The sequence below is a fragment of the Micromonospora sp. NPDC004540 genome, from assembly GCF_040610095.1.
Classification (GTDB): domain Bacteria; phylum Actinomycetota; class Actinomycetes; order Mycobacteriales; family Micromonosporaceae; genus Micromonospora.
Genome location: NZ_JBEXLR010000001.1, coordinates 1 through 56,396 on the forward strand (window position 1 = coordinate 1; position 56,396 = coordinate 56,396).

Here is a 56,396-nt window from a genome sequence, read left to right on the forward strand (position 1 = left end):
CGCCGCGAAGGCCGCCAACGAGATGCGGCCGGACGACCACGACTACGACGAGGCGCAGACCCGCGACCTCTTCATCGACGTACTCCTCAAGGAGGACTCGTCCTGCTGCCCCGGCCAGCCGCCGGCGCGGCCCTCGTCGTCCTGCTGCGGCGACGGACCGTTCTGCCAGCCGCCGGCACGATCCTGGTCCTCCTGCGCGGGCCAGGCGTTCTCGGGCCGGACCGCACCCGGGACGGAGACCTTGGCGGCGGCGCGGGCGGTCGGCTCGGCCGGTGACCAGCCGGGGGCGGGCTGCTCGCCCTGCTGGCCCCAGGCGGGCTGGTCGTCCTGCTGCTGGGCGGCGGCCCCGACGGCCCAACCGCCGGAGCCGTCCTCCGGCGCGGCGCGCCAGCCGCCGGAGCGGCCCGCGTCGTCGTCCTGCTGCCCGTTCGCCGGGCTCCAGCCGCCGGAGCGGTTCGGGTCGTCCTGCCCGGCCGGAGCGGCCCACGACTCGTTCGGCACGGTGCCCGGCGCGGGCACCTGGGCGGCGCCTCGGGCGCCCGGCTCGCCGGCCTGCGCCCAGGCCGGCTGGTCACCGGACGGGGCCGGGGCGGCGCCCCAGGCGGGCCCGCCCTGCTCGTTCGCCCAGGCCGGCGGGGTCGGCTCGGTGGGGTTGCCCGGCGGGGCGGCGGCCCAGGCGGGCCCCGGCTCGGCGCCGCGGGTGGGGCCGGCCTGCTCGGGCGCGCCCCAGGCGGGTGCGCCCTGGTCGGGCGCCCCCCAGGCCGCACCGGACTGCTCGGGGGCGGCCCACGCGGGCTGCGCGGCGGGGCCCCAGCCGCCCGGCTCGGCCGGCGGGGGCACCTGGGCGGTGGCCCGGCCGGCGGCGGGCTGGCCGCCCGGCGGGGTCCAGGCGGGGGGCTGCTGGTCGTCGGCCGCGGCCCAGGCGGGGGCCGGCTGGGCGGGCCGACCGGCCGGCGGGGGCGGGGCCCAGCCGAGGTCGGGCGCGCCGTACCCGTTGTCCTGCTGCGCCGGGCGGTCGCCGTACGGCACCGGTCCGCCAGCGCCCGGCGACACCTCGCCCGGCTCCTGGCCAGGGCGGTGCGGGGCCTCGGACGTCATGGGTGCGCCTCCTCCATCACATGTCGGCCGCCGATGCCGATCGGGACCGTCGGCATGGCTGCCGGCGTCGCCGGCTGGTACCGGCCGTGCGGGCTCCCCGCACCGTATCCGGTGGCCGCCCGGAGGCGTCCGGGGGAGCACCGGCCGTCACCGAACGTCACCGGACGACATCGATCGGTTGCTCTCTTGGCGATCGGTCCGGGGGCGGGCGGTTGGCGACCGAGCCCCACCGTACCGGGCGGTGCGGCGAGGTGGAATCCCGGTGTCAATCGACGTGGAACGCCGAAGACCCGCCCGGTGCGCCCCGGGCGGGTCTTCGAACTGGAGGAGGTGAGGAAAGTAGGGGAGCGTCAGCTCATGTGACGCTGGGCGATGGCGAGAAGCTCCTCGCGGACCGCGGGCGAGTTGGCGGAACGCAGCGCGTGCTCGATGGCGCGGGCGCGGCGGTTGGCGTCGCGGCGGTTGCGGATTCGCTCGATCATGCTCATCTGGGTCTCTCCTCCTGGCTATTCGGTTGTCAGCCCCTTGATGTCTCTATTGAACCGCATGACGCCGCCAACTTCCATCGATTATTAGGTGAGCTGAACCACGTACCTAAGGATCGTAGGTCAAGAGCCCAGCCGAGCCGAGGTTTCGTTCCCCAACGGCAACGGCCGGTGTGCCGGGCGTTCACCCGTGGCACACCGGCCGTGGCCTGGTGCGATGCGACCGTCAGGTCCAGGCGAGCAGCGCCGCCTCCGGATCGGCCAGGAAGTCCCCGACGTCGCGGAGGAACTTCGAGCCGAGCTCACCGTCGATGATCCGGTGGTCGAAGGAGAGGCCCAGGGTGGTGACCAGGCGCGGCTTGACCTTGCCCTTGTGCACCCAGGGCATCTCCCGGACCGCGCCGAAGGCGAGGATCGCGGACTCGCCCGGAGGCAGGATCGGGGTGCCGGTGTCGACGCCGAAGACGCCGACGTTGGTGATGGTCAGCGTGCCGCCGGACATGTCGGCCGGCGAGGTCTTCCCTGCCTTGGCCGTCTGCACCAGGTCGGTCATCGCGTCCGCCAGCCCGCGCAGCGAGAGCCGGCCGGCGTCCTTGATGTTCGGCACGATCAGGCCACGCTCGGTGGCCGCCGCGATGCCCAGGTTCACGTAGTCCTTGACCACGATCTCCTCGCCCGCCCAGGTCGAGTTGACCATCGGGTGGCGCTTGACCGCCAGCAGCACCGCCTTGGCGACCAGCAGCAGCGGCGAGACGCGCACGTCCCGCCACTCGCGCCGCTCGCGGAGCCGGTCCAGCGCCTTCATGGCCCGGGTCACGTCGACGGTCAGGAACTCCGTGACGTGCGGGGCGGTGAAGGCCGAGCGGGACATGTTCTCCGCGGTGAGCTTGCGTACCCCCTTGACCGGGATGCGCTGCTCGCGGTCGGCGCCGAAGCTCGCGGCCGCCGTGGCCGGCGCCGCGACCGTCAGCGGCTCGGCCGCCGCCGGGGCCGCCGCCGCCCGCTGGACGTCCTCCCGGGTGATCGAGCCCAGCGGGCCCGAGCCGGTCAGCGCGGCGAGGTCGACGCCGAGGTCCTTGGCGAGCTTGCGGACCGGCGGCTTGGCCAGTACCGGGCCGGTGGCCCGGCCGTTGCCGTTCACCGCCGGCGCGACCGGCGCCGGGACCACCGGAGCCGGGGCCGGAGCGGGCTGGACCGGGGCGGCCGGGGCCGCCGCGGCCTGCGCCGGGACGCCGCCCTTGCGCGGCCGCCGCTTGGCCGGCGCGTTCCGTGGGCCGTAGCCGACCAGCACGGCGGTACGCCCGCCCGGTGCCACGCCGCCGATGAGACCCGGCTCGACCATGCCCTCCTCGGGCGCGACCTCGACGGCGGCCAGGGAGGCCGCCGACGGGGTGGGGAGGTCGGCGGCCGGCGTACCGGTCGTCGATTCCTCGATCGGCCCGGCGTTCGGGTCGGTGTCGATCGCGATGATCGGGCTGCCGACCTCGACGGTGGCGCCCTCCGGGTGGAAGATCGCCTGCACCCGGCCGGCCCACTTCGCCGGGATCTCGACCGCCGCCTTGGCGGTCTCCACCTCGACGATCGGCTGGTTCAGCTCGATGTCGTCGCCCACCTTGACCAGCCAGGCGAGGATCTCGCCCTCGGTCAGGCCCTCGCCCAGGTCGGGGAGGTTGAACTCCTTGATCCGTGACATGCCGCTCACCAGCCGAAGGTGCGGTCGACGGCGTCGAGCACCCGGTCGAGGTCGGGCAGGTACTCCTCCTCCACCCGGGCGGCCGGGTAGGGGGTGTCGAAGCCGGTGACCCGCAGCACCGGGGACTCCAGGGAGTAGAAGCACTCCTCGGTGATCCGGGCGGCGATCTCCGACCCGAGGCCCAGGTTGCCCGGGGCCTCGTGGACGACCACGCAGCGGCCGGTGCGCTTCACCGACTCGTACGCGGCGGTCAGGTCCAGCGGGGAGAGCGTGCGCAGGTCGATGACCTCAAGCTCCCGGCCGTCCTCGGCGGCGGCGGTGGCCGCGTCCAGGGCGGTGCGCACCATCGGGCCGTACGCCAGCACGGTGGCGTCGGTGCCCGGCCGGGCGACCCGGGCGGCGTGCAGCGGGTACGCGTCGGCGAGCGGGGCGTCCAGCTCGACCGGGCCCTTCTCCCAGTAGCGCCGCTTCGGCTCCAGGAAGACGATCGGGTCGTCGGAGGCGATGGCCTGCTGGATCATCGAGTACGCGTCCTGCGGGCTCGCGCAGCTCACGACCTTCAGGCCGGCGGTGTGCGCGAAGTACGCCTCGGGCGACTCCGAGTGGTGCTCGACCGCGCCGATGCCGCCGCCGTAGGGGATCCGGATGACCATCGGGATCCGCACCTTGCCCTGCGAGCGGTAGTGCATCTTCGCCACCTGCGACACGATCTGGTCGTACGCCGGGTAGACGAAGCCGTCGAACTGGATCTCGCAGACCGGCCGGAAGCCACGGATGGCCAGGCCGACCGCGGTGCCGATGATGCCGGACTCGGCCAGCGGGGTGTCGATCACCCGCTGGTCGCCGAAGTCCTTCTGGATGCCGTCGGTGATCCGGAAGACACCGCCGAGCTTGCCGACGTCCTCGCCCATGATGACGACCTTCGGGTCGTTCTCCAGGGCCTTGCGCAGGCCGGCGTTGAGGGCCTTGCCGAGGGTGAGCGTTTCCGTGGCCATCAGTGGGCGCTCCCCTCGAACGACTCCATGTACTTGGCGAACTGGGCCCGCTGCTCGTCGAGCTCGGGGGACCCGTTGGGGTAGACGTGGTCGAACATGCTCACCGGCTCCGGGTTCGGCATGTTCAGCACCCGCTCGCGCAGGTGCACCGACTCGGCGCGGGCCTGCTCGTCGACCTCGGCGAAGAACGAGTCGTCGACGATCTGCTGCTTGGTCAGGAACGCCTTCATCCGGGCGATCGGGTCCTTGGCCTGCCAGGCCTCGACCTCGCTGGCGATCCGGTAGCGGGTCGGGTCGTCGGAGGTGGTGTGCGCGCCCATCCGGTAGGTGTACGCCTCGATGAGGCTCGGGCCCTGGCCGTGCCGCGCGTTGTCCAGCGCGTGCCGGGTCACCGCGTACGACGCGAGCACGTCGTTGCCGTCCACCCGGACGCCGGGGAAGCCGAAGCCGCCCGCCCGCTGGTAGAGCGGGACGCGGGTCTGCCGCTCCAGCGGCTCGGAGATGGCGTACTGGTTGTTCTGGCAGAAGAACACCAGCGGGGCGTTGAAGACGCTGGCCCAGACGAACGACTCGTTGACGTCGCCCTGACTGGTGGCGCCGTCACCGAAGTAGGCGATCACCGCCTCGCCCTCGTCGCTGCCGGTCTTGCCGTCCATGGCGACACCCATGGCGTACCCGGTCGCGTGCAGGGTCTGCGCCCCGATGACGATCGTGTACATGTTGAACTTGAACTCGTTCGGGTCCCAGCCGCCCTGGTCGACGCCGCGGAACAGGCCGAGCGGCATGATCGGGTCGATGCCCCGGCAGTAGAGGACGCCGTGCTCCCGGTAGGTCGGGAACGCCATGTCCTGCGTACGCAGCGCCCGGCCGGAGCCGACCTGCGCCGCCTCCTGGCCCAGCAGGCTGGCCCAGAGGCCCAGCTCGCCCTGGCGCTGGAGCGCCGTGGCCTCGGCGTCGAGCTTCCGGACCAGCACGAGGTCGCGGTAGAGCCCGCGGTACTCCTCGTCGGTGAAGTCGACGCGGTACTCGGTCCCGTCCGGGCCGAGCGCGGTCTCGATCCGTTCGCCCTCGGGCGTGAGCAGCTGCACGAGCTCCGGTTCGCCCGTGGCGGCGGCGCGCTTGGTACGGGGTGCGGCCCGCCTGTTGCGGGTGGCGGCCCCGGGGTCGCCCTTTGCCATCCGTCTCTCCCTGTCTGGTCTGCGCCGGCGCCGGGGGGTGACCCGTGCCGCGCACATCGTGCGCCCGATCCGGCTGGTGCCGGGTCGGTCCCTGGCGGCCGCGCCATAGCCCCGGTGAGGGTTGCCGCGCGGCGTGAGCCGGGTCCGTGAGGAGCCCGACCCGGGAGCGCCGGCGCCGTACCGCACCAGCCGCGGGGTGCGCGGAGGTGGCGGCTGCGTTGCCGTCGTGCCTGAATGATTGCAGAGGAGGTGAGCGGGCCCACAGTATGGCCTCCCCCACCGGTCCCGTTCCGTCTCGTTCGCGACGCATAGACGTATTTGTCTGGTGAGTCACCCTCGGACGACGGACAATTTGTGTGTCGACACGCTGTGGTGGCTGGTGAACTGAGTGTCACTGGTTCAAGCTGACGGTGGTCCCCCGTGCGGCATTTATCCCTTTAGTCTGCGCCGGGATCCCGCCCTGTCGACGCGTACGAGGAGTGTGCCGGTGTCCGAGCCGCCAGAGGGTCCTCCGGGTACTCCGTTCCTCGGCCGGCACCGGGCGGTGCCGCGGTCCGGCTACCGGCCGGTGGTCGGCGCGCACCGCGCACACGGCCTGGGTGGCCCGAGCCGGGGCTACCTGTTCACCGTCGCGCTGCTGGCCGGCACCGCCTCCATGCCGATCCTCGCCGCGATCAGCACCGGGGCGGCCACCGTGGGAAACAGCGCCCTCCCGGACACCAGCACCCCGTTCATCCCGACCCCCTCGGTCGGCCCGGTGGTGATCCCGCTGCCCCTGGGGACCCAGTTGCCGCTGCGGCCCACCCCGACACCGGTCGCCGGTCCCGGAGCCACCACCGTGCCGCCGGCTCCGGTGCTCCCGGCCGCCCCGGCCCTGCCCGACGACAGCGACCTCGGCACCCGGCACCGGTCCCGCCCGGCCGCCCCCCCGCCGACACCCGGCCCCACCCGGACCAGGCCGGCCGGCCCGCCACGCCCGTCGCCGGTGCCCTCGCCGTCGCCGTCCCCGTCCCCGTCCGACCCGGCCACCCCGGAGCCGAGCCCCAGCCCGACCGCCGAACCCACCGGCACCTGGTCCGAGCCGACCCCGGAACCGTCGCCGACCGGCGAACCGGACCCGACGACCTCCCCGCCGGACGGCACGCCGTCACCGACCTGCACGCCGCCGGACGAGTGGCCCATGCCGACGCTCAGCCCGCGCGACGACCCGGATCCGAGCGCCACGGCGTCGGGCACCACGGCCTGACCCCGCCCCCGGGGCGTGATCCGTTCCCGGACGGTCCCCGCCGGCGTGGCGGGTCAGGCCGGGTCGTCGGTGAGGCGGTGGCGGTTCGCCTCGATCCAGGCGTCCAGCGCGGCCGGATCGTCCGGGTCGACGCCGTCCGCCATGAGCTGGGCGACCGCGGCCGTGGCCGGGCTGCGCCGCTCGCCGGTGCTGTAGAGCCGGGCGAACTCGGGGACCATCTCCTCGATCGCCTCGTCCGTGCGGACGGCCGCCGCCGGCGGCAGCCCCCGCTGGCGGGCCGCGTACGCCACCCAGCCGCGCAGCACGCGGGGCAGCATCGCCGCGTCGTCCATATCCAGCACGGCCCGGCGGTGCACCCAGTCGAGCAGGAACAGCTCCGCCACGGTCGGGCTCCACCGCATCGGGTCGGCGTCCGGGAAGCTCGCCGCGTGGTCGAGCAGCAGCCCCAGGCAGAAGTGCAGCGAGGCCAGTTCGCCGTCGGCCACCCGGTCCAGCCCGAACCGGACCGCCTCCGGCGCGCCGAGGAAGGCCCGGACCAGCCGGGTCCGCGCCTCGTCGGTCAGCGGCGGGGCGTCGGCCGCCGTCGCCGGCAGCACCGGGCCGGGCAGCACGGCCAGCCGGGCGCCCACCAGCGCCCGGTCGGTGGCCAGCGAGCCCTGCGCGGGCAGCTCGCCGAGGTCGTCGGTGATCGTCAGGTGGCGGCTCACCTCGGCGCGCATCCGGGCCGGATCCTCGGTGCGGAACCAGGTGAACTCGTCCTCGGTGCAGATCTCCCGGGCCTGCTCGACGATCCGGGCGGCCGGCCCGCCCACGAACACGTCCTTGGTGATCCCGATGTTGTGGTCGACCAGGGCCACCAGGGCGTGCTCCGGGCCGCCCTCGGCGTCGTCGTAGGCGAAGGTGGCCAGGTAGGAGGTCTGGTCGCCGTACACGTCGCCGTACGACCAGGTGCCCGTCAGGTGCACCCGGCCGAGCCGGCCGGCCCAGGCCGGGGCGTACGCGCCCGGTCGGACCCGGGCGGCGCCCTCGGCGTCCGGCACCAGGGCGGCGAAGACGGCGCGGATGGTGGTGGCGGCGGCGCTGCGGCGGCGCGAGGTGGCGGTGAGGAAGCCGGCCACGAACTCGCGGACGGCGTTCTCCCGGTCGGTCTCGGCAACGGCGTAGACGCTGCCCAGCAGCGCGGCGCCGAGCATCTCCGCGTCCAGGGCGGAGTCGAGCCTCGTCACGTCGCGAGCGGCGTGCAGCACCGCCTCGTAGGGGGTCTGTGGCGTGGCCATGCACCGACCCTACGCCGCCCGGCCCGCCCGGACACCGGTCAGCACGCCGGGCATTCCGTGCCGGGGCTCAGCCCCGGGCCGCCTCCCGCAGCGCCTCGCGCGCCTCGGCGTAGTGGGCCAGCACCGCCCAGACCGGGTTCAGCACGTACTTCTCGCCCACGCTGCCCACCGAGGTGAGCAGCCGCTCCTCGGCCCGGCGCCGGGCGCGCCGCGCCGCCCAGCGGATCACCGGCCGGGTGAGCGCCGCCACCAGCAGCCCGGCCAGCAGCCCGCCGAGCAGCAGCACGGTGGGCCACGGCACCTCGCCGAGCTCGGGATGCTCCAGGGCGGGCAGGCCGAGGATGCGCAGCGCGTAGCCCAGCACCAGCCAGGCCAGGCCGCCCAGCGCCGCGAGGGTGACCAGCCACTGGAGCGCGCCGACCACCCGCCACCAGGCCGGCCGGCGGTCCATGCCCAGGTCGGTTGCGGCCACCGCGTGGTCCAGCGCGTCCGGCAGGTCGGCCAGCCGGGACCGGGCCGCGGCGGTCACCGCGGCCGGCCACGGCGCCGGCAGGTCGGCGGCGGAGCGGTCGGCGACCGCGCGGATGGCCAGGTTGAGCGCCGAGCGCTGCGCGGCGGTGGGATCGGGTACGGAGGTGGCCGCGACCAGGCTCTCCGCCGGCGCGTCGGCCCCCCCGCCGGGCAGGTGCAGCCGGCGCAGCGGGTCCGGCCGCAGCTTCCGCCAGCCCCGGACCAGTGGCCAGCCGGTGCTGCCGACGGCCCGGTGCCGGTACGCCTTCTCGACCGCCTCGGCCACCGTCGGCACCCCGGCCGAGCCGGCCAGCGCCGTGGTGAGTTCCCGCGCCGAGGCGTCACCCGGCCCGGTGCGCGGCGGCTCCGGCCCGACCAGCGGTTCGAGCCTGGCCACCACGGCGTCCACGTCGCCGGCCAGCCGGCGCAGCGCGGCCTGCCGCTCGGCGACCGTCCGCTCCAGCTCGGCGCGGAGGCCGTCCAGGCCGGCCGGGTCCACCGCCACGGTGGGCAGCAGCGGCACCCCCTCCAGCCCGTCGGCGTCGAGCAGCCGGCGCAGGTCGCCGAGGACCCGGGGCAGCTCGGCCGGGGGCAGCCGGTCGGCCTGGTTGAGCACCACCACGGTCACGTCCCTGTGGCGGTGGAACTCGCGCAGGTAGCTGGTGTGGATCACCCGGTCGGCGTACTTCTGCGGGTCGACCACCCAGACCACCAGGTCGACCAGGCCGAGCAGCCGGTCCACCTCCAGCCGGTGGGTGCGCTGCACCGAGTCGAAGTCGGGCAGGTCCAGCAGGACGAGGCCGTGCAGGGCGGACTCGTCGTCGCCGTCCAGCGGGCTCTCCCGGACGAACCGGTGCCGGGGCACCACCCCGATCCAGTCGAGCAACCGGGACGCGCCGTCGAGCTGCCCCCAGACGCAGGCGTGCGCCACGCCGGTGGTCGGGCGGCGGACGCCGACCGGGGAGAGGTCCAGCCGGGCGAGGGCGTTGAACAGGCTGGACTTGCCGCTGCCGGTCGCCCCGGCCAGGGCGACCACGGTGTGGTGGCCGGAGAGGGCGAGCCGGGTGCCGGCCCGCTCGACGACGGTGTGGGCGGCGACCAGTTGGTCGTCGGGCACCTGGCCGTCGACCGCGCCGAGGAAGCGCTGGACCGCCTGGAGGCGCGCGATCAGGACGTCGGGGTCCACCCGCTGGCCGCCCCGGAACGCCTCCCGCATCCGGCCGACGATGTTGCTCACGCGCGCCCGCCCTGGTCGGCACCGGGCAACGTCGGGCCCGACGGGTCGGAGAGGCCGGCCCGGTGCCGGGCCTTCTCCACGGCGCCGGCCGCGCGGCGCAGCTCGGCGCCGGCCCCGGCGGCCGGGCGCGTCTCGGCGGTGCGGGCGAGGAACCGGTCGGCCTCCTCCGTCAGCAGCGCGCCGATCCGGGTCAACAGGTCCACCCGCGCCTTGCTGGCCAGGTTGCGGACCGCCTGGTCGCCGAAGATGGCCTGGAGCACCGCCTGCGCGGCGACCGTGGTGCCGGCGCCCGTGGCGACCTCCAGCCCGGTCGGGATGAAGGCGGTGGCCGCGAAGACCGCGATCATGACGGCCAGGCCGGTGGCGTTGACCGCGTACGCGGCGGTGCGGGCCACGAAGCGGCGGTCGCCGCCCTCGGCCCGGACCAGCTCCAGCACCCCCCGCTGCCAGTCGCGGACCAGTCGCTCGGCGCGCTCGGGCAGGTCGGCCGAGGCGTGCGCCAGGTCCGGTTCGAGCAGCGCCGCTCCGGCCGGGTGCGCCTTCCACCCGGTGTACGCGTTCTCCGCCGCCTCGGCGGCCACCCCGCGCAGCAGCGTGACCAGTTGGGACTCGATGGCGTTCCGCAGCTCCGCGGCCGGGGCCGGACGGCCGGTGACCGCGGCCACCACCCGGTCGCGCAGCCGGCCGATCCGCGCCTCCAGGCTGCGGAAGAACTCGCCGGTGCCGACGAACTCCTGCCAGCGGGCGAGCACCTCGCCGCGGAGCAGCCGGCCGTCCTTGAGGCCCTGGTCGACGGTCCGCTCCGCCCCCCGGTAGGCCGCCCGGACCCGCTCGTCCAGCGCGTCGGCGGCGGCCACCTGCTCGTCGGCGGCGTCGGCCAGCGCGTCCACGGTGGGGTGCAGGGCGGCCAGCGCGCCGTCGAGGGTCTGCCGGACCACCGCCGAGCGGGCCTCGGCGTCGGCGGCGAGCCGGGCGAACCAGGCGGCCAGCGGGGCGGTGACCCGGTCGGGGAGCAGCCCCTGCCCGTCCACCCAGGTCTCCGGTAGGACGAACAGCGGCGCGGCGCCCAGGTCCTGCGCGGCGAGCATCTCCGACAGGTGGGCGGCGATCTCGTCGGCCGCCTCCGGGGGCACCCGGTCGAGGACCATGGCGACGGCCGTGCCCCGGGCCCGGGCGCTGCGCAGCAGCTCCCACGGGACGGCGTCGGCGTAGCGGGCGGCCGTGGTGACGAAGAGCCAGAGGTCGGCGGCGGCCAGCAGCTGCCCGGCGAGCGCCCGGTTGGCGTCGACCACCGAGTCGATGTCGGGCGCGTCGAGGAAGGCCAGCCCGGCCGGGAGCGCGGGGGCGGTGACCAGTTGGAGGGTGCCCGGGTTCTCGCTCGGCTCGGTGGTCCGGGTCAGGCCGGGCAGCAGCTCGCCCTGGCGGAACCAGGCGGCGTCGGCCGGGTTGCAGACCAGCACCGGCGAGCGGGTGGTCGGGCGGAGCACCCCGGCGGCGCTGACCCGCGCCTGGACCAGGCTGTTGACGAGCGTCGACTTGCCGGCGCCGGTCGAGCCGCCGACCACCACCAGCAGCGGGGCGTCGAGGCGGGAGAGCCGGGGCAGCAGATAGTCGTCGAGCTGGTCGGTGAGGCCGGCGGCGGTGCGCCGGGCCGGCTCGGCCGAGGGCAGCGCCAGCGGGAACCGGGCCGCCCCGATCGCGGCCCGCAGGCCGGTGAGTGCGGCGGGCAGACCCGCCGCGGTCTCGGCGGGCGGGTCCTGACCGGCGTCGGGTCCGGTGCGGGCTGCGACGGCGGGCGCGCCGGGATGGGTGGCGGGATCGCCATGCGTCGTCACCGCTAAAGCGTGCCCGACCGACGCAAGGTAAGACAACCGGACGGTAATAACGGTCAGGTTGCGTCGGGTCGACTCAACCTCGACTTGCGGATTGCCCGGCGCGTGGCACTATTGAGTCAAGTTCACTCAACTTGTGGTGCGGTCGCTGCGGGCGACCCGCCGGGCAGGCCCGTTGACCTGCTCACCGTTACGAAGCGAGGAAGCGAACATGGCACGTGCGGTCGGCATCGACCTCGGCACGACGAACTCCTGCGTCAGCGTTCTCGAGGGCGGTGAGCCCACCGTCATCGCCAACGCTGAGGGCTCGCGGACGACCCCCTCGATCGTCGCGTTCGCCCGCAACGGCGAGGTGCTCGTCGGTGAGGTCGCCAAGCGCCAGGCGGTGACGAACCCGGACCGGACCATCCGCTCGGTCAAGCGGGAGATCGGCACCAACTGGACCGTCGACATCGACGGCAAGAAGTACACCCCGCAGGAGATCTCGGCCCGCACGCTGATGAAGCTCAAGCGGGACGCCGAGGCGTACCTGGGTGAGCAGATCACCGACGCGGTGATCACCGTGCCGGCCTACTTCAACGACGGCCAGCGGCAGGCCACCAAGGAGGCCGGTGAGATCGCCGGCTTCAACGTGCTGCGGATCGTGAACGAGCCGACCGCGGCCGCCCTGGCGTACGGCCTCGACAAGGGCTCCAAGGAGCAGACCGTCCTGGTCTTCGACCTGGGTGGCGGCACCTTCGACGTCTCGCTGCTCGAGCTGGCCGAGGGCGTCATCGAAGTCAAGTCCACCAGCGGTGACAACCACCTCGGTGGTGACGACTGGGACCAGCGGATCATCGACCACCTGGTGAAGACCTTCCGCGGCGAGCACGGCATCGACCTGTCCCAGGACAAGATGGCCATGCAGCGGCTCAAGGAGGCGGCCGAGAAGGCCAAGATCGAGCTGTCCGCCGCCACCACCACCAACATCAACCTGCCGTACATCACCGCCGGTTCGGCGGGCCCGCTGCACCTCGACGTGACCCTGAGCCGCGCCGAGTTCCAGCGGATGACGCAGGACCTGCTGGACCGCTGCAAGGGCCCGTTCGAGCAGGCCGTCAAGGACGCCGGGATCAAGATCTCCGACGTCGACCACGTCATCCTGGTCGGCGGCTCGACCCGGATGCCGGCCGTGACCGACCTGGTCAAGCAGCTCACGGGCCGCGACCCGAACAAGGGCGTCAACCCGGACGAGGTCGTCGCCGTCGGCGCCGCCCTCCAGGCCGGTGTGCTCAAGGGTGAGGTCAAGGACGTCCTGCTGCTCGACGTGACCCCGCTGAGCCTGGGCATCGAGACCAAGGGCGGGATCTTCACCAAGCTCATCGAGCGCAACACCACCATCCCGACCAAGCGCTCCGAGGTCTTCACCACGGCCGACGACAACCAGCCGTCGGTGCTGATCCAGGTGTTCCAGGGCGAGCGGGAGATCGCGGCCTACAACAAGAAGCTCGGCACCTTCGAGCTGACCGGCCTCCCGCCGGCGCCCCGGGGCGTGCCGCAGATCGAGGTCACCTTCGACATCGACGCCAACGGCATCGTCAACGTGCACGCCAAGGACCTGGGCACCGGCAAGGAACAGAAGATGACGATCACCGGCGGCTCGTCGCTGCCGAAGGACGACATCGAGCGGATGCGCCGGGACGCCGAGGAGCACGCCGACGAGGACAAGCGGCGCCGCGACGAGGCGGAGACCCGCAACGTGGCCGAAGCGCTCCAGTGGCAGACCGAGAAGTTCCTCGCGGAGAGCGGCGACAAGCTGCCCGCCGAGAACCGCGACCAGCTCAACGAGGCCCTCGGTGAGCTGCGCAGCGCGCTCGGCGGCCAGGACATCGACAAGATCAAGGCCGCGCACGAGAAGCTGGCGCAGGTCTCCCAGCAGGCCGGCTCGCTGCTCTACTCGCAGCAGCAGCAGGGCGAGCAGGGTGCCCCGGGCGAGGCCGGGCCGGGCGCGGGTGCGACCGGTGGCGCCCAGGCCGGCGGCCCCGACGACGTGGTCGACGCGGAGATCGTGGACGAGGACAAGAAGTGACCTTCGGTCCCGGACACGTTTCTCGCAGAGGGATGAGGTAGCCGCATGACGGAGAAGCCACGAGCCGCCGACCCGGGCTCCGCCGGGTCGGCGCGGGGTGGCTCCGCGAGCGCCGGGAAGGGCGCCGGCGAGGAGCCGCGGGTCGTCATCCGTGACAAGCGCAAGATCGGCAAGACCACCGAGCAGGCGGTGACCGACACGTCGGCCGCCGACGCCGCGGCCGACGCGCCCGCCGACGGGCTGGTCGAGGAGGCCGAGGTCGTGGTCGACGAGATCGAGGCCGAGGCCGAGGTCTCTGGCCCGCCGGTGGTGGACGCCCCGGCCGAGCCGAGCGAGGAGGCCGCCGCCGCGGCCGCGCCGCTCGGCGCCGAGCTGGAGTCGCTCCGGGCCGAGCTGGACGAGCGGACCCGCGACGTCCAGCGGGTGTCGGCGGAGTACGCCAACTACCGCAAGCGGGTCGACCGGGACCGCAGCCTGGTCCAGGAGCAGGCGACCGGCGCGGTGCTGACCGCACTGCTGCCGATCCTCGACGACCTGGACCGGGCCCGCGAGCACGGCGACCTGGTGGGCCCGTTCGGCAGCGTGGCCGAGCAGCTCACCACCGCGCTGGGCAAGTTCGGCCTGACCGCGTTCGGCGAGCAGGGTGACCCGTTCGACCCGACCCGGCACGAGGCGGTGGCGCACCAGACCTCCGCCGACGTGACCGAGCCGACCTGCGTGCAGGTCATGCGCCGGGGTTACCAGCTCGGCGACCGGCTGCTGCGGCCCGCCCTGGTCGCGGTCGCCGACCCGGAGTAGTGCCGACCCGTGACGTCCCGCCCGCCCGCACCGGGCGGGCGGGGCGACCGGGGTACCCGTGGAAGGGGGTGGACCGTTGAGTTCCAAGGACTGGATCGAGAAGGACTACTACGCCGCGCTGGGCGTGGAGAAGTCCGCCTCCTCGGACGAGATCAAGAAGTCGTACCGGAAGCTGGCTCGGGAGTCGCACCCGGACCACAACCCCGGTGACCCGAAGGCCGAGGAACGGTTCAAGGCCGTCTCCGAGGCGTACGCCGTGCTCGGCGACGAGAAGAAGCGCCGCGAGTACGACGAGATGCGGTCGCTCTTCGGCTCCGGCGCCTTCCGGCGCAACGCCCGCGGCGCGGGCCAGCCGGGGGGCATGCCGTTCGACGTCTCCGACCTGTTCGGCGGGGCGGCCGGCGGTGAGGCCCGGTTCGGCGGTGGCGGCCTGGGCGACCTGTTCAGCTCGATCTTCACGGGCGGGGGCGCCGGCGGCGCGGCCCGTGCGCGCGGCCCGGCCCGGGGCCGGGACGTCGAGACCGAGGTGGCGCTCGACTTCTCCGACGCCGTTCGCGGCGTCACCCTGCCGTTGACGCTGCGCGCCCCCGGGGTCTGCGAGACCTGCCACGGCAACGGGGCGAAGCCCGGCACCCAGCCGGTGGCCTGCCCGGTCTGCCACGGCGCCGGGGTGACCACCCGCAACCAGGGGTCGTTCAGCTTCTCCGAGCCGTGCCGCAACTGTCAGGGCGTGGGCACGATCGTCGAGGAGAAGTGCCCGGAGTGCCAGGGCACCGGCGGGGTCACCAAGACCCGCACGCTGAACGTGCGCTTCCCGGCGGGGGTGGCCGACGGCCAGCGCATCCGGCTGGCCGGGCGGGGCGAGCCCGGCGATCGGGGTGGGCCGGCGGGCGACCTGTTCGTGCACGTGAAGGTCCGCCCGGACGAGCTGTTCGGGCGCACCGGGGACGATCTGACCCTGACCGTGCCGATCACGTTCGCGGAGGCGGTGCTCGGCACCGACCTGCGGGTGCCGACCCTGGACGGCACGGTGACCCTGCGGGTGCCACCGGGTACGCCCAGCGGACGGGTGCTGCGCGCGCGGGGCAAGGGCGTCGTACGCAAGGACGGCCGCGCCGGTGACCTGCTGGTCACCCTCGACGTGGTGGTCCCCGCGACGTTGTCGGACGAGGCGCGCACGGCGCTGGAGACGTTCGCCGAGCAGACGCCGCCGGCCGCGCGGGAACATCTCGACGCGCGGGTGCGTCGATTCAGTTGACCGGGTGACGAGGCGGAGGTGAGCGGGGATGTCGCAGGAGTTCGTCGGCTCGGGTGACCCTGCCTACGAGGCCAAGGTCCTGATGATCTCGGTGGCCGCGCGGATGGCGGGGATGCACCCGCAGACCCTGCGCCAGTACGACCGGCTGGGCCTGGTGCAGGCCGGCCGGGCGTCCGGCGGCGGTCGCCGGTACAGCGTCCGGGATGTGGTGCTGCTCCGCGAGGTGCAGCGGCTCAGCCAGGACGACGGGATCAACCTGGCCGGGGTCAAGCGGATCATCAACCTGGAACGGTTGCTGGAGGAGGCCCAGCAGCGGGTCGCCCGGCTGGAGGCGGAGCTGGACGCCGCCTACCGCCGGATCGCCGAGCTGGAGTCGCTGGGCGGCTTCTCCCGCGGCGACCTCGTCCCCACCAACCGCACCTCCACCGCACTCGTCGTGTGGCGTCCCCGCCGCACCGAACGCTGATCCTCCGCTCCGCCGCCCACTGACGCAGGCCGGCGCGTGCCCTTCCGGGCGGCGCCGGCCTTCCGTGCTCCGCTCGCCCTGACCGGCTGCATGCCCACCATGCCGAAGTGGGGTCAGTCGCCGGCGCGCCGGCGGTAGCGGGCCATCTTGTCGCGGCTGCCGCAGACCTCCATGGAGCACCAACGGCGGCTGCCCGCCCGCGACGTGTCCAGGTAGAGCAGCGTGCACGTGTCGCTGGAGCATTCGCGTAGGCGGTCGGCGTGGGAGGCGCCGAGCAGGTCGACGCCGTCGCGAGCCACGAACGCCAGCAGCCCGTGGGCGGTGGGTGCCACCAGGCGTTTCGCCGAACCGTCCGCCGTGAGCCCGATCGCGGGTGGCGCCTTGGCCGCCCAGCGGTTCACTACATCGATGGCTCGCCGGTCCGGCGGTTCCTCGAGGACCCGACCACGCATCAGCCGGTAGAGGGCTTCGCGCAGCTCATGGGCGCTGCGAAGGGCCGAGGCGGAGACCGGCACGGTGATGTCGGTCAGACCCGCCTCGATGAACCAGCGCGCAAGGTCGGCCGGGGCGGGGATGCGTTCGACGCCGGGCTCGCGCCACCGGAGGCCGTGGGTCGCGGTGAAGTCGACCGAGACCCGCCCACCGACGAACCGGAAGGCCGCCACATCCTGAAACACCACACGATGATACCGGTTCAACCGGTAACCCAGATCACTCCGCGGGTGCTGTCGTGTTACCGGCTCGACCAGTAACGTCTCGGCGCATGAGGATTCTTGTCGTCGGGGCGGGCGCGACCGGAGGCTACTTCGGCGCCCAGCTCCAGCAGGCCGGCCGGGACGTCACCTTCCTCGTCCGGCCCAAGCGCGCCGACGTGCTCCGCGAGCGCGGGCTGCGGATCACCGGCCTGGGGACCGAGACCGTGCTCGTGCCGCGCCTGCTCACCGCCGCCGAGATCGACGGGCACTACGACGTCGTGCTCGTCTCGGTGAAGGCCACCGCGCTGCCGCCGGCGATCGACGACGTCGCCGCCGCGGTCGGCCCGCGTACCACGGTGATCCCGTTCCTGAACGGGATGGCGCACCTGGACGCGCTGAACGAGCGGTTCGGCGTGGACGCCGTGCTCGGCGGCGTGGTCCGCGTCCTCACCACGCTCGACGCCGAGGGTGACATCGTCCGGCTGGGCACCCTCGCCGAGATCGTCACCGGCGAACAGCAGGGCGGCACGTCGCAGCGAGTCGAGCAGATCGCCGAGGTGCTGTCCGGCGCGGGCTTCGACTTTTCCGTCGCGCCGGACATCCGCCGGGCCATGTGGCACAAGTGGGTCTTCATCAGCACGCTCGGCGCCCTCAACACCCTGGTTCGTGGTTCGGTGGGCGAAGCGACGGCAGTCCCCGGAGGCGACCGCCTCGGCCCGCAGATCGCCGCCGAGGCCGCGGCCGTCGCCGCGGCGGCCGGGTATCCGGTGCCGCAGCAGGCCCTCGACAACGTCCAGGCCTTCGTGACCCGGCCCGGCTCGGCCGATACCGCCTCGCTCTACCGGGACCTCGTCGCCGGGCAGCCGACCGAGGCCGAGCAGATCTTCGGCGACCTCACGGCGCGGGCCCGTGCGCTCGGCGTGCCCACTCCGCTGCTGGACGCCACGACGGTGGCTCTGCGCGTGCACGAACAGCGCCTCACCCGCGGATAGCGCTGTCGTGAGCGTCGGCCGCCGGTGGGCCTCGTCTGGCCGCCCGGTGGGTTCGGGGAAACCGGGGTGCCGGGCGAGGGCGATCCGCTAACGTCTGAACCAGGCCCAACCAACTCAATCCGGACTCCGAACTGGCAGGGGGAGCCATGGCGGAATCGGCGAAGACGGTGGCGGAACGGGCGGAGGAACGGCTGGAACAGTTGGCCGAGAGCGTCCGGGAGCGATTCGACCGGATGACCGAGGGTCGCTTCACCGACAAGGTCAAGGAAGGGCGTTTCGCCGACCAGGTGGACCACGGCGTCGACCGGGCCAGGGCGGACGAGCGACGCAAGAAGCAGGGCGGGTCGACCAGCTGACGACCCGTCGACGTGCGGGCCGGGACCCACGGGGGGTCCCGGCCCGTTCGCCGTAGAGATGACGTGCGGACCGGGCACGGCGGGGCCACACCCCACCACAAACAGACAGGATCAGAGCCGCCGGTTCTCCCGCACCAGCCCGCCCTCGCACCAGTCGCGGTAGACGAAGAGATCCGGCCGGGCGAGCAGCACCCGGCTGTTGTGCGCCCAGTTGCGCATCAGTTCGTCGCCGGCCCGCTCGGCCTGCTCGACGAGCTTGCGGAAGCGGCGCTTCGGGTGGGCCCGGAAGTTCGTCCGGATGCCGTCGGCCGCGTAGATGTAGAGGCAGTGCAGGGCGAACCGGCGGGCCGGGCAGGCCGGGTCCATGGCCAGGTCGAAGAGCGTCTGCACCAGGTGGTCCCCGGCGACCAGCAGGTCCCAGTCCGGGGGCATCGAGGTCAGCGGGACCGAGTCGGGCTGGTAGGCCCACGACCGCAGCTCTGCGGGCGAGGGGTCGACGGGGTTGACGAAGCCGTGGAACGTCTCTTCCTGCACGCTCACCGGCCGACCTTCCGCTTGCGCTGGCGGGGGCACCGGCCACCCGCGGACCCTGGCTGCTGGGCCGACACGTTAACGCGGTTTCGCGGGGCGGCGGTAGACCTTCCCGGAATCATTTCGGCAACCGTTGGCCGGGCCGGGTCCACCGTACGGCCGACCCGGCCCGGCCGAGGTCAGTCGGCCACTCCCACCGGCACCGGCCTTCGGGCGGCGCTGCGCCGGCGCAGCCACCGCTTGAACCAGGGCAGGTCGGGCAGACGGGCCAACATCGGCCCGGTCACCACGGTGATCAGCACGTACGCGGTGGCGAGCGCGGCCAGCCGGGGCTCGACCGGGTACGCGGCGGCGACGGCCAGCCCGGCGATGACGATGGAGAACTCGCCGCGCGGGGTGAGCGCGAAACCGGCCCGCCAGCGACCGGGCTCGGCGATCCCCGCCCGGCGGGCGGCCAGCCAACCGGTGGCCAGCTTCGTCCCCATGGTGACCACGGCCAGCAGCAGCGCCGGCAGCAGCACCGGAGGCATGTCCAGCGGGTCGGTGACCAGGCCGAAGAAGACGAAGAAGACCGCGGCGAAGAGGTCCCGCAGCGGCGAGAGCAGCTGGGTGGCGTGGTGCGCCACCGGCCCGGACAGGGCGATGCCGACCAGGAACGCGCCGACCGCGGCGGAGACCTGGAGCTTGGCCGCGAGCCCGGCGACCAGCAGGGTCAGGCCGAGCACCCCGAGCAGGAGCGCCTCCGGGTCCTTCGCGGAGAGCGCCGCGGAGATCAGGTGGCCGTACCGGATCGCGACGGCCAGCACGACGACCACGGTGAGCACCGCGACGGCGAGCGCGATGCCGCCCTTGACCAGGCCGACCCCGGCGAGCAGCGCGGTGACCAGCGGCAGGTAGAGGGCCATCGCCAGGTCCTCGATCACCAGGACGGAGAGGATCACCGGGGTCTCCCGGTTACCGACCCGGCCCAGGTCGCCGAGCACCTTCGCGATCACGCCGGACGAGGAGACCCAGGTGACGCCGGCGAGCACCACGGCGGCCACCCAGCCCCAGCCGAGCAGCATGGCGAAGGCGAAGCCGGGCAGCGCGTTGAGCACCGCGTCGATCAGGCCGGCCGGCGCGGCCGAGCGGAGGTTGCCCACCAGTTCGTTGGCGCTGTATTCCAGGCCGAGCATGACGAGCAGCAGGATGACGCCGATCTCCGCGCCGACGGCGAAGAACTCCTCGCTGGCGTTGAGCGGCAGCAGGCCGCCGTGGCCGAAGGCGAGCCCGGCGAGCAGGTAGAGGGGGATGGGTGAGACGCCGAAGCGGCGGCTGAGCCGGCCGAGCAGGCCGAGCAGGAGCAGCAGCGCGCCGACCTCGACGAGCAGCGTTGTGGATTCGTGCATCCGCGCCTCAGCCGTCCGGGTCCGCTTCGGCGAGGATCGCGGTCACCCCGTCGAGCCCTTGCCGGGTGCCGACCACGACCACCACGTCACCGGCCTCGAACCGGAAGGTGGGATCGGGCGAGACGATCACCTCGCCCTGACGCAGCACCGCCACGATGGAGGCGCTGGTGCGGGTCCGTGCCTGCGTGTCACCGAGCCGCTTGTTGACGTACCGGGAGCCGGCCGGAATGGCGATCTGCTCGGTGAGCAGCCCGGCGGCCTGGTCGCGCAGCCCGGCGAGCTGGCCGAGCATCAGCGACGCGCCGAGGATGTCGGCCAGCGCCTCCGCCTCGTCGTCGGTCAGCGGTATGTCCGCCTGACAGGAGTCGGGATCGTCCGGGTCGTAAAGGACCAGGTCACGGCGGCCATTGCGGTGGGAGACCACGCCGAGCCGGCGGCCGGATTCCGTCATCAGATCGTGACGGACGCCGATCCCCGGTAGGGCAGTCTGTTCGACACGTACTCGCACCCAGGTGAGGCTACCCTGCCCGGAGGCCCGATCACCGCGCGAAGATCATTGCTGCTGGGCGCCCTGCTGGCGCTGTCATCCCTCGCGGCCTGCACGGACAATTGACCCGCCACCCAGGGAAGGCGATCCTGCCGAGGAGGTCCGATGATCGATCGGAGACTTCCGCCGGCCGTCGCGGTGCTGCTGGTGCCGGCCCTCGCCGCCTGCTCGATAGGCGACGTCCGGCGGCCGCCGCCGACGCGAGCGCCCGCGTCGCACCGCCCGGTGTCGACCGCGCCGACGCCGCCGCGCGTCATCGACATCGACGAGGTACGCCGTGTCCGGGTCGCTGTCCCCCAGCGGTACGACCGCCCGTTCGTCGAGTTCGTCGACGCCGACCACGGCTACGCCCTCTTCGCCGCCTGTGACAGCCGGCCGCCCGGCCGGAGCTGCAGCGCCCACCTGTATTCCACGCTGGACGGCGGACGCTCCTGGCAGCCGCTGCCGCACCCCCGTCCGGTGGCCGAGGACCAGCAGCTCTACGCGGCCCCCGGTGTGCTGGCGCTACTCGCCGAACCGTACGGCTGGTACACCTCGACCGACGACGGTGCCAGCTTCACCCACACCACCACGGACCCGCCGCCGGTGCTGGTGGGCGCTCGCGGTCGCTTCCAGGTCATCGAAGGACTGGGCGAGGTCGGCGAGTGGGACGGCCGACGACTCCGTCCGCTGGCCACCCAGCCGTCCGTACCCGGGCTGAAAACCGTCGGCCAGGACGGTGACCTGCTCGTGGCGGCGGGTGCGGCCGGCGAGCGGCCGTACGCCGCGATCTCCCGGGACCAGGGGCGGACCTGGCGGGCCACACCGGTGCCGGCGCTCGACGGGGAGGTGGGCGTGCTACGGGTGATGCTTGCGCCGGACGGCGGCATGTGGCTGGTCGGCGAGCGGCCGGACCGGACGGGCTTCCCGGCGCTCTGGCGGTTCGCGGGCCCGGCCTCCTGGGAGCGGGTCCGCGCCGACGGGCATCCGGCGCAGGCACGGTCGGTGGCGCCGATCGGCGCCGGGCTGCTCGCGGTGACCGGCCCGGGCGGGGTGGGCGTGGTGGCCGGGAACCGCTACTACCGCGTCGACTGGCCGTTGACCGCCGACCATTACCTGACGGTGCTCGCCGACGGGACGATCGCCGCCCGCGGGCCGGACGACGTCATCCTCGGCACGGGATGGACCGCCAACCGGCGCTGGATCAAGGTGGTCCTGGACGGCGACTGATCCGGCCGCCGCCGGTGGTGCATGCTGGAGTGCAGTGATCGGCGTCACACCGCTGGAGTTGAGCGGAATAGACTCAACTCTGGTTGTGTCCTTTCCAGTGGACACGCCGATCCGGGGGAGCCCATGAACACGGAACGACTCACCACCAAGAGCCGCGAGACCATCACCGCCGCCGTCGCGCTGGCGAACCAGCGCGGCCACGCCACCGTGGAGCCCTGGCACCTGCTGCTGTCGCTGCTGGACACCGAGGGCTCGACCGCCGCCGGTCTGTTGCGCGCCGTCGGGGCCGACCCCGACGAGCTGCGCCGGGTCGCCCAGCGTTCGGTCGACGCGCTGCCCGCGGCGCGCGGCTCCAGCATCGCCGAGCCCACCCTGGCCCGCGAGTTCGTCAACGCCATCGGCGCCGCCGAGCAGATCGCCCGGCCGCTGGGCGACGAATACACCTCCACCGAGCACCTGCTGGCCGGGCTGGCCCGGGTGGGTGCCGCGGTCTCCGTCGCGCTGAAGAACGCCGGCGCCACCGAGGAGAACCTGGTCGCCGCCTTCCCGACCGTGCGCGGCGGGGACCGGCGGGTCACCACGGCCGACCCGGAGCAGACCTACCAGGCGCTGGCCAAGTACGGCGTCGACCTGACCGCGAGCGCCCGTGACGGCAAGATCGACCCGGTCATCGGCCGCGACTCGGAGATCCGCCGGGTGATCCAGGTGCTGTCCCGGCGCACCAAGAACAACCCGGTGCTGATCGGCGAGCCGGGCGTCGGCAAGACCGCCATCGTCGAGGGCCTGGCCCAGCGGATCGTCGCCGGCGACGTGCCGGAGTCGCTGCGGGACAAGAAGCTCGTCTCGCTCGACCTCGGCGCGATGGTGGCCGGCGCGCAGTACCGCGGCCAGTTCGAGGAGCGGCTGAAGTCGGTGCTGGAGGAGATCAAGAACTCCAACGGCCAGGTCATCACCTTCCTCGACGAGCTGCACACCGTGGTCGGTGCCGGCAAGGGCGAGGGCTCGATGGACGCCGGCAACATGCTCAAGCCGATGCTGGCCCGCGGCGAGCTGCGGATGGTCGGCGCCACCACGCTGGACGAATACCGCGAGCACATCGAGAAGGACCCGGCGCTGGAGCGCCGCTTCCAGCCGGTGCTGGTCGGCGAGCCGACCATCGAGGACACCATCGGCATCCTGCGCGGCCTCAAGGAGCGCTACGAGGTGCACCACGGCGTCCGGATCACCGACGCCGCGCTGGTCGCCGCCGCCGCCCTCTCCGACCGCTACATCACCGACCGGTTCCTGCCTGACAAGGCGATCGACCTGGTCGACGAGTCCGCCTCGCGGCTGCGGATGGAGATCGACTCCCGCCCGGTCGAGGTGGACGAGATCGAGCGGGCGGTACGCCGGCTGGAGATCGAGGAGATGGCGCTGGCCAAGGAGCCGGACGCCGCCTCCGCCGAGCGGCTGGCCCGACTGCGCAAGGAGTTGGCCGACAAGCGCGAGCAGCTCACCGCGCTCTCCGAGCGCTGGCAGCTGGAGAAGAGCCACATCACCAAGCTCTCCACCGCCAAGGAGGAGCTGGAGCGGCTCGGCGGTGAGGCCGAGCGTGCCGAGCGCGACGGCGAGCTGGAGCGCGCCGCCGAGCTGCGCTACGGCCGGATCCCCGCCCTCCAGGTCGAGCTGAGGCAGGCGGAGGAGGAGCTGGCCCGGCTCCAGGCCGACGGCGCGATGCTCAAGGAGGAGGTCGGCGCGGACGACATCGCCGCCGTCGTCGCCTCCTGGACCGGCATCCCGGCCGGGCGGCTGCTGGAGGGCGAGACCGCCAAGCTGCTCCGGATGGAGGAGTCGCTGGGTTCCCGGGTGGTCGGCCAGGCCGAGGCGGTGGCCGCCGTCTCCGACGCGGTCCGCCGCGCCCGGGCCGGCGTCGCCGACCCGGACCGGCCGACCGGCAGCTTCCTCTTCCTCGGCCCCACCGGGGTCGGCAAGACCGAGCTGGCCAAGGCGCTCGCGGAGTTCCTCTTCGACGACGAGCGGGCCATGGTCCGCATCGACATGAGCGAGTACGGCGAGAAGCACTCCGTGGCCCGCCTGGTCGGTGCCCCGCCCGGTTACGTCGGCTACGAGGAGGGCGGCCAGCTCACCGAGGCGGTGCGCCGCCGGCCGTACTCGGTGATCCTGCTGGACGAGGTGGAGAAGGCCCACCCGGACGTCTTCGACGTGCTGCTGCAGGTGCTCGACGACGGCCGGCTCACCGACGGCCAGGGCCGCACGGTGGACTTCCGCAACGCGATCCTGATCCTCACCTCGAACCTGGGGTCGTCGGTGATCAGCGACCTGACGCTGGCCGAGGAGCAGCGCCGGGAGGGCGTCCTCGCGGTGGTCCGGTCGCACTTCAAGCCGGAGTTCCTCAACCGCCTCGACGACATCGTGGTGTTCGCCGCCCTCCAGGGCGAGGACCTGCGGGCGATCGTCGACATCCAGCTCGACCGGATGCGCCGCCGTCTCGCCGACCGCCGGTTGACGCTGGACATCAGCGACGCCGCCCGGGTGTGGCTGGCCGAGCACGGGTACGACCCGATCTACGGCGCCCGCCCGCTGCGCCGGCTGGTGCAGTCGGCGATCGGCGACCAGCTCGCCAAGGCCCTGCTGGCGGGCCAGGTCCGGGACGGCGACACGGTGCGGGTCGACCTGGCCGACACCAAGGACGCCCTGTCCGTCACCGCCGCCTGACCACCTCTCCGGCCCGGCCGGCCCCCCACGGGGCCTGGCCGGGCCGAGCTACTTCTTGATCAACAGCGTCGATGGCGGCCGGCCAGGGCAATAGTGAGGGCATGTTGGGGATCGGGAAGAAGGACCGGGAGTTGGACGCCGCCGTCGAGGAGCTCGGCCGGGCGGACACGCTCGCCTTCGGCGGGGTGGGGATCGCCGGGCAGATCCTGCCGGCCACCGAGGCGTACCGGCACGTGGAGCAGGCCCTGCGCGAGCACCCCGAGGCGGCCCGGAAGAAGGTCGACCGGCTGCTGAAGCACGGGTCGCCGGCCGGGAAGGCGTACGCGGCCACGCTGCTGGACACGGTCGACCCGGCGGCGGGCCGGGCCGCCTGGGAGCGGCTGCGCGACGACGACGGCGAGTTCACCACGTTCAGCGGCTGCATCATGGGCCACGCCACCCTGCGCGAGTACGCCACCGAACGCCTCGTGGGGCCCGACCGTAGCTGACCGATCACTCAGCGAAGGTCACTACGGCGCACGTGCGTCGGGTTGTTACCGTCTCCGCCGATACACCTTGGGGGGAGACGGCCGTGAACGGTTCGCTGGCGTACGTGGTGGCCACGTTGGGGTGCCTGGTCGGGGTGGCCGGCGTGGTGATCGCCGTGATCGCGCTGCGCAGAGCCCGGTCCGCGCCACGCCCGAAGGCCGCCCCCGGTGACCCGTTCCGCGACCGGGACGCCGACGCGCTGCGCGGCGACCCGCGCGGGCTCAAGCCCGGCGACATCGTGGAGATCCGCCAGGTGCCGTACACCGTGCGCGGCTCGGTGCACCTGGTCGAGGGTGGCTGGAGCTGGGCCGAGCACCTGCTGGACGACGCCGGCGGGGTGAAGCGCTGGCTCTCCGTCGAGTCGGAGCCCGACCTGGAGCTGGTGCTCTGGACCAGCGAGCCGTCGGCCACCGTCACCCCGGGCGCGCCGACGCTGGAGATCGCCGGCCGCCGCTACAACTGGGACGAGTCCGGCCAGGCGAAGTACACCGCCACCGAGGGCACCGGCCTCGACCCGCGCGGCACCATGCGCTACCACGACTACCAGGCGCCCGGCGGGGCCCGGCTCTCCTTCGAGGCGTACGGGGAGGCCGGCTGGGAGGTGAACCTCGGCGAGCGGCTGCACCGCGCCGAGGTGATGATCTACCCGCAGGGCGGTCCGGAGAAGGTGGGCTGAGCGCGTGCTCGTCGCACTGGAGGCCCCGTACGTCGACACCCGCGCCGCCGACCTGAGCCTGGCCCTCGGCGGCCCCGAGCGCCCCGCCCTGCACGTGCGCGAGCTGACCCTGCCCGGCGGGCTGCGGCTGCGGCTGCGCCTGCTCGGCGCCTCGCACCAGGTGGTCTGCGGCGACCTCACCGAGACGGTCGCCTGCCTGCCCGGCCGCCCGCCGCACCTGCCGGACGCCCTGCACGACGAGACCGCCGGCTACCGGTTCACCGCCACGGTGCTCCGGCCGGCGGGCGACGGCCTGCGTACCCGGGTCGCCGCGCTCCGCGCCGAACTGGCCGACGACCCGTACGCGCTGGTCGGGGTCTTTCCCGGCGACGAGGACGCGATCACCGCGCTCGCCGTCCGCCCCGAGCCGCCGGACGGCGCGGTGGCCTGGCGCACCTGGCACGCGTATCCGCAGACCAACGAGCTGGTCCTGACCGAGACGGTGGTAAAGCTGTGACGTACCGACGGTGGTTCGTGGTCGGGGTGGCGTTCGCCGTCATCGGCGCCGTGGTCGCCGCCTTCGCGATCTTCTACGGCAACTTCTCGCCCCGGGGCTACGTGGAGGACCGCTACACCCGCGCCACCAGCCGGGACCTCGGCTCGGACGCGATCGCGTACACGTCGAACAAGTCGCCCAGCCAGGTGTCGAAGGACATCACCGACGCCTGGCAGCCGGCCGACCAGTACGTCGACGGCAGCGGGGTCTACCTGCGCTACGACGACGACTCGGTGGTGATCCTGCCGCTCGCCGCCGGCTCGGTGATCCTGCTGGAACGGATGACCACCGCCTACCCCCGCTACCACTCCCGGGTGGGCAGCCACTGGGGCTGGGGGCGGGGCAGCACCGTCCGCGGCGGCGGACCCGGCTCCGGCAAGTGACCTGACCCCTCCCGACGAATCCTGGAGTCCCCTGTGCAGACCCTGGTCACCGATCTGCTCGTCACGCTCGCCTACGGTGTGGTCGGCGTCGCCCTGATGGCCGTCGGCTACGTGCTGGTCGACGTCGCCACCCCCGGCAAGCTGCACGAGCTGATCTGGGCGGAGCGCAACCGCAACGCCGCGCTGCTGCTCGCCTCGAACCTGGCCGGCGTCGGCATCATCGTGGTCGCCGCCATCGCCGCGAGCGCGGACGACTTCGCGCTCGGCCTGGTCGGTGCGGCCGCGTACGGGATCCTCGGGCTGGTCATCATGGCCGCGGCGTTCCTGCTGCTGGACATGGCCACCCCGGGCAAGCTCGGTGAGCTCCTGGTCGACCCGGAGCCGCACCCCGCGGTCTGGGTCTCCGCCGTCGTGCACCTGGCGACCGGCGCGATCATCGCCGCCGCGATCAGCTGATGGCACCCGGCAAGCGGGCGGCGAAGAAGAAGATCGCCTGGGTCGCCTGGCTGGCCGCCGGTCTGATCCTCGCCGGCTGCGTGGCGGTGGGCGTGCTCAACACCGACGGGGACACCACGGTGCCGGCGCCGGCCGCCGACGAGCGGGCCGACAGCGTGGCCATCCTCCAGCGGACCAGCGCCGAACAGGGCCTCTGCTACGGCTGGGCGCTGCTGGACTACTACGACTACGGCGCCGCCCCGCGCAACGTCGGCTCCAATCTGGGCGACGGCGTCGCCATCGAGGAGAACCCGAGCTGCCCGCGCTGGGTGCAGGTGACGGCCAACATCGGCTACGTCTCGGAGAGCAGCGAGAGCAACGACTTCGCCCGGATCGAGGTCACCGGCTCCCCGGACATCGACACGGTCGACCTCGTGCGGGTCGAGAACGGGCTGGAGCGGCTCGGGCTCACCGAGGACGTCTTCGTCGACGACCCCGGCTGGGCGATCACCCGGGCCGCGGTCATGCTGCCGCTGCTCGCCGTCGAGGCCGGCCTGGCCGAGCCCGCCGACACCCCGGTACCGGCGGCGGGCAGCCCGTCCCCGCTGCCCGACGCCGGCAGCGACTACCTGCGGGACCGCTGGGGTTGGCTGCTCGCCACGGTCGGGCTGCTCCTGCTCGCCGCGCTCTTCGTCACCGTGGGCGTGGTGCAGCGCCGCCGGACGACTGCTCCGGGTCGCGGCGCGGCGCCAGACGCGCCGAGCCGGAGCGGTCGTAAGCGCCGGGTGGCCGTGCCCGCGCAGCCCGCCGGGGCGGGCGCCGCCGGGCGTACCCGGGAGAAGACGTGACCGTCGACGCGCCCGCACGGCCGCGGTGGCGCCCGGCCCGCGCGGCGGTCCTGCTCGCGGTCTTCGTCTGCGCGGCCTGCGGCCTGGTCTACGAGCTGGCCCTGGTCGCGCTCGGCAGCTACCTGATCGGCGACACGGTCGGCCAGGCGTCGATCGTGCTCGGCGTGATGGTCTTCGCCATGGGCGTCGGCGCGCTGGTCGCCAAGCCGTTGCAGTCCCGGGCGGCGGCCGCGTTCGCCGCGATCGAGCTGACCCTGGCCCTGCTCGGCGGCCTCTCCGTGCTCGGCCTCTACGCCGCGTTCGCCTGGCTCGACCTCTACGGGCCGGCGCTGGTCGGCACCGCGTTCGTGCTGGGCCTGCTGATCGGCGCGGAGATCCCGCTGCTCATGGTGCTGCTGCAGCGGATCCGCGAGCAGTCCGCGGGCAGCGCCGTGGCCGACCTCTTCGCCGCCGACTACGTCGGCGCGCTGCTCGGCGGGCTGGCCTTCCCGTTCCTGCTGATGCCGGTCTTCGGCCAGCTCAAGGGCGCCCTCGTGGTGGGCGCGGTGAACGCCGTCGCCGGCCTCGCCCTGGTCTGCACGGTCTTCCGCGCCGACCTCGGCCGCCGGGCCCGGGTCGCGCTCGCCGCCGGCTCCGTCGTGGTCGCCCTCTGCCTCGGGTACGCCTGGGTCACCGCGCACGACTTCGAGGTGACCGCGCGGCAGCAGCTCTACCGGGACCCGGTGGTGCACGCCGAACGCAGCCGCTACCAGGAAATCGTGCTGACCCGGTCGGTGCGGGAGGTCGGCCACGCCGACACCGACCTGCGGCTGTTCCTCAACGGCGACCTCCAGTTCAGCTCGATCGACGAATACCGCTACCACGAGTCGCTGGTCCACCCGGCCATGCGCGGGCCGCACGGGAACGTGCTGGTGCTCGGCGCCGGGGACGGGCTGGCGCTGCGGGAGATCCTCAAGTACCCGGACGTGCGCCAGGTGACCCTGGTCGACCTCGACCCGGCCGTGGTACGGCTGGCCCGCGCCGAGCCGCAGTTGCGGGACCTCAACCACGACTCGCTCGCCGACCCCCGGGTCCGGGTGCTCAACGTCGACGCGTTCGGCTGGCTGCGGACCGCCACCGAACGCTTCGACGTGGTCGTCGCCGACCTGCCCGACCCGGACGAGACGGCCACCGCCAAGCTCTACACGGTCGAGTTCTACGCGCTGATCCGGCCGGTGCTCGCCCCCGGCGGGCGGCTCGTGGTGCAGTCCGGCTCGCCCTACTTCGCGCCGCGGTCGTACTGGTCGATCGAGCGGTCGATCCGGGAGGCCGGCTTCGCCACCGTGCCGTACCACGTGGACGTGCCGAGCTTCGGCGACTGGGGGTTCGTGCTCGCCGCGCCGGGCGGGACGCCGCCCGCGCTGGGGCTGCCCGCCGACGCGCCGGCGCTGCGCTTCCTCACCCCGTCGGTGCTCGCCGCGGCGGCCACCTTCCCCGCCGACCGGGCCCGGCTGGACGTGCCCGCCTCCACGTTGTTGCAGCCCAGGGTCCTGGAGTACGCCCGCGCGGAGTGGCGCGGCTACTAGTTTCGGAACCATGCCCGCCCGTCCGTCGCGTTGGTCGAGACCGCCCCGGGTGCTGGAGGCGCCGTCGTACCTTCAGGCGTTCGTGCTGTCCGGGGTGGTGACCGTGCTGGTCACCCGGGCGTACCTTCAGGCGACCGGCTACCCGCAGCTCGGCGGCGGCGGGCTGCACATCGCGCACGTGCTCTGGGGTGGCCTGCTGATGACCGCGGGCCTCGGGGTGGCGCTGGTCTTCCTCGGCAGCGCGGCCCGCATCCTGGGCGCGATCCTGGGCGGGATGGGCTTCGGGCTCTTCATCGACGAGGTCGGGAAGTTCGTCACCGCCGGCACCGACTACTTCTACGCCCCGGCCGCCAGCATCATCTACGTCGCCTTCGCCCTGCTGGTCCTGATCAGCCAGGCGCTCCGCGGCCGGACCCGGCTCTCCGCGCCGGAGCGCACGGCGAACGCGCTGTTCACGGTCGTCGGCGGTCTCACCACCGGCCTCACCGCCCGGCGTCGGGCGGCGGTGCGGCGGCTGGTCCAGGGCTGTGGCCCGGAGGTCGAGGAGGCGGTGGCCCGGCTGCTGGACGCGGTGCCCCGGCTTGAGCCACCCGCACCCCGGTTCTGGCAACCGTGGCTCCTCCGGGCCCGCCGCCTGGCGGTCTGGGTGACCACGCACCGGTGGGTGGTGGCGCTCGTGGTGCTCTACGTGGTCGGCGAACCGTTCGTCGTCGTGCTGCGGGTTCTCCTGGATGCCATCACCGGCGAGCTGCCCGACCAGCAGGAGTGGGGGGCGGTGCTCGGCGTCAGCGTCTCCGCGCTGATCACCGCGGTGCTGAGCATCCGCGGGGCGCTGCTGCTCCCCAGCGACCAGGCCCGGGCCTTCCGGCTGTTCAAGCTGGCGCTCCTGGTGGACCTGCTGTTCGGGCAGATCTTCAGCTTCACGGTCAACCAGTTCGGCGCGGTCTTCGCGCTCGCCGTGGACCTCTTCCTGCTCGCCGTGGTGACCGCCGAGTACCGCCGGCTCTGCCGCCGGCAGCCGACAGCCCGCTGACCCGGCCGAATCCGGGGTTTCCGGGCCGTGCTCACCTGGCCCGGCTTCGTTACGGTGTCCCTGTGATCTAGGGAAGGAGAATCATGGTCGATGCTCCGGGGACCCCGGCCCGCGCTCGCCCGAGCGTGGTGACCATATCCAGTTGGCTGCTCATCCTCGTCGCCGTCATCCAGGTGTTGAACCTGATCGTGACGCTGTCCACCCTCGGCACCATCCGGGACGTGCTGAAGGACGCGTACGCCGGCACCTCGGCCGAGCAGGCGGGCGACTTCGCCTACGCGGCCAGCCTCGGCGGCGCCGTGCTCTCGCTGCTGCTCGCGATCGGGCTGGTCGTGCTCGCGCTGCTGAACAACCGGGGGAAGAACGCCTCCCGGATCACCACCTGGGTGGTGGGCGGCATCCTGCTCTGCTGCACCGGCGGCGGCCTGCTGAGCGGCGTCTCCGGCGGGTTCACCGGCGGCGGGTCCACCAACGGCGACCTGCCGAGCGGCGAGGAGATCCAGCGCCGGCTGGAGGACGCGCTGCCGTCCTGGTACGGCCCGGTCAGCCTGCTGCTCGGGCTGGTCGCGCTGCTCGCGCTGCTGGCCGCGCTGATCCTGCTGGCGCTGCCGAAGGCGAACGAGTTCTTCCGCAAGCCCAAGGCGGCCTGGGAGCCGCCGGTCCCGGGTGCCGCCTACCCGGGCTACCCGGCCACCCCCGGCTACCCGGCCACCCCGGGGCAGCCCGCCGACCCGGGCTACCCGCCGGCCCCCGGCCAGCCGCCGGCGGCGGGTCCGTCGCCAGAGTCCGGGGAGCGCCGGAACCCGGAGCCGCCATCCGGAAGTTGACGTCCGGATAACAGCGACGCCGACGATCCCTCCGAGTAGGTTGCAAGCCGACGCCTACCGGAGGGATCTGTCGTGTCGTACCCCCATCAGGCCCCGCCCCGCCGGCCGGGCGCGGTGGTCTCGGCGGCGGCGCTGCTGCTGTTGATGGCGGTGGGCGCCGTGGCGTACGCGGTCGCCAACCTGCTGGTCACGGCGGGCACGGTGGACCGGTTCCGGGAGGCGGCGCGGGGGACCGGCGCGGGCGGCGGCGAGATCGACGGGGTCGCCTCCCTGCTGCGCGGCTCCACCATCCTTTCCGCCGTGCTCGGCGTGCTGATCGCGCTGCTGCTCGTCGGGCTCGCCCTCGGCCTGCTCTCCGGCCGCGCCGGCGCCCGGGTGGCCACCTGGGTGGTCGCCGGGCTGGGCCTGTTCTGCGGCTGCTGCGGCCTGGCGGTGCTGGTCGGGCAGCGGACCACCCCGCTTCGGCTCGGCGCCGAGGACCGGGTCACCGCCGACCTGCTGGCCCGGGTCGGCGACGCCTACCCGGGCTGGTGGATCCCGGTGAACGCGGCGCTGTCGGTGGCGCAGATCCTCGGCTACCTGGTGGTGGCCGCCCTGCTCACCCTGCCCGCGGCCGGCGCCTTCTTCCACCGCCGCCCGGCGCGGCCGCCGGCCGGCCCGATCCCGCCGGCCGGCCCGATCCCGGCCGGTCCGGGCTACGGTCCGCCGCCGGCCCCGACTCCGCCGGCCGGTCCGTCCGCACCCGGATACGTTGCCCCCGCCCCGGCCTACGGGCACCCGTCGCCCTGGGCGCCGCCGGCCGGCCCGGAGCCCGGCACGCCCCCCACCCCGCCGCCGTCGGCTCCGCCCGGGCCGACCCCACCCCCCGAGGACCGCCCGTGACCGACGCACCACCCCCCTCCCCGCGCCGGGCCCTGATCACCGGCGCCAGCCTGGGCATCGGCGAGGCGTTCGCCCGCCGGCTCACCGCCGACGGCTGGGACCTCGTGCTCGTGGCCCGGGACGCGGGCCGACTCGACGCCCTGGCGGCCGAGCTGACCGGCCGGCACGGCCACCGGGTCGAGACCATCGCGGCGGATCTGTCCACCGACGACGGCTGTGCCGCGGTCGAAGCCCGGCTGACCGCCGAGCCGCCGGTGGAGATGCTGGTGAACAACGCGGGCATCAGCCTCAACACCCCCTTCGTCCGGTCGGCCGTCGCGGACGAGGCGCGGCTCGTCCGGCTCAACGTGCTGGCCGTGCTCCGGCTGACCCACGCGGCCCTCGGTCCGATGGTCGAGCGAGGCCACGGGGCAGTGATAAATGTCTCTTCCGTCGCGGGTTTCGGCGTCCCCATGCCGGGATCGACCTACTCGGCCAGCAAGGCCTGGGTGACGAATTTCAGTGAATCGATCGGCCAGTCGGTGGCCCCGCTCGGTGTCCGCGTGATGGCGCTCTGCCCCGGCTACACCCGCACCGGCTACCACGAGCGGGCCGGCATCGACATGTCGCGTACCCCGGCGTGGATGTGGCTGCGGACCGACGACGTGGTCGACGAAGGGCTGCGTGACCTGCGGAAAGGCAAGCCGGTCAGCGTGCCGAGCTGGAAGTACAAGCTGGCCGTGGCGGGGCTGCGGCACGCGCCGCGGCGGCTGCTGCGGGGCGTCTCCCGGGACACCCGTGGCCGGGTCGGCCGGGCCGGCGACTGACCGCGGGCCGGCGCGGCGGCTGGTCCGTCGCCGTGCTGCCCGCTCGCTGACCGGGATGGACAGTCGCACAGCGTAGTCGGACATCGCCACCCGTCGGTCGCCCGCAGGGCTGACCCGGGAGGACCCCACGCCCGCCTCCCAGACTTGCGAAGTACCCTCTATCGCCATGGGGGACCACGACGACCTGCGTAAATTCATCACTGACCTGGCTGTGGTCCACGGCCGGGTGGTGCTCTCGTCGGGTCGGGAGGCGGACTGGTACGTCGACTTGCGTCGCGTCACGCTCCATCACCGGGCGGCGCCGTTGATCGGTCGGGTGATGCGCGACCTCACCGCCGACTGGGCGTACGACGCGGTCGGCGGGCTGACCCTCGGGGCCGACCCGGTGGCCACCGCGATGCTGCACGCGTCGGCCGGGACCGACCGCCCGCTGGACGCCTTCGTGGTCCGCAAGGCGGGCAAGGCGCACGGTCTCCAGCGACGGATCGAGGGGCCTGACGTCGCCGGGCGCCGGGTGCTGGCGGTCGAGGACACCTCGACCACGGGTGGCAGCGTGTTGACCGCCGTCGAGGCATTGCGTGAGGCCGGGGCCGAGGTGGTGGGTGTGGCGGTTATTGTTGATCGAGGCGCCGGCGACGCGGTGCGAGCCGCCGGACTGCCTTATCGGGCGGCCTATACGTTGGCTGACCTCGGCCTTGTGGCGTAAAAGTTTGCCGATTCGGATCTGCTGATATGCAGGCGGATCGATGCTGCTGGTGGAAGGATGGAATACGTGGGAACTGCGTTGGCTGAAATGACCATGCCTCAGATCTCGCCGCTTGCCGGCGAGCCGATCGAACGTGCCGACGCCGAGCGGCTCGCGGGGGTCCTCAAGGCCCTCGCCGACCCCGCCCGGCTGCGGCTGCTCAGCCTGATCCAGTCGGCTCCCGAGGGGGAGGCGTGCGTGTGTGACCTCACCGCGCCGCTCGGCCTCTCGCAGCCGACGGTCAGCCACCACCTGCGCATCCTCACCGAGGCCGGCTTGCTGGAGCGGGAGAAGCGCGGTGTCTGGGCGTACTACCGGCTGGTGCCGACCGCGATCGCCACGATCGCGGATCTGCTCACCCCGCCGCGGAAGCGGGCCACCAAGAAGGCCCGCTGAATCCGGACGTGTCCGAGTTGGTGGCCGCCTCTGCTGAGTGCGGCGACGGGTGGCGTGCCAGGGGTGGCGCCACCCATCGGATGGCTGTCCGGGGTCGTGGCGCGGCGTCAGACGCGCCGAGCCCGGATGGCCACAGGTGACGGCTGTCCGTCATCCGTGCCACCCGCAGGTCGACAGGTCGTAGTCGAAGGCCGGCCCTCCGAGAGGGGGCCGGCCTTCGGTGTGTCCGGGGATCAGCGGCGGTGCTGGCCGCCGCGCCGGTGCTGCTGGTCGTCGTCGCCCTCGATGGCGTCCCGGACCGCGTCCACCGCGCCCACCGCGCTGGACGCGGCGATCACCGCGACCGCCTCGCCGCGCTTGCGCGCCCGTCGGTCGCGGAGGAACTCGAAGAAGATCGGCAGCACCGAGATCAGGATGATCAGCGCGACCACCGGCAGGATGTACCGGTCGATCTTGTCGCCGATCGCGTTGTAGATCTGGTCGGCCAGCAGGTAGCCGATCAGCAGGATGCCGTCCACCCAGAGGATCGCCCCGACCACGTTCCACAGGAAGAACTGGCGGGCCGGCATGCCGAGCACCCCGGCCACCGGGTTGAGGAAGGTCCGCACGATCGGGATGAAGCGGGCCAGCACCACGGCCTTCGCCGGGCCGAACTTCTGGAAGTAGTACTCGGCCTTCTCCACATACTCCCGCTTGAAAAGGCGGGAGTTGGGGCGGTCGAACATCCGCTTGCCGTAGCGCGCGCCGAGCCAGTGCCCGAGCTGGGCGCCGGCGATCGCGCAGAGCGGGCCGCCGATCAGCAGGCCGGCCAGGGAGAGCCGGGTGCCGCTGCCGAAGATCGCGTCGGCCACCGGCGAGGCGGCCACCCCGGCCAGGAAGAGCAGCGAGTCGCCGGGGAAGAAGAAGCCGACCAGCAGGCCGGTCTCGGCGAAGAGGATCGCCCAGACGCCGATCATCCCGAAGGTGTGGATGAGGTCCTTCGGGTCGAGCGGATTCAGGGCCACGCTCTCGGAGAGCACGCGGGTCTTCTCTGCTGTGTCCACGGCCACAAAGGGTACCCGGGCCCGGTCCGGCACCGCGCCGGACCGGGCGTACGGGTCACAGCCGCGGGTCGACCGGCTCGGACTCGCAGGCGAGGATGGCGAAGACCAGCTCGTGGCGGCGCCAGAGCGGGGCGTCCTCGGCCAGCGCGTCCAGGGCGGCCAGGCCCAGCGCGTGCTCGTGCAGGGCCAGCCCGCGCTTGCGCCCCAGCGACCGCTTGCGCAGCGCGGCGAGCTGCCCCGCGCCGGTGTACCCGGGACCGTAGATGATCCGCAGGTACTCGCGGCCCCGGCACTTGATGCCCGGCTGGAGCAGCGAACCCTTCGGCGAGCGGGCGGCCAGGCCGGCGTACGGCTTGACCACCATGCCCTCCCCGCCGGCCGCCGTGAGCGACAGCCACCAGTCGGTCGCCGCCGCCACGGCCGACTCGTCGGCCAGGTCGACGACCTGCCGCCGGGTCGGGGTGAAGAACTCCGGGTCGGCGGCGCAGAGCCGGTCGGCCAGCGCCAGGTGCCAGCCGTGGTCGCGGTCGGCGTAGCTCGCCCCGGCCCCGGCCAGCACGGCGAACGGCGCCAGCGTGACCCCGCGCAGCCCGTCGGTCGGCCCGACGTAGGCCCGGTAGGCCGCCGAGTACGCCTCGACCTCGGCCGCCCGGTCGGCCATTCGGCCGCGCAGCTCACCCACGGGCAGCCCCCGCCCGGCGGCGGCGTCCAGCGTGCCGAGCACCGCCGGCAGGGCCGCCCGGCCGGCCGCGCCGACCCCGGCGTACTGCTCGCGGATCAGCCCACCGGCCTTCGCCGACCACGGCAGCAGCTCGCAGTCGAGGAGCAGCCAGTCGGTGCCCAGCTCGGCCCAGAGGCCCGCAGCGGTGACCGCCGCGCGGACCCGGGCCAGCAGCTCCCCGTCCAGCGGCGGCCCGAAGAACGGCCGGCCGGTGCGGGTGTGCACCGCCCCGCCGGCGAACCGCCCCGGCTCCCGCTCCACCAGCACCACGGCCCGCGAGCCCATGTGCTTCTCCTCGCAGACCACCCGGTCGACGCCGGCCGCCCGGTAGTCGGCGAACGCCTGCGCCGGGTGCTCCAGGAACCCCTCGACGGTCGAGGTCGAGCAGGGCGCCATTGTGGGCGGCAGCCAGACCAGCCGGTCCGGGTCGAGCGCGTACCGGCTCATCACCTCCAGCGCGGCGGCGGCGTTCTCGGCCGGCACGGTCAGCGTCCCGTACGCGTGCGTGAGGTGCCGCCGTCCGGTCACGTCGGTCAGGTCGAGCACGGTGTCCGGCCGGGCGGGCGCGGCGGCGACCAGCGGGCGGGCCGGGGCGTACCACTCCTTGACCGCCGGGACGGAGACCAGTTCCTTCTCCGGGTAGCGCAGCGCGGTGAGCTTCCCGCCGAAGACGCAGCCGGTGTCCAGGCAGATGGTGTTGTTCACCCACTCCGGCTCCGGGGTCGGCGTGTGGCCGTAGACGACCATGGCCGAACCCCGGTAGTCGCGTGCCCACGGGTAACGCACCGGCAGGCCGTACTCGTCGGTCTCGCCGGTGGTCTCGCCGTAGAGCGCGAACGACCGCACCCGGCCGGACGCCCGCCCGTGGTACGCCTCCTTGAGGCCGGCGTGCGCCACCACGAGGCGACCGCCGTCCAGCACGTAGTGGCTGACCAGGCCGTCGATGAAGGCCGCCGTCTCCGCCACGAAGCTCTCCGGCTCCGATTCCAGCTGGGCCATCGTCTCGGCCAGGCCGTGGGTGAGCCGCACGTCCCGGCCGCGCAGCTTGCGCAGCAGCTTCTGCTCGTGGTTGCCCGGCACGCAGATCGCGTGGCCGGCCGCCACCATGCCCATGACCAGGCGCAGCACCCCGGGGGAGTCCGGGCCACGGTCCACCAGGTCACCGACGAAGACCGCGGTACGCCCCGACGGGTGCACCGCGTCCACCGGGCGGCCCGCGTCGTCGCGGCGCAGTGCGTAGCCCAGCCGGAGCAGCAGCGCCTCCAGCTCCTCGCGGCAGCCGTGCACGTCGCCGACGACGTCGAACGGCCCGGTCAGCTCGCGCCGGTCGTTGAACAGCCGCTCGTAGCGGATCTCGGCGGCCTCGATCTCCTCGACGCCGCGCAGCACGTGCACCTTGCGGAAGCCCTCCCGGGCCAGCCGCCCGTACGACTGCCGCAGGTCGCGCTGCATCCGGGCGAGCACCTGCCGGCCGTGCGTCCGGTCGGCCCGGGACTGCGTACGCTCCCAGGCCACCGCCTCCGGCACGTCCAGCACGACCGCCACCGGCAGCACGTCGTGCTCCCGGGCCACCTTGATCAGCGCGGCCCGGGCGTGCGGCTGGAGGTTGGTCGCGTCGACCACGGTGAGCCGGCCCCGGCGCAGCCGGATCCCGGCCACGTGGTGCAGCGCGTCGAACGCGTCGCCGGAGGCGGACTGGTCGTTCTCGTCGTCGGCCACCATCCCGCGGAAGGTGTCCGAGGAGAGCACCTGGCTGGGCCGGAAGTGCCGGCGGGCGAACGTCGACTTGCCGGAGCCGGAGACGCCGACCAGCGCCACCAGGGCGAGTTCGGGAATGTCCAGGGTGATCATCGGGTCGTCTCCTCCTTCCGGGTGTTGGTTTCCGTGCTGGTCAGGACGGCGAGCTGGGTCGGGGCGCCCACCTCCGGGTCGTCGTCGCCGATCCCGCCGATCGTGGCCGTGTAGCCGTGCGCCGCCGCCACGCGGTCGACCCAGGCGGCGAACTCGGCCCGGGTCCACTCGAAGCGGTGGTCGGCGTGCCGGAACCGGCCCGCCCCGAGCCCCTCGTAGCGCACGTTGTACTCGACGTTCGGCGTGGTCACCACGACCGTGCCGGGCCGGGCGTGGCCGAACACGGCGTCCTCCAGCGCCGGCAGCCGCGGCGGGTCGAGGTGCTCGACCACCTCCATGAGCACCGCCGCGTCGTAGCCGCGCAGCCGGTCGTCCCGGTAGGTCAGCGCCGACTGCCAGAGCCGGATCCGGTCCCGCTGCCGCTCCGGCAGCCGGTCCAGCCGCAGCCGCCGGGCGGCCAGGGTGAGCGCCTGCCCGGACACGTCGGTGCCGACGACCTCGGTGAACCGCCGGTCGGCGACCAGCGCGGTGAGCAGCGCGCCGCCCCCGCAGCCCAGGTCCAGCACCCGGGACGCCCCGCTGTCGCGCAGCGCGGCCAGCACCGCCTCGCGCCGGCGTACGGCCAGCGAGGCCCGGGGCGCCTCGGCGGGCTGCTCGGGCTCGACGCTGTCGTCGGCGGGCGGCTCGTCGGCGAGGCGCAGCTCGGCCAGGCGGGCCAGCGCCGCCCCGGCGAGGGCGCGCCGGTGCGCCAGGTAGCGGCGGGTGATCAGGCCACGTTCCGGGTGGTCGGCCAGCCAGCCGGCACCGGCCCGGAGCAGCTTGTCCACCTCGTCCGGCGCCACCCAGTAGTGCTTGGCGTCGTCCAGCACGGGCAGCAGCACGTAGAGGTGGTTGAGCGCGTCGGCGAGCCGCAGCGTCCCGGTCACCGTCAGGTCGACGTGGCGGCTGTCGCCCCACTCCGGGTACGCCTCGTCGAGCGGGATCGGAGTGGCCGTCACCGTCCAGCCGAGCGGGGCGAAGACCCGCACGGCCAGGTCGGCGCCGCCCCGGCAGCGCAGCACCGGCACCCGCACCTCCAGCGGGATGGCGGTGGCGGCCAGCTCCGGCCGGTCCCGGGACTCGCCGCGCAGGGCCGAGCGGAACACCTTGGCCAGCGCCGAGGAGAGCAGGCTGGACGCCGCGTACGGGCGGTCGTTGACGTACTGCCCCAGGGTGAAGCTGTCCGGCGTGGTCGCCTGCCGGCGCCCCCGGCCGCCGCCCAGCTTGAGCGGGTCGACCTCGACCAGCAGCGCCGCCGTGCACCGCGCCTCGTCCGCCTCGGGGTAGAGCACGTGCGCGGTGCCGGCGGGCAGGTCGAAGCTCTGCACGCGGTCCGGGTGCTTGACGAGGAGGTGGCCGAGGTCGGTGGCGGGGCGGTGTGTGGTGGTCAGGGTCAGCAGCACCCGTCGATGGTGGCAGCTCTGGCGATCTTGCGTCGTCCCGTTTTCGCCGGACACGACGGTGCCCCGCCGACCGGGTGGTCGGCGGGGCACCCCTCGTGTTGCTGCCGCGTCAGGCGACGAAGCGGGTCTTGCGGCGGCGGGTCACCACGTAGCCGGCCGCACCGGCGGCGAGCAGGAGCGCGCCGACGCCGGCGATCAGGGCGGTGTTGGAACCGGTGATCGGCAGCGTGCCGCCGTCACCGCCACCCTGGCCACCGTCGCCCGGGGTGCCGGGCGTGCCGCCGGCGACCGGGTTGATGACGATCGCGGCGGTGTCGTTCTTGCTGTTCGGGTCGTTGTTCAGCCGGACGGCCAGAGCGCCGGAGGCGTTCGGGACGACCTTGTCGATCCGCAGCTTGAACTCGTACGGGTTCTCGAAGCCCTTGGGGCTCTCGGTGATCTGGCAGCCGTACTCACGCGCGCCCGGCTCGCCCCACTCGCCCTTGCCCTGCTCCCAGTCGTCCTCGGAGGTGTAGGGCCGGCACTCCCAGGAAGGCTCGACGGCGGTGGTGCCCTCCGGGATCGTGACCCGGAAGACCGGGCCGCCCTGGTACTCGAGCAGGGCCGGGCCCAGGTTGGTCACGCTCGGCCGCACGGTGACCACGTCGCCCTTGGCGCCGGTGGCGGTGGCGCCCTTCACGCTGAGGTCGGCGGGGTTGTTCCCCGTCACCTTCACCGAGATGTCGGTGTAGTTGTTCATCATGTCCGGGTCGGTCTGCCGGGTAAGCGACTGCGCCCCGGCCGCCTCGACGAGGTGCAGGGTCCCCTTGGTGCCCGGCTTGGCGTCGGGGTCGATGTCCTGCAGCCAGTTCTTGTTGTAGAGATCCCAGTCGTCCTTGGTCCACCACATGCTGGCCGACAACAGCTCGGCGCCCGTCCGGGCGTCCTTGTGGAGCTCGAACGGCAGGTCCTCGGAGAGCCGGTAGGTCGCGCCGGGCTTGAGGTCCTCGTCGAACGTGCAGACCACGCCCAGCATCTCGGACCGTGCGCAGTTCGTGAAGTCGCCGACGTAGTTGTACAGGTAGTCGCTCTGCATCAGCAGCACCGCGCCGTGGCTGGTCGTCTCGCTGCCGTTGCGGACGAGGGCCGGTGCGCCGACCCGGCTGCCGGGTGCGCCGCTGACGCTCAGCTCCGGTGCGGTCTGCAGGTCGACGCCCTCGGCGATCGTCACGGTGGAGCTCGCCTTGACGGTGTGACCGCCGGACGTGATCGAGTACGTGACCTGGCCGTCCTGGCCCGGCTTGGCGTCGTCCTTGGCGAACACCTGGAGACCGAGCCAGGGCTCGTCGTCCTCGCCGAACTCCGTCTCGCAGTGCACGGCCTGGCCGGTGGTCTCGCACGCCCAGCCCCAGCCCTCACCGGGCGTCTCCACGTTGGCGAAGTCGGAGATACCGGAGTAGTCGATGTCGAGGGTGGTGCGCCCGAACTGGTGCCGGTGCTCCCCGTCGGTCGCGTAGGCGTAGAGGTACGCGAAGGTGCCATGCCCCGGAGCGACGAGCATGTTCTGTGCGACGACCTTGAACGGCGCGTCCGCGGCGGCGGCTGGGGTGGCGGAGGCGGCGACGAACGCGCCTGCGACGCCCAACCCGGCGAGCCAGCGCCGAGTGGAGTGGGAAAGCATGGTTGGGGGTTCCTCCCGTGAATGATCAGGTGGAGCCCGTGGAGCTTAAAGAAGCCTTAAGTCGCTCCGCTATCCCGGGACGCCATCACCGGCAGATATTGACCGAACGGCTGATCAGCGCGGTGCAATGTTCCGCCGGCCCGTGCCCGTCAACAGGGCGGGACACCGGGAGGTGCAGTGACGTACGAGGAGTTCGCGGACGCGCGGCTGAGCGCCCTGCTGCGGTACGCGGTCATGCTGACCGGCGATCCGCACCAGGCCCAGGACCTGGTGCAGGAGACCATGGTCCGGGTCCAGCTCAACTGGCGCCGGGTCGCCCGTAGCGACGCGCCGGAGCGGTACGTGCGCCGGATGCTCACCAACCAGTTCATCGACTGGCGGCGGGGCTCCTGGGCGCGCCGGGTGCTGCTGCGCGGCGAACCGGACGAGGCGGTGCCGGCGCCGAGCGACCACGCGCAGTCCGCGGTGGACCGCGACCAGGTCTGGTCGTGGCTGTCCCGGCTGCCCCGGCGGCAGCGGGCCACGCTGGTGCTGCGCTACTACGAGGACCTGCCCGACGCGGAGATCGCCGAGATCCTCGGCTGCGCCGTCGGCACCGTCCGCTCCTGCATCTCCCGGGCCCTGGCCACCCTCCGAGCCGAGTACGTGGAGGTCTGCTGATGATCGAGGACGACCTGCGGGCCGCCTTCGCCCGGCGCGAGGAGTTGACCCCGGCGGTCGGCCCGGTCCGGGCCGCCATCGACCGGGCCGTGGTCCGCCGCCGGCGGCGCCGTCTCCGGCTCCGGCTCGCCGGCACGGCGATGGCGGTGGTCGCCGCCGCCCTGGCCGGCTTCACCGCGATCGCGCCGCGCCCGCCGGAGACCGCGAACCTGCTGGCGACGCCCTCGCCGACGCCCGCCGGGGCGCTGAACGTGCTGCTCCTCGGGGTGGACGGGCCGGCGGATCGGCCCTACCGACTCGCCGACTCCGTGCTGATCGTGCACGTCCCGGCGGATCGGAGTCGGCTCTACCTGGTCTCGCTCCCTCGTGACCTGGTGGTGTCCATCCCCGGTCATGGCCGGGACAAGCTCAACGCGGCCTTTCTCGTCGGTGCCGGTGAGCCGCGTCCGGACCTGGCCCGTGGCTACACGCTGACCAGGCAGGTGGTCAGCGACACCACCGGCGTACGGATCGACGCCGGCGCGGTGCTCACCTACCGGGCTACGCGCGAGCTCACCGACGCGGTCGGCGGCGTGTCGGTCTGCCTGCCGACCACGGTCCGCTCCCACCACACCCACCGGACCTACCCGGCCGGGTGCCAGCGGCTCGACGGCGCCGCCGCGGTGGACGTGCTCCGCCAGCGGTTCAACATGCCCGACGGCGCCCTGGACCGGGACCGCAACGCCGCCCGGTACGCGGCCGGACTGCTCCACCGAATCCAGGAGCAGGAGGTGCTGACCAATCCGCTGCTGCTCAACCGGCTGATCACGAAGGTCGACTCGGGCGTGGTGACCGACACCGGGGAACTGTCCCTGCCGGCGCTGATCTCGGCGACCGGGAAGGCGGCCGCCGCCGAGCCGGTCGCGGTCGGCCTGCCGGTCCGCCACGGGGAGGCGGAGGAACTGCCGTACGGGTTCCGGCTCGACCCCGCCCTGGCCCCGGGTTTCCTCGACGCGCTGCGCGCCGACCGGCTCGGCGAGTGGGCGGCGGCCCACCCGAAGCAGGTCACCGGCCTGCGCTGACGCGGGCGGGGCCGCGCCGGCCCCGCCCGCGTGGCTCAGCGGTAGTCGTCCTCGTCGGCGGTGACCACCCGGGCCTGCTCCATGGCGTCCCAGTCGCCGACCTCCAGCCCCCGCTGCGGCTCGCCGTCGGCGTCGTCGGGGGTGACCGCCGCAGCCTGCTCGACCGCGTCGGCCGGCTCCGCCTCCAGGTCCCGCTCCTCCGGAGCGAGGTGGTCGCTCGGGGCGAAGTCCTCGTCGGGCTGACCCATCTTCCCTCCCTGGATCTCGGTGCGGACAGTTCCCACCACACCGTACGGGCTGGCCCGGGTCCCCGCTCGGCAGCGGGTGGAACGGCGGAGTCGGCGATTGTCCCTCCGGGCCGGGCACCCGGTGCCAGGATGGTGACGTGGGGTTCCTGATCCGGCTGGCGATCACCGCGATCGCACTGTGGATCACCACGCTCATCGTGCCCGGGGTGGAGGTGACCGGCCGCAACGGGCTCAACACGGTGCTCACCCTGGTCCTGGTGGCGCTCATCTTCGGCGTGGTCAACGCCGTGCTGAAGCCGGTCATCAAGGTGTTCGGCTGCGTGTTCTACCTGCTCACGCTCGGTCTGTTCGCGCTCGTGGTGAATGCCCTGCTGTTCCTGCTCACCGACTGGATCGCCCGCGGGCTGGATCTGCCGTTCCACGTGGACGGCTTCTGGGCCGCGTTCTGGGGCGCCATCGTGATGGCGGTGGCGAGCTGGCTGATCAGCGTCGTTCTGCCGGACAGCCTGGAGGAGCGGTGAGCGGTTCCCGGGTCGGTTGTGCCCGTCGCGCGCTCCTACGGGATACTTCCCGCGGTGGACAGCGCGGTCCGGCGCACCCAAGGAAGAGAGCGGCCTGCACGGCCGAGAGCGGTAAGTAAGGAGCGTTTCGACATGCCCATCGCTTCCCCCGAGGCCTACGCGGAGATGCTGGACCGGGCCAAGGCCGGCCGGTACGCGTACCCCGCCATCAACGTGACCTCCTCCCAGACGCTGAACGCGGCGCTCAAGGGTTTCGCCGACGCGGAGAGCGACGGCATCATCCAGGTCTCCACCGGCGGCGCGGAGTACCTGTCCGGCCCGTCCGTGAAGGACATGGTGACCGGCGCGGTGGCCTTCGCGGCGTACGCGCACGAGGTGGCCAAGAAGTACCCGGTGAACATCGCGCTGCACACCGACCACTGCCCGAAGGACAAGCTGGACAAGTTCGTCCGGCCGCTGATGGCCATCTCGCAGGAGCGGGTGAAGAACGGCCAGGAGCCGCTCTTCCAGTCGCACATGTGGGACGGCTCGGCCGTGCCGGTGGCGGAGAACCTGGAGATCGCCGAGCAGCTGCTCACCGAGGCCGCCAAGGGCAAGATCGTCCTGGAGATCGAGGTCGGCGTCGTCGGCGGCGAGGAGGATGGCGTCGAGAACGCCATCAACGAGAAGCTCTACACCACCGTCGAGGACGGTCTGGCCATGGTCGACGCGCTCGGCCTCGGTGAGAAGGGCCGCTACATGGCGGCGCTGACCTTCGGCAACGTGCACGGCGTCTACAAGCCGGGCAACGTCAAGCTCCGCCCGGAGGTGCTCCACCACATCCAGGTGGCGGTCGGCGCCAAGTACGGCAAGGAGAAGCCGCTCAGCCTGGTGTTCCACGGCGGTTCCGGCTCGCTGCTCTCGGAGATCCGCGAGGCGCTGGACTACGGCGTGGTGAAGATGAACATCGACACCGACACCCAGTACACCTTCACCCGGCCGGTCGCGGACCACATGTTCCGCAACTACGACGGCGTGCTGAAGGTCGACGGCGAGGTCGGCAACAAGAAGATGTACGACCCGCGGGTCTGGGGCAAGGCCGCCGAGGCCGGCATGGCCGCCCGCGTCGTGGAGGCCTGCGAGCACCTGCGCTCCACCGGCACCACCATGAAGTGACCACCGCGTGAGCCGGAGGCCGGCACCCGATCGGGTGCCGGCCTCCGCGCGTCTCAGACGGCGGTGAGCACCCGGACCGCCTCGCGGACGTCGTCGGTCAGGTGCACCGTGGCCGACAGGTCGCCGAACGGGGAGGCCGCGAAGAGCGGCCGCAGCAGCGCCTCCACCGGCAGCTCGGTGGTCCAGTAGGTCCGGTCCAGGAAGACGTACGCGCCGCTCGCCCCGTCGGTGCCGTAGTAGGTCTTCGTGGCCGCCTGGAACACCTCCTGCACCGTGCCGGCGCGGCCGGGCGCGAAGACGATCCCGCCCCGGGCCAGCCGCAGGATGGTGTCCTCCCGGATGGCGTTGGAGAAGTACTTGGCGATCCGCCCGGCGAACAGGTTCGCCGGCTCGTGGCCGTACAGCCAGGTGGGGATGGCCAGCCCGCCCGAGCGGGCCCACTCGGTGCCGGCCGCCGCCGGGCGGGGGGTGGGCAGGGTCGGGCCGGCCGCGTACCGGGCCCGGACCCGCAGCGCCGCGTCGGTGTAGCGGTCGTGGTCGGTGAAGTCGGGCGCGGTGGCCAGCAGGTCGATCGCCGCGGTCAGCTCCTCCGTCGGCCAGGCCGCGAGGAACGCGCCCAGGTTGGCCGCCTCCATGACGCCGGGACCGCCGCCGGTCACCACGAGCCGGTCGGCCCGCGCCAGCTCCCAGCCCAGCACCGCCGCCATCCGGTACGCGGCACTGCCGCGCGGCACCGCGTGCCCGCCCATCACGCCCACCACGGACTGCGGCCCGTGCACCGCCAGCCAGGCCCGGGTGGCGTCCGCCAGGGCGTTGTCCACGCCGTGGTCGTGCAACCGCTGGCCGAGCGCCTCCCGTACGTCGGGCAGGGCGCCGCCGTGCGCCCGGAAGTGCGCGTACACCCGGGTGTCGTACATCCCGGCGAAGCCACCCTCGGCGAAGCCGGCGGCCAGGTCGTCGGCGGTGTAGAGGTGGGCCGGCTGGGTCGGGTAGGGCAGCCCGGAGAACGGCGGGACGACGTTGGCGCCCCGCCGGACCAGGTCCGCGCCGACCTCGCGGTCGGCGAACCGGCAGCCCACGAAGAGGGTGCCGGCGACCTCGACGCCGCGCAGGTCGGGGACCGGGTCCAGGTCGAGGCGGAGGCCCTGCACGGTCAGCCCGGCGAGGCTCCCCTCGGCCAGCCGCCGGTCGAACTCGGTCCGGGTCTCGATCTCGTCGATGCTGGTGTCGTGCGGCTCGATGACGTCCGCGGGTGGTGGGGTCGGCACCGGATCATCCTGCCCCGCGGCGGCAAGCCGGCAAACGCGGGCGGCACGGACAGGAGCCCGGCGGCCAGGCCGCCGGGCTCCTGCGTAACCGGGTCCTGGGGAGGCTCCGGATCTGTAGTTGTAGTGGAAAAAGCCACGCCGCGGCATGGGCCGCGGGTACGTGGGCGGGACGCCGCAGGCGTGACGAAAGCCTCAGCCGTTCAGCCGACCGGCTGGCCGGACCCCCTCGCATACCCCCGGGCGAAGCGGGTTGAATGGGGCGATGCAGAACCTGTTGCCTGAGCCACCGGCCACCCTCCTGCCCGCGCACGAGGAGGCCGACGCCGCCTTGGCGGCCGCCGCCGAGCAGGACACCGACGACGCGTACGCCGAGGTCGCGGCCCGCTTCCCGACCTACAGCGCGGGCTGGGCGGCGCTGGCCACCCGGGCGCTCGCCGCGGGCCAGGTCATCCCGGCGTACGCGTACGCCCGCACCGGCTACCACCGGGGCCTCGACCAGCTCCGCCGCAGCGGCTGGAAGGGCCACGGCCCGGTGCCCTGGTCGCACGAGCCCAACCGGGGCTTCCTCCGCTGCCTCTACGTGCTCTCCCGGGCGGCCGGCGAGATCGGCGAGGCGGACGAGGCGGCGCGCTGCGCCCAGTTCCTCCGCGACTGCGACCCGGCCGCCGGGGACGCCCTGGCCAGCCACTGACCCGTGTCGACGGCCGGTTCGACCACGATGTTCGGGCCGGCCGTCGCGCTGTTCACAGCCCTTCCGCCACCGCCGCCGCGATCTTGAGCCAGGCGTCCCGGGTGGCCGAGGAGAGTTGGCCGTACCGGATCGGCTCGCCGGTGTCGATGAGCCGCTCGTACGGCGCCAGCAGCACCGCCCGGGTCCGCGCGGCGAAGTGCTCCTGGATGGCCGGCAGGTCGATCTCCTTGCGGGACGGCGGCATCGACACCACCGTCACCGCCTGCCGGACCAGCCGCTGCCGGCCGCTCTGCTCCAGGTGGTCGAGCATCCGGGCGGCGGTCTCGGCCGAGTCGTTCCGCGCCGACATGGTGACCACCAACTGGTCGGTGGCGTCCATGGCGGCCTGCCAGTTCTGCGCCCGGACGTTGTTCCCGGTGTCCACGAAGATCAGCTTGTAGAAGCGGCTGACCACCTCGCGGATCTCGGCGAACGCGGCGGCGGTGAGCATCTCGCCGCCGGTCGCCGACTCGTCCGAGGCGAGCACGTCGAACATCCCCTCGCCCTGCGAGCGGACGTACTGCGACAGGTCACCGACCCGCCCGTGCGGCCCCTGGAACTGGGCCAGGTCGCGCAGCATGTCCCGGACCGTGCGGGAGTGGAAGTCCTGCTGGGCCCGCATCCCGAGGGTGCCCTGGGTCTCGTTGTTGTCCCAGGCCAGCACGTACCCGCCGCGCTTCTGGCCGAAGGTCATGGCGAGCAGCAGGATGGCGACCGTCTTGCCGGCGCCGCCCTTCGGGTTGACCACGGTCACCTGGCGCAGCCCGCCGAAGTTGCGGCGGACCATCTCGATGTCGCGCCGCATCTCCTGCTCCTGCCGCCCCGGCGGGAGCCGGACCAGCCCGATCTTGTTGACCACCGCCCGGACGCCCATGGTGGCCACCGGGTCGACCGGCCGGGCCTGCCGCCGCCGGGCGAAGTCCTCCGCCGTCGGCGGGGCGCCGCTCGCCGGCGTCCAGACCTGCTCCGGGTAGGCGGCCGGACCCGGCTGCTGCGGCCCGGGCTGCTGGTGCGGCCCGGGCTGCGGGTGTGGTGCGGGCGGCTGCGGTGCTGAGCCCGGCTGCGGGGGCGGGCCGGCCTGCTGCGGCCAGGCCGGCGGGTACCACCCCGGCGCCCCGGCCTGCGGCGCCGGTTGCCCGTAGCCGACCGGTCCCGGCGGGTACGCCGTCCCGTCGCCGTAGGGCTGCGGGTGCGGGACGCCGGGTGAGGGCGGGAACGGGCCGAGCCGCGGCGCCGCGGCCTCGGGCGATCCGCCGGCGGCCTCGGCCGGGTTCTCGGGACCGCCGTAGAGACCGACCTGCGCCAGCGGGGCGGCTTCGGCCAAGGGCACCGCAGGTCCGGGAGCGGTCGGGCCGGCGGCGGGCGGGGTCGGGTCCGGGGCGGCCTGCGTCGGGCCGGTGGTGGGCGGCTGGGGTGGGTTCACCGCGCCGGTGGTGGTCGCCTGGGGCGGGTTCATCGCGCCGGCCTGGGGTGAAGGCGGGACCGGTTCGGCATGCGGTGCTGGCGTGGCGGTGTCGGCGGTCGCGCGCTGCGGAGGCTGGGCCCAGGGGGATTCCGGCCGGCCGTTCGGCGGCGTGCCGATCCCACGGTCGCCGGGGCTTCCCGCCGCGCCGCCGGCCGTCGCGGCCTCCGCCCCGATTCCGTCCGCCGAATCGGAGGTCTTCGCCGGTGGGGGAGCGGTCGCTCCGGGCGCGGTCGTCGTCGGGGTGCCGACCGTCTCGTCCGGGCCTGCGGTTGTCGCCGGTCGGGGGGCGCTCGCTCCGGGCGTGGTCGTCGTCCGGATGTGAACTTCGCCGTCGGGGCCGCCGGTGGTTGCTGTTGCAGGGGCGGGTGCCGGTTGGTCGAGGGTGAACGGCAGGTCCAGGTCGACCGGGGGCTGCGCCGCGCGGGCCGGGGGCACGCCGTCGCCCGCCCGCGCCTCGTCGGGAGCGGGCGGCTGCGGCCACGGGGTCGCCGGTGCGGCGTCGGCGGGCGGGACGGGCCAGGCCGCCGAGTTCGGCTGGGCCGGGGCCGCCCAGGGCGGAGCAGTGACGGCCGGGTCGGTCTGCTCGGGCGGCCAGAGCGGTTCGATGTCCCGCTCCGGCACCTGCGGTTGACCTGGCACGTGGGCCCGGTCGGCGTTCTCGTGCACCACGGTTCCTCCCCATTCCTCCCGCCCGAGGATAGGCCGTCCGGTCAGCCGGGTGGCCCGAGCGGGGATCGACGGAGGTCAGGCCGTCCAGACCGCCCAGGCGCCCGGCTCGGTCCACCAGGACCGCTTCCGGCTCAGCTCACCCTCGACGCCGTCGTCGAGGAAGGGCACCTTCTCGTCGCGGGGTACGACCGCCGCCGCCCGGCCCCGGGCCCGGCGCACCTCCAGGCGCACCCGCTTCCTGCCCAACGCGGAGCGGGTGACCACGGGCACGGCGACGGCCACCTCGACCCGGCCGTCGGACGGGTCCGGGTCGGCCAGCAGCACTACGTCTTCCAGGCGCGCGTACCCGCCGGCGTTGCCGATCGCACACGCCATGATCGGCTCCTCGCCGGTGCTCAGCAGGATGCCGTCGACCTCGACCCGGGCCCGCCAGTGCAGCGGCCGGCCCGCGTCGTCCGCCGCACCGAGCAGCGCGCCGTCGAGGGTCACCGAGCCGCCGTCGTTGCGCAGCAGGTCGAGCCGGCGGGCGGTGCCGTCCAGCACCGCGGCGGCGACCGCCGCCGGATCGCGGGGCAGGCCGAGCTGGGCGGCCAGGTCCCGCGCCGTCCCGGACCGGGCCGGGTCGAGCGGGAGCACGCCGACCGGGGGCAGGTCGGGCACGGTCCGGTTGCCGGGCAGGTCGGCGGGGCGGCGGCTGGGCGGCGGAGCGTACCGCCGGACCAGCCGGCGCAGCACGGCGCGCAACTGTCCGTCACTGGCCGTGGCCACGACCAGCCGGGTCTTCGAATCGGGGTCCGGCCAGGTGAGGTCGTCGGCGCGGGGCGGGCCGTCGAGGCGGGCGAGCACCTCGTCGATCTCCGCGTCCGAGCGGGCGGTCACCGTCTCCACCCGGGCACCCCGGGCGGTCAGCGCGTCCGCGCAGGCCAGCACCGGTACGCGCGGCGTCTCGCAGCGCTCCTCGGCCCGCTCGCCGGCCGCCTCCGACGCGCCACCGCAGCAGGCCCCACCGCTGCCGCAGCCCCCGCCGGGAGCGTCCCGCTCCGAGCCGAGGGTGAGCAGCACCACGTCGTACACGAAGGAGCCTCCTGCTTCTCGACGAACCCCTGCCGGTCCCGCCGTCACTACTTGTTAGCCTGACACCCCGGGCTCGCCGACCGGTCGCCACCTGGCACCCGAGCCTTCTGGAGGCGGAGAAGATGCCAGCGATCGTGCTCATCGGCGCTCAGTGGGGCGACGAGGGCAAGGGCAAGGTTACCGACCTGCTGGGTGAGCGGGTCGACTACGTCGTGCGCTACTCCGGCGGCAACAACGCCGGCCACACGGTGATCACCCCGGACGGCCAGAAGTACGCGCTGCACCTCATGCCGTCCGGCGCGCTGTCGCCGAACGCGATGATCGTCATCGGCAACGGCGTGGTGGTCGACCCGAAGGTGCTGCTGGAGGAGATCGACGGTCTCGCCGAGCGGGGCGTGGACGTCTCCCGGCTGCGGATCTCGGGTGACGCGCACCTCATCATGCCGCACCACCGGGCGCTGGACCGGGTGGTCGAGCGCTACCTGGGCAGCTCGCGGATCGGCACCACCGGCCGGGGCATCGGCCCCGCCTACGGCGACAAGGTCGCCCGGATGGGCATCCGCCTCCAGGACCTGCTGGACCCCGGCATCCTGCGCAAGAAGCTGGAGCTGGCGCTCCGCGAGAAGAACCAGGTGCTGTTCAAGGTCTACAACCGCAAGGCGATCGACGTCGACGAGACCGTCGAGGAATACCTGCGGTACGCCGAGCGGCTGCGGCCGTACATCGCCGAGACCCGGGTGATGCTCTGGGACGCGCTGGACCGCGGCGAGACCGTGCTGCTGGAGGGCGCCCAGGCCACCATGCTCGACATGGACCACGGCACCTACCCCTTCGTCACCTCGTCGAACCCGACGGCGGGCGGGGCGTGCGTGGGCGCGGGCATCCCGCCGACCGCCATCACCAAGGTCATCGCGGTGAGCAAGGCGTACACCACCCGGGTGGGTTCCGGCCCGTTCCCGACCGAACTGTTCGACGACAACGGCCAGCACCTGCGCAAGATCGGCCACGAGTACGGCACGACCACCGGCCGCGAGCGCCGCACCGGCTGGTTCGACGCCGTCGTGGCCCGGTACGCCTGCCGCCTCAACGGTGTCACCGACCTGGTCATCACCAAGCTGGACGTGCTGACCGGCATGGCCAAGGTGCCGATCTGCGTCGGCTACGAGATCAACGGCGAGCGCTTCGACGACATGCCGATGACGCAGACCGACTTCCACCACGCCACCCCGATCTACGAAGAGCTCGACGGCTGGTGGGAAGACATCACCAAGGCCAGAACCGAGGCCGACCTCCCGGAAAACGCGAGACGCTACATCGCCCGCATCGAAGAACTCTGCGGCACCAAGGTCAGCATCGTCGGCGTAGGCCCCGGCCGCGAAGAAAACGTAATCCGCCACCCCCTCCTCCCCTAACCGGGCCCCTTTGCCTCGTTGATCATGAAGTTGGCGGCAGATTTATAGATCAACATCGCCGCTAACTTCATGATCAACCACCAATGGGCACGTGGTTGTCCACAGGGGGGCCCGGTTTTCCACAGGGGGTTTCGGGGCTTCTGTGGGGCGGGGAGCCTTGGTGGGTGGATCGTGGGCAGGTGGTCAGGCGGGTTGCCGGGCGTCAGGGCGGCATCGTCACCCGGCAACAGGCTCTGTGCGTCGGATTCAGCCGGCACGAGATCGACAACCTCGTGGCGTTCGGTCGGTGGCAGCGACTGGCCCGCGCCGCCTACCTCGTCGAGCCGCCCTCGGCGGGTGGTGCTCGACGGCTCAGCCGGATCAGGGCCGCGGTGCTGTCAGTGGGTCCCCACGCCCATGCCGTGCTCGCGACGGCGGCTGAGCTGCACGGGATCGGCGGATTCTCGAGGACGGGCGCGATCCACGTGGCCCTACCGGGCCGCGCGGCCCGACCGGCCCGCGTCAAGGAGCCGGCTGTCGTGCTGCATCAGCTCGAACACCCCGCCGACGCGGTGACGGTGATCGAGGGTGTCCCGGTGACCACCGCGGTGCGGACCGTCGCGGACCTCATCCTCAGGGAGCGCCGCTATCCGGCGGTGGCGTTGCTCGACTCGGCGCTGAACCGCCAGGTGATCAGCGAGGACGACCTGCTCTCCGTCCCGGCGCTCATCAGAGGGCGGCGAGGTGCCGTGGCCGCCCGCGGCTACCTGGCGGAGGCGAACGGGCTGGCGCAGTCCCCGCTCGAGACGCGCACCCGGCTCCGCTGCGTCGACGGCGGCGTCCGTCCGGATGCCCTCCAGCTCGAGGTGCGGGATTCCGACGGCTATCTGCTCGGCATCGGGGACCTGGGCTGGCGCGCCGCGCGGGTCATCGCCGAGGCGGACGGCCGGGCCCCGCACGCGGTGCCGAACGCCCTCTTCGACGACCGCCGGCGCCAGAACCGCCTGACCAACGCCGGCTGGACCGTCCTCCGCTTCACCTGGCCCGACACCCTGAACCCCAACTACATCCCGGTAACCGTCCGCCGCGCCCTCACCGCCCGGGCCTCGCGTCGATCATGAGGTTCGCGGCGATGTCGATCTCATATCCTGCCGCCAACCTCATGATCGACGGGGTGGGGTGGGGTGGTCAGTAGGATGCCGTCGTGCGGGTTCTTCTTGTGGGTGGTGGGGGGCGGGAGCATGCGCTCGCCCTCGGGCTGGTTGCCGATCCCTCCGTCGAGGCGCTGGTGGCGGCTCCGGGCAATCCGGGGATCGCGGCGGTGGCCGAGTTGCGGGAGGTGAACGCCACCGACCCGGCGGCCGTGGCGGCGCTGGCCGTCGAGGTGGCGGCGGATCTGGTGGTGGTCGGTCCGGAGGCGCCGCTCGTCGCCGGGGTCGCCGACGCGGTGCGCGCCAAGGGCATCGCGGCGTTCGGCCCGTCGGCCGAGGCGGCCCGGCTGGAGGGCTCGAAGACGTTCGCCAAGGACGTGATGACCGCCGCCGGCGTTCCGACCGCCCGGGCCTACACCTGCACGGACGCGGCCGGCGTCGGAACGGCGCTGGACGAGTTCGGTGCGCCGTACGTGGTAAAGAACGACGGGTTGGCCGCCGGCAAGGGCGTGGTGGTGACCGATGACCGGGCCGCTGCCGAGCGGCACGCCGCGGAGTGCGGCCGGGTGGTGATCGAGGAGTACCTGTCCGGTCCCGAGGTCTCCCTCTTCGTGGTCACCGACGGCGAGGCGGCCGTGCCGCTGCTGCCCGCCCAGGACTTCAAGCGGGCCGGCGACGGCGACACCGGGCCGAACACGGGCGGCATGGGCGCGTACGCGCCGCTGCCCTGGGCCCCGCCCGGCCTGGTCGATGAGGTGATGCGCGACGTGGTGCACCCGACGCTGGCGGAGCTGCGCCGCCGGGGCGCCCCGTTCGCCGGGCTGCTCTACGTGGGGCTGGCGATCACCGCCGCCGGCCCGCGCGTGATCGAGTTCAACGCCCGCTTCGGCGACCCGGAGACGCAGGTGGTGCTCGCCCTGCTGGAGACGCCGCTGGCCGGGCTGCTGCACGCCGCCGCCACCGGCACGCTGGCCGCGCACCCGCCGCTGCGCTGGCGTGACGGCGCGGCGGTCACCGTCGTGGTGGCGGCCGAGGGCTATCCGGCGGCGCCGCGTACCGGTGACGTGATCACCGGCGCGGACCGTGCCGGGGTCATCCACGCCGGCACCCGCCGGGACGCCGACGGCACGCTGCGCTCCGCCGGGGGCCGGGTCCTCTGCGGTACGGCCACCGGCCCTGACCTTGCCGCCGCCCGGGACGCCGCCTACGAGCTGGTACGCGGCATCGAGCTGGCGGGCTCGCACCACCGCTCCGACATCGCCGCGCCGGCGGTCGAGGGCCGGATCACAATTCCCGGCTGACCGGGCAACCCCGCACCTCCGCGCCTCCGTTTGAGTCGTGAGGCGAGGAGGTGGCGGGATTGCCGGCCGACATCGAGGGTTATCGCGAGTACGTCGCGGCACGCCTGGATCCGCTGCGCCGTACGGCGTACCTGCTGTGTGACGACTGGCACACCGCCGACGACCTGGTGTCGACGACGCTGGTGAAGCTGTTGCGGCACTGGCGGCGGGTGTCCGCGATGGACAGCCCCGACGCGTACGTCCGGCGGACGTTGCTGCGGACCTGGCTGGACGAACGGCGGCGGCCGTGGCGGCGGGAGGCCGCCTGGGCCGGGATACCCGACCGTGCGGTGCGTGCGGTGACCGACGGGACGGCCGACCGGGTCACCGTTCTCGCTCTCCTCGCCGAACTGCCCCCGCGCCGTCGGGCGGTGCTCGTGCTGCGCTACTTCTGCGATCTTTCCGTCGAGGAGACCGCGCACGAGCTGGGGTGCAGCGTCGGAACGGTGAAGAGTCAGACCGCGCGGGCCATCGAGGCGCTTCGGGGCCGCCTGGTCACCGCGCAGATCACTCCGCGGGAGGCGGACGACCATGGATGAGATCGGCAGTGAAATGCGTGCGGCGGTGGCCGACCCGCCACCGAGCCGGATCGACGTCGACGGGCTGATCCGCGCCGAGGGGCGCCGTCGTCGGCAGCGGGCCTGGGTGTGGAGCGGCACAGGGGTGGCCGCGGCGGTGGCCGCGGTGGTGGCGGGTCCGGCCCTGGTGGCCGGTGGGGCCGCCCCGGGGTCGGCGCTGGGGCCGACCGGCCTACCGAGCACTCTTCCGTCGCCCGACGTCAGCCTCTGCGCCGGCGTGAGTCCGAAGCCGAGCGGTCCGCAGCCGCCGCTGCAGTCGTACGGCACGGTCCGCACCCGGCCCGTCGAGGCGCCCGCGGCCGGGGTCGTCCGGCTGACCGGAGCGCTGCGGGAGGTGCTGCGGATCCGGCTTCCCGCCGACCTGCGGGTCGAGTCGGCGCAGCCCGGCTGCACCGAGCCGCAGTTCCAGTACCACCCGAGTTACCGGGAGTACCAGGCGGGCGGATGGTTGCGGCAGGGCCGAGAGTCGGGGCTGTTCCTGCTCCAGATCCGGCCGACGGCTCGGGACGAGGCGCGACCGGACTGCGCCCACGCGGGGAACCCGCAGGACTGCACGGTGGTGCGCCACCCGGACGGCACGGCGACGGTGCGGAGCACGCAACCGGCGGGGCCTGGCCGGCAGCAGCTGACGGTGCTGGTGCTGCGCCCGGACGGCACCTCGGTGTTCGGCATCACGAACAACTTCCGCGCCGGCCCGGACGGCAGCACCATCACGGCGTCCGCGCCGCTGCTCACCCTGGACCAACTCGACGAGTTGGCCCGGTCGCCGGGGCTGACCCTCTATCCGTGAGGTGTCCGGGGTGGGTGCGCGGCCCCCGCCCCGGCCCGGACCGGGTCAGCCGTAGTAGCGGCGCAGTTCGCGGCTGAGCACCTTGCCGGTGGCGTTGCGCGGCAGGTACTTCACGAACACCACGTCCCGGGGCACGGAGAAGCGGGCCAGGTAGTGCCGGACGTACTCGCGGACTGCCTCGGGGTCGAGCGTCTCGCCGGGGTGCAGGGCCAGGAACGCGGCCAGCCGCTGGCCGTACTCCGTGTCCGGCACGCCGATCACCGCGACCTCGCGGACCTGTGGCAGCCGGGCGATGAGGTCCTCCACCTCGGACGGGAAGACGTTCTCCCCGCCGGAGACGATCATGTCGTCGGCCCGCCCGTCGACGAAGAGCAGGCCGTCCGGGCTCAGTCGGCCCAGGTCGCCGGTGTCCAGCAGGCCGTCGCGGCTCTCCCGGCCGGTGCCCGAGGTGTAGCCCTCGAAGAGCATCTCGTTGCCCACGAAGATCCGGCCGACCCGGCCGTTCGGGACGGGCTCGCCGGCGTCGTCCACGATCTCCAGTCGGGTGCCGTGCGGCGGGCGGCCGGCCGTGGTGGGGGCCGCGCGTAGCTCGTCCGGCCCGGCGATGGAAGCCCAGGAGACCTCGGTCGAGCCGTAGAGGTTGTAGAGGACGTCGCCGTAGCGGTCCATGAAGGCGGTGGCCAGGCCGCCGGGGAGCGCGGAGCCGCTGACCGCGACCACCTTGAGCGGCGGCCGGGCCTCGGGCGGCGGCACCTCCATCAGCCGTTGCAGCATCACCGGTACGGCGAAGAGTGCGTCGCAGGGCTGCGCGGCCAGGGCGGCCAGCGTGGCGGCCGGGTCGAACCGCCGGTGCAGCACGATCGTGGCGCGCAGCGCGAACGACACCTGCAGGGCGGCGTACCCCCAGGTGTGGAAGATCGGCGCGGCGATCAGCACGGTGTCCCGGGCGTGCATCGGGATCCGGTCGATGATGGACACCAGCGGGCCGAAGCCGTGCGGCGTGGGCCGGCGGGCGCCCTTGGGCGCGCCGGTGGTGCCGGAGGTGAGCACGATGGTCCGGCCGTCCCGCTCCGGCGGCTGGAGCTGGTCTCCGGGCAGGGCGCCGGCGATCAGCTCCTCCTGGCGGCGCTCGTCGACCCGGTGCAGATCGGCGGGGAGGCCGAGGATCCGCTCGGCGAACTCGGCGTCGTGCACCAGCACGCGCAGGCCCTGCTCCTCGGTCACGGTGGCCAGTTGCGCCGCGGAGAGACCCGTGTTGACCAGCACGGCGTCCGCGCCGAGCAGCATTGCGGCGACGATCGCCTCGATCAGGCCGTGATGGTTGCGGCAGAGCAGACCCACCCGG

The 56,396-nt window shown here is 73.6% G+C and carries 51 protein-coding genes and 2 pseudogenes (1 of these 53 running past the window's edge); 32 read left to right on the forward strand and 21 right to left on the reverse strand.

The window, feature by feature from the left end; genetic code table 11:
- Positions 1–912: 912 nt before the first annotated feature.
- The 5 genes and pseudogenes from ABZV78_RS00005 to pdhA all read right to left on the reverse strand — a co-directional run.
- Positions 913–1,098: pseudogene (locus ABZV78_RS00005) on the reverse strand (hypothetical protein); the annotation flags it as partial.
- A 350-nt stretch (positions 1,099–1,448) separates the two neighbouring features.
- On the reverse strand, positions 1,449–1,586 hold the full coding sequence (locus tag ABZV78_RS00010) for a hypothetical protein (protein ID WP_165823299.1): 138 nt from the start codon (positions 1,584–1,586) through the stop codon (positions 1,449–1,451).
- A gap of 223 nt (positions 1,587–1,809) precedes the next feature.
- The gene (locus ABZV78_RS00015) at positions 1,810–3,276 is read right to left on the reverse strand and encodes a dihydrolipoamide acetyltransferase family protein (RefSeq protein ID WP_355634676.1); all 1,467 of its coding nucleotides are present in this window, start codon (positions 3,274–3,276) and stop codon (positions 1,810–1,812) included.
- A gap of 5 nt (positions 3,277–3,281) precedes the next feature.
- Positions 3,282–4,271 (reverse strand): alpha-ketoacid dehydrogenase subunit beta, encoded by a 990-nt coding sequence (locus ABZV78_RS00020; RefSeq protein ID WP_355634540.1) that lies wholly within the window; start codon positions 4,269–4,271, stop codon positions 3,282–3,284.
- On the reverse strand, positions 4,271–5,449 hold the full coding sequence (pdhA, locus tag ABZV78_RS00025) for a pyruvate dehydrogenase (acetyl-transferring) E1 component subunit alpha (protein WP_355634541.1): 1,179 nt from the start codon (positions 5,447–5,449) through the stop codon (positions 4,271–4,273). Before pdhA ends, ABZV78_RS00020 begins: the two co-directional genes overlap by 1 nt.
- A 487-nt stretch (positions 5,450–5,936) precedes the next feature.
- Between pdhA and ABZV78_RS00030 the strand changes: the two genes are divergently transcribed.
- A complete protein-coding gene (locus ABZV78_RS00030) occupies positions 5,937–6,695 on the forward strand; it encodes a hypothetical protein (protein WP_355634542.1) in 759 nt (252 codons plus the stop codon).
- A 53-nt stretch (positions 6,696–6,748) separates the two neighbouring features.
- On the opposite strand, the gene ABZV78_RS00035 is transcribed toward ABZV78_RS00030, so the two are convergent.
- The 3 genes from ABZV78_RS00035 to ABZV78_RS00045 form a co-directional block, all read right to left on the reverse strand.
- Positions 6,749–7,972 (reverse strand): hypothetical protein, encoded by a 1,224-nt coding sequence (locus tag ABZV78_RS00035; protein ID WP_355634543.1) that lies wholly within the window; start codon positions 7,970–7,972, stop codon positions 6,749–6,751.
- A 67-nt stretch (positions 7,973–8,039) separates the two neighbouring features.
- Positions 8,040–9,698 carry a GTPase gene (locus ABZV78_RS00040; protein WP_355634677.1) on the reverse strand — a complete coding sequence of 553 codons (1,659 nt, stop codon included), beginning with the start codon at positions 9,696–9,698 and terminating at the stop codon, positions 8,040–8,042.
- A gap of 17 nt (positions 9,699–9,715) precedes the next feature.
- Entirely contained in the window at positions 9,716–11,554 is a 1,839-nt protein-coding gene (locus ABZV78_RS00045; RefSeq protein ID WP_355634544.1) for a GTPase domain-containing protein, read from the reverse strand.
- A gap of 208 nt (positions 11,555–11,762) precedes the next feature.
- Here ABZV78_RS00045 and dnaK point away from each other — a divergent pair, with 208 nt between their 5' ends.
- The 4 genes from dnaK to ABZV78_RS00065 all read left to right on the forward strand — a co-directional run bounded on the left by dnaK (position 11,763) and on the right by ABZV78_RS00065 (position 16,141).
- Positions 11,763–13,619, forward strand: a complete 1,857-nt coding sequence (gene dnaK / locus ABZV78_RS00050) for a molecular chaperone DnaK (protein ID WP_355634545.1) — start codon at positions 11,763–11,765, stop codon at positions 13,617–13,619.
- 45 nt (positions 13,620–13,664) lie between these two features.
- The gene (grpE, locus tag ABZV78_RS00055; protein ID WP_355634546.1) at positions 13,665–14,417 is read left to right on the forward strand and encodes a nucleotide exchange factor GrpE; all 753 of its coding nucleotides are present in this window, start codon (positions 13,665–13,667) and stop codon (positions 14,415–14,417) included.
- Positions 14,418–14,493: 76 nt separating this feature from the next.
- A complete protein-coding gene (gene dnaJ / locus ABZV78_RS00060) occupies positions 14,494–15,675 on the forward strand; it encodes a molecular chaperone DnaJ (protein WP_355634547.1) in 1,182 nt (393 codons plus the stop codon).
- A gap of 28 nt (positions 15,676–15,703) precedes the next feature.
- Complete coding sequence (locus tag ABZV78_RS00065; RefSeq protein WP_355634548.1) at positions 15,704–16,141, forward strand: helix-turn-helix transcriptional regulator; 438 nt, start codon at positions 15,704–15,706, stop codon at positions 16,139–16,141.
- Between the two features lie 113 nt (positions 16,142–16,254).
- Here the strand turns inward: ABZV78_RS00065 and ABZV78_RS00070 are convergent, their stop codons facing one another.
- Positions 16,255–16,818 carry an ABATE domain-containing protein gene (locus tag ABZV78_RS00070; RefSeq protein ID WP_355634549.1) on the reverse strand — a complete coding sequence of 188 codons (564 nt, stop codon included), beginning with the start codon at positions 16,816–16,818 and terminating at the stop codon, positions 16,255–16,257.
- An 86-nt stretch (positions 16,819–16,904) separates the two neighbouring features.
- Here ABZV78_RS00070 and ABZV78_RS00075 point away from each other — a divergent pair, with 86 nt between their 5' ends.
- Positions 16,905–17,828: a ketopantoate reductase family protein gene (locus ABZV78_RS00075; protein WP_355634550.1), complete on the forward strand. Its 924-nt coding sequence runs from the start codon at positions 16,905–16,907 to the stop codon at positions 17,826–17,828.
- Positions 17,829–17,974: 146 nt separating this feature from the next.
- Positions 17,975–18,184 (forward strand): hypothetical protein, encoded by a 210-nt coding sequence (locus ABZV78_RS00080; RefSeq protein WP_355634551.1) that lies wholly within the window; start codon positions 17,975–17,977, stop codon positions 18,182–18,184.
- A gap of 111 nt (positions 18,185–18,295) precedes the next feature.
- Here the strand turns inward: ABZV78_RS00080 and ABZV78_RS00085 are convergent, their stop codons facing one another.
- The 3 genes from ABZV78_RS00085 to ABZV78_RS00095 all read right to left on the reverse strand — a co-directional run bounded on the left by ABZV78_RS00085 (position 18,296) and on the right by ABZV78_RS00095 (position 20,611).
- Positions 18,296–18,724, reverse strand: coding sequence for a hypothetical protein (locus ABZV78_RS00085; RefSeq protein ID WP_355634552.1), 429 nt, complete (start codon positions 18,722–18,724; stop codon positions 18,296–18,298).
- Positions 18,725–18,894: 170 nt separating this feature from the next.
- Positions 18,895–20,103 carry a cation:proton antiporter gene (locus tag ABZV78_RS00090; protein WP_355634553.1) on the reverse strand — a complete coding sequence of 403 codons (1,209 nt, stop codon included), beginning with the start codon at positions 20,101–20,103 and terminating at the stop codon, positions 18,895–18,897.
- Positions 20,104–20,110: 7 nt separating this feature from the next.
- A complete protein-coding gene (locus ABZV78_RS00095) occupies positions 20,111–20,611 on the reverse strand; it encodes a cation:proton antiporter regulatory subunit (RefSeq protein ID WP_355634554.1) in 501 nt (166 codons plus the stop codon).
- A 144-nt stretch (positions 20,612–20,755) separates the two neighbouring features.
- Here ABZV78_RS00095 and ABZV78_RS00100 point away from each other — a divergent pair, with 144 nt between their 5' ends.
- From ABZV78_RS00100 to ABZV78_RS00170, 15 genes and pseudogenes are all read left to right on the forward strand, one after another.
- On the forward strand, positions 20,756–21,859 hold the full coding sequence (locus ABZV78_RS00100; RefSeq protein ID WP_355634555.1) for a hypothetical protein: 1,104 nt from the start codon (positions 20,756–20,758) through the stop codon (positions 21,857–21,859).
- Between the two features lie 123 nt (positions 21,860–21,982).
- Positions 21,983–24,574, forward strand: coding sequence for an ATP-dependent chaperone ClpB (gene clpB / locus ABZV78_RS00105; RefSeq protein WP_355634556.1), 2,592 nt, complete (start codon positions 21,983–21,985; stop codon positions 24,572–24,574).
- A 101-nt stretch (positions 24,575–24,675) separates the two neighbouring features.
- Positions 24,676–25,062: a hypothetical protein gene (locus ABZV78_RS00110; RefSeq protein ID WP_355634557.1), complete on the forward strand. Its 387-nt coding sequence runs from the start codon at positions 24,676–24,678 to the stop codon at positions 25,060–25,062.
- An 83-nt stretch (positions 25,063–25,145) separates the two neighbouring features.
- Positions 25,146–25,778, forward strand: a complete 633-nt coding sequence (locus tag ABZV78_RS00115) for a DUF4178 domain-containing protein (protein WP_355634558.1) — start codon at positions 25,146–25,148, stop codon at positions 25,776–25,778.
- Between the two features lie 4 nt (positions 25,779–25,782).
- The gene (locus ABZV78_RS00120) at positions 25,783–26,274 is read left to right on the forward strand and encodes a DUF2617 family protein (protein WP_355634559.1); all 492 of its coding nucleotides are present in this window, start codon (positions 25,783–25,785) and stop codon (positions 26,272–26,274) included.
- Positions 26,271–26,696, forward strand: coding sequence for a DUF4247 domain-containing protein (locus ABZV78_RS00125; protein ID WP_355634560.1), 426 nt, complete (start codon positions 26,271–26,273; stop codon positions 26,694–26,696). The genes ABZV78_RS00120 and ABZV78_RS00125 overlap by 4 nt, the downstream gene beginning before the upstream one ends.
- A 33-nt stretch (positions 26,697–26,729) precedes the next feature.
- Entirely contained in the window at positions 26,730–27,152 is a 423-nt protein-coding gene (locus tag ABZV78_RS00130) for a DUF350 domain-containing protein (protein ID WP_355326925.1), read from the forward strand.
- Complete coding sequence (locus ABZV78_RS00135) at positions 27,152–27,979, forward strand: hypothetical protein (RefSeq protein ID WP_355634561.1); 828 nt, start codon at positions 27,152–27,154, stop codon at positions 27,977–27,979. Before ABZV78_RS00130 ends, ABZV78_RS00135 begins: the two co-directional genes overlap by 1 nt.
- Entirely contained in the window at positions 27,976–29,544 is a 1,569-nt protein-coding gene (locus ABZV78_RS00140; protein ID WP_355634562.1) for a polyamine aminopropyltransferase, read from the forward strand. The genes ABZV78_RS00135 and ABZV78_RS00140 overlap by 4 nt, the downstream gene beginning before the upstream one ends.
- A 10-nt stretch (positions 29,545–29,554) precedes the next feature.
- Entirely contained in the window at positions 29,555–30,577 is a 1,023-nt protein-coding gene (locus ABZV78_RS00145) for a hypothetical protein (RefSeq protein WP_355634563.1), read from the forward strand.
- Positions 30,578–30,660: 83 nt separating this feature from the next.
- Positions 30,661–31,404: a hypothetical protein gene (locus tag ABZV78_RS00150; protein ID WP_355634564.1), complete on the forward strand. Its 744-nt coding sequence runs from the start codon at positions 30,661–30,663 to the stop codon at positions 31,402–31,404.
- 72 nt (positions 31,405–31,476) lie between these two features.
- A pseudogene (locus ABZV78_RS00155) lies at positions 31,477–32,043 on the forward strand (hypothetical protein); the annotation flags it as partial.
- Between the two features lie 239 nt (positions 32,044–32,282).
- Complete coding sequence (locus ABZV78_RS00160) at positions 32,283–33,092, forward strand: SDR family oxidoreductase (RefSeq protein ID WP_355634565.1); 810 nt, start codon at positions 32,283–32,285, stop codon at positions 33,090–33,092.
- 166 nt (positions 33,093–33,258) lie between these two features.
- Complete coding sequence (gene pyrE / locus ABZV78_RS00165; RefSeq protein WP_355634566.1) at positions 33,259–33,798, forward strand: orotate phosphoribosyltransferase; 540 nt, start codon at positions 33,259–33,261, stop codon at positions 33,796–33,798.
- A 57-nt stretch (positions 33,799–33,855) separates the two neighbouring features.
- Positions 33,856–34,233, forward strand: coding sequence for a metalloregulator ArsR/SmtB family transcription factor (locus ABZV78_RS00170; protein WP_007073957.1), 378 nt, complete (start codon positions 33,856–33,858; stop codon positions 34,231–34,233).
- 233 nt (positions 34,234–34,466) lie between these two features.
- Here ABZV78_RS00170 and ABZV78_RS00175 read toward each other — a convergent pair whose 3' ends face one another.
- The 4 genes from ABZV78_RS00175 to ABZV78_RS00190 form a co-directional block, all read right to left on the reverse strand.
- Positions 34,467–35,309 carry a DedA family protein gene (locus ABZV78_RS00175; RefSeq protein WP_355634567.1) on the reverse strand — a complete coding sequence of 281 codons (843 nt, stop codon included), beginning with the start codon at positions 35,307–35,309 and terminating at the stop codon, positions 34,467–34,469.
- Positions 35,310–35,331: 22 nt separating this feature from the next.
- Positions 35,332–37,848, reverse strand: a complete 2,517-nt coding sequence (locus tag ABZV78_RS00180; protein WP_355634568.1) for a polynucleotide kinase-phosphatase — start codon at positions 37,846–37,848, stop codon at positions 35,332–35,334.
- Entirely contained in the window at positions 37,845–39,290 is a 1,446-nt protein-coding gene (locus tag ABZV78_RS00185) for a 3' terminal RNA ribose 2'-O-methyltransferase Hen1 (protein WP_355634569.1), read from the reverse strand. Before ABZV78_RS00185 ends, ABZV78_RS00180 begins: the two co-directional genes overlap by 4 nt.
- Before the next feature lie 109 nt (positions 39,291–39,399).
- Positions 39,400–40,950, reverse strand: coding sequence for an LPXTG cell wall anchor domain-containing protein (locus tag ABZV78_RS00190; protein ID WP_355634570.1), 1,551 nt, complete (start codon positions 40,948–40,950; stop codon positions 39,400–39,402).
- A gap of 177 nt (positions 40,951–41,127) precedes the next feature.
- Between ABZV78_RS00190 and ABZV78_RS00195 the strand changes: the two genes are divergently transcribed.
- Both ABZV78_RS00195 and ABZV78_RS00200 read left to right on the forward strand, forming a co-directional pair.
- Positions 41,128–41,610 carry a SigE family RNA polymerase sigma factor gene (locus ABZV78_RS00195; protein ID WP_091315870.1) on the forward strand — a complete coding sequence of 161 codons (483 nt, stop codon included), beginning with the start codon at positions 41,128–41,130 and terminating at the stop codon, positions 41,608–41,610.
- Positions 41,610–42,671, forward strand: a complete 1,062-nt coding sequence (locus ABZV78_RS00200) for an LCP family protein (RefSeq protein WP_355634571.1) — start codon at positions 41,610–41,612, stop codon at positions 42,669–42,671. The genes ABZV78_RS00195 and ABZV78_RS00200 overlap by 1 nt, the downstream gene beginning before the upstream one ends.
- Positions 42,672–42,706: 35 nt before the next feature.
- Here ABZV78_RS00200 and ABZV78_RS00205 read toward each other — a convergent pair whose 3' ends face one another.
- A complete protein-coding gene (locus tag ABZV78_RS00205; protein ID WP_355634572.1) occupies positions 42,707–42,919 on the reverse strand; it encodes a hypothetical protein in 213 nt (70 codons plus the stop codon).
- A gap of 137 nt (positions 42,920–43,056) precedes the next feature.
- Between ABZV78_RS00205 and ABZV78_RS00210 the strand changes: the two genes are divergently transcribed.
- Together ABZV78_RS00210 and fbaA are read left to right on the forward strand one after the other, a co-directional pair.
- A complete protein-coding gene (locus tag ABZV78_RS00210; RefSeq protein ID WP_355634573.1) occupies positions 43,057–43,440 on the forward strand; it encodes a phage holin family protein in 384 nt (127 codons plus the stop codon).
- 132 nt (positions 43,441–43,572) lie between these two features.
- Positions 43,573–44,595, forward strand: coding sequence for a class II fructose-bisphosphate aldolase (fbaA, locus tag ABZV78_RS00215; RefSeq protein ID WP_107077057.1), 1,023 nt, complete (start codon positions 43,573–43,575; stop codon positions 44,593–44,595).
- A 53-nt stretch (positions 44,596–44,648) separates the two neighbouring features.
- Here fbaA and ABZV78_RS00220 read toward each other — a convergent pair whose 3' ends face one another.
- Positions 44,649–45,863 carry a hypothetical protein gene (locus ABZV78_RS00220; protein ID WP_355634574.1) on the reverse strand — a complete coding sequence of 405 codons (1,215 nt, stop codon included), beginning with the start codon at positions 45,861–45,863 and terminating at the stop codon, positions 44,649–44,651.
- Positions 45,864–46,125: 262 nt separating this feature from the next.
- Here ABZV78_RS00220 and ABZV78_RS00225 point away from each other — a divergent pair, with 262 nt between their 5' ends.
- Positions 46,126–46,554: a DUF3151 domain-containing protein gene (locus tag ABZV78_RS00225; RefSeq protein WP_355634575.1), complete on the forward strand. Its 429-nt coding sequence runs from the start codon at positions 46,126–46,128 to the stop codon at positions 46,552–46,554.
- Positions 46,555–46,606: 52 nt separating this feature from the next.
- Here the strand turns inward: ABZV78_RS00225 and ABZV78_RS00230 are convergent, their stop codons facing one another.
- Entirely contained in the window at positions 46,607–48,727 is a 2,121-nt protein-coding gene (locus ABZV78_RS00230; RefSeq protein ID WP_355634576.1) for a chromosome partitioning protein, read from the reverse strand.
- 75 nt (positions 48,728–48,802) lie between these two features.
- Positions 48,803–49,801: a diacylglycerol kinase family protein gene (locus ABZV78_RS00235; RefSeq protein WP_355634577.1), complete on the reverse strand. Its 999-nt coding sequence runs from the start codon at positions 49,799–49,801 to the stop codon at positions 48,803–48,805.
- 122 nt (positions 49,802–49,923) lie between these two features.
- Here ABZV78_RS00235 and ABZV78_RS00240 point away from each other — a divergent pair, with 122 nt between their 5' ends.
- From ABZV78_RS00240 to ABZV78_RS00260, 5 genes are all read left to right on the forward strand, one after another.
- Entirely contained in the window at positions 49,924–51,213 is a 1,290-nt protein-coding gene (locus ABZV78_RS00240; protein ID WP_355634578.1) for an adenylosuccinate synthase, read from the forward strand.
- An 83-nt stretch (positions 51,214–51,296) separates the two neighbouring features.
- Complete coding sequence (locus ABZV78_RS00245) at positions 51,297–52,313, forward strand: type IV toxin-antitoxin system AbiEi family antitoxin domain-containing protein (RefSeq protein WP_355634579.1); 1,017 nt, start codon at positions 51,297–51,299, stop codon at positions 52,311–52,313.
- A gap of 83 nt (positions 52,314–52,396) precedes the next feature.
- Positions 52,397–53,644: a phosphoribosylamine--glycine ligase gene (gene purD, locus ABZV78_RS00250; protein ID WP_355634580.1), complete on the forward strand. Its 1,248-nt coding sequence runs from the start codon at positions 52,397–52,399 to the stop codon at positions 53,642–53,644.
- Between the two features lie 59 nt (positions 53,645–53,703).
- On the forward strand, positions 53,704–54,222 hold the full coding sequence (locus ABZV78_RS00255; RefSeq protein WP_355634678.1) for a SigE family RNA polymerase sigma factor: 519 nt from the start codon (positions 53,704–53,706) through the stop codon (positions 54,220–54,222).
- Positions 54,215–55,051 carry a hypothetical protein gene (locus tag ABZV78_RS00260; RefSeq protein ID WP_355634581.1) on the forward strand — a complete coding sequence of 279 codons (837 nt, stop codon included), beginning with the start codon at positions 54,215–54,217 and terminating at the stop codon, positions 55,049–55,051. The genes ABZV78_RS00255 and ABZV78_RS00260 overlap by 8 nt, the downstream gene beginning before the upstream one ends.
- Before the next feature lie 45 nt (positions 55,052–55,096).
- Here the strand turns inward: ABZV78_RS00260 and ABZV78_RS00265 are convergent, their stop codons facing one another.
- On the reverse strand, positions 55,097–56,396 hold the 3' portion of the coding sequence (locus ABZV78_RS00265; protein WP_355634582.1) for an AMP-binding protein. Its footprint extends 266 nt past the window's final position; 1,300 of the gene's 1,566 nt are visible here — the last part of the coding sequence; its start codon lies off the right edge, out of view — the gene reads right to left on this strand; its stop codon occupies positions 55,097–55,099.

Excerpts from the sequence above, each read along its gene's own strand:
- ABZV78_RS00150 (WP_355634564.1), top strand. The coding sequence starts at position 30,661 with ATGGTCGATGCTCCGGGGACCCCGGCCCGCGCTCGCCCGAGCGTGGTG.
- ABZV78_RS00100 (WP_355634555.1), top strand. The coding sequence starts at position 20,756 with ATGATCGATCGGAGACTTCCGCCGGCCGTCGCGGTGCTGCTGGTGCCG.
- fbaA (WP_107077057.1), top strand. The coding sequence starts at position 43,573 with ATGCCCATCGCTTCCCCCGAGGCCTACGCGGAGATGCTGGACCGGGCC.
- clpB (WP_355634556.1), top strand. The coding sequence starts at position 21,983 with ATGAACACGGAACGACTCACCACCAAGAGCCGCGAGACCATCACCGCC.
- pyrE (WP_355634566.1), top strand. The coding sequence starts at position 33,259 with ATGGGGGACCACGACGACCTGCGTAAATTCATCACTGACCTGGCTGTG.
- ABZV78_RS00010 (WP_165823299.1), bottom strand. The coding sequence starts at position 1,586 with ATGAGCATGATCGAGCGAATCCGCAACCGCCGCGACGCCAACCGCCGC.
- ABZV78_RS00015 (WP_355634676.1), bottom strand. The coding sequence starts at position 3,276 with ATGTCACGGATCAAGGAGTTCAACCTCCCCGACCTGGGCGAGGGCCTG.
- ABZV78_RS00080 (WP_355634551.1), top strand. The coding sequence starts at position 17,975 with ATGGCGGAATCGGCGAAGACGGTGGCGGAACGGGCGGAGGAACGGCTG.
- ABZV78_RS00240 (WP_355634578.1), top strand. The coding sequence starts at position 49,924 with ATGCCAGCGATCGTGCTCATCGGCGCTCAGTGGGGCGACGAGGGCAAG.
- ABZV78_RS00135 (WP_355634561.1), top strand. The coding sequence starts at position 27,152 with ATGGCACCCGGCAAGCGGGCGGCGAAGAAGAAGATCGCCTGGGTCGCC.
- pdhA (WP_355634541.1), bottom strand. The coding sequence starts at position 5,449 with ATGGCAAAGGGCGACCCCGGGGCCGCCACCCGCAACAGGCGGGCCGCA.
- ABZV78_RS00040 (WP_355634677.1), bottom strand. The coding sequence starts at position 9,698 with ATGCGGGAGGCGTTCCGGGGCGGCCAGCGGGTGGACCCCGACGTCCTG.
- ABZV78_RS00225 (WP_355634575.1), top strand. The coding sequence starts at position 46,126 with ATGCAGAACCTGTTGCCTGAGCCACCGGCCACCCTCCTGCCCGCGCAC.
- ABZV78_RS00180 (WP_355634568.1), bottom strand. The coding sequence starts at position 37,848 with ATGATCACCCTGGACATTCCCGAACTCGCCCTGGTGGCGCTGGTCGGC.
- ABZV78_RS00065 (WP_355634548.1), top strand. The coding sequence starts at position 15,704 with ATGTCGCAGGAGTTCGTCGGCTCGGGTGACCCTGCCTACGAGGCCAAG.
- ABZV78_RS00200 (WP_355634571.1), top strand. The coding sequence starts at position 41,610 with ATGATCGAGGACGACCTGCGGGCCGCCTTCGCCCGGCGCGAGGAGTTG.
- ABZV78_RS00205 (WP_355634572.1), bottom strand. The coding sequence starts at position 42,919 with ATGGGTCAGCCCGACGAGGACTTCGCCCCGAGCGACCACCTCGCTCCG.
- dnaK (WP_355634545.1), top strand. The coding sequence starts at position 11,763 with ATGGCACGTGCGGTCGGCATCGACCTCGGCACGACGAACTCCTGCGTC.
- ABZV78_RS00035 (WP_355634543.1), bottom strand. The coding sequence starts at position 7,972 with ATGGCCACGCCACAGACCCCCTACGAGGCGGTGCTGCACGCCGCTCGC.
- ABZV78_RS00260 (WP_355634581.1), top strand. The coding sequence starts at position 54,215 with ATGGATGAGATCGGCAGTGAAATGCGTGCGGCGGTGGCCGACCCGCCA.
- ABZV78_RS00020 (WP_355634540.1), bottom strand. The coding sequence starts at position 4,271 with ATGGCCACGGAAACGCTCACCCTCGGCAAGGCCCTCAACGCCGGCCTG.
- ABZV78_RS00075 (WP_355634550.1), top strand. The coding sequence starts at position 16,905 with ATGAGGATTCTTGTCGTCGGGGCGGGCGCGACCGGAGGCTACTTCGGC.
- ABZV78_RS00145 (WP_355634563.1), top strand. The coding sequence starts at position 29,555 with ATGCCCGCCCGTCCGTCGCGTTGGTCGAGACCGCCCCGGGTGCTGGAG.
- ABZV78_RS00190 (WP_355634570.1), bottom strand. The coding sequence starts at position 40,950 with ATGCTTTCCCACTCCACTCGGCGCTGGCTCGCCGGGTTGGGCGTCGCA.
- ABZV78_RS00245 (WP_355634579.1), top strand. The coding sequence starts at position 51,297 with ATGGGCACGTGGTTGTCCACAGGGGGGCCCGGTTTTCCACAGGGGGTT.
- ABZV78_RS00110 (WP_355634557.1), top strand. The coding sequence starts at position 24,676 with ATGTTGGGGATCGGGAAGAAGGACCGGGAGTTGGACGCCGCCGTCGAG.
- grpE (WP_355634546.1), top strand. The coding sequence starts at position 13,665 with ATGACGGAGAAGCCACGAGCCGCCGACCCGGGCTCCGCCGGGTCGGCG.
- ABZV78_RS00170 (WP_007073957.1), top strand. The coding sequence starts at position 33,856 with ATGGAATACGTGGGAACTGCGTTGGCTGAAATGACCATGCCTCAGATC.
- ABZV78_RS00090 (WP_355634553.1), bottom strand. The coding sequence starts at position 20,103 with ATGCACGAATCCACAACGCTGCTCGTCGAGGTCGGCGCGCTGCTGCTC.